The organism is Streptomyces sp. CC208A (assembly GCF_030010625.1).
Taxonomy (GTDB): domain Bacteria; phylum Actinomycetota; class Actinomycetes; order Streptomycetales; family Streptomycetaceae; genus Streptomyces.
The window spans coordinates 57672-111304 of the sequence record NZ_JASCXN010000013.1; the positions used below are offsets into that span (position 1 = coordinate 57672).

A 53633-nucleotide genomic window follows, 5' to 3' on the forward strand; every position below is an offset into this window, starting at 1 on the left:
CCTTCGCGGCGGCCTGCTCGATGGTGAGCGGCTTGCCGTCCTCGTCGACCTGGGCGGCGAGGAGCGCCGTCAGGAGGTCGGTGTCGTTGGTGGCGGCGACCTGGGGGGCGCGGCCGTCCTTCTTGGGGAGGTCGGCGACCATCTCGGCCAGCTGCGCCGTGTTCACCAGGTTGCCGTTGTGGCCGAGCGCCAGCGAACCGTGGGCGGTGGCCCGGAAGGTCGGCTGGGCGTTCTCCCACACGGAGGCCCCGGTGGTCGAGTAGCGGGCGTGTCCGACCGCGATATGACCTTGGAGGGAGCCGAGAGAGGTCTCGTCGAAGACCTGGGACACGAGGCCCATGTCCTTGAAGACGAGGATCTGGGAGCCGTTGCTGACCGCGATTCCCGCGGATTCCTGACCCCGATGCTGGAGGGCGTAGAGCCCGAAGTACGTGAGCTTTGCGACCTCTTCACCCGGAGCCCAGACACCGAAGACGCCACACGCGTCCTGGGGGCCTTTCTCGCCGGGGAGCAGGTCGTGATTGAGTCGACCGTCACCACGTGGCACGTTGTCGAGTCTAGGGGACCTCGACCACTGGTCCGAATTGGGGAACGGAGCGTGAGCGGCGCTCGTACGATCCCACCAAGTGATCGCCCGCTGCTTGGAGGGCCCTACAACGCAGGCGGGAAAAGGGTTCCGGGCGCCGGGGGCACTCCGAGCGGACGCTCGTACCATCCGCCGACCCCTCCCGCGATGTGACGCAGAACGCAGTGACCGGGGGTTTCGCAGGCGTTTCGATCATGCGAACTACGCGCGTCAACCCACCCGTGCGGTCAGGCCCTCGCCCGCCCGGTCGGTGAGCGTCAGAGCGCGGTGGTCGAGCCGGTAGGACAGGGGCCCGTCGAGGAGCTCGTACAGCTTCGTCTCCAGATCCATCTGGGGGCCCGTGCAGATCATCCGGGTGGTGGCGGCCGGACCCTCGACGACGAGGGTGCGGGCGGCCTCGTCGATCCGGACGGCGGCGGAGAAGTCGTTGCACCCGAGGTTGCCGGTGATCCGGCCGTCGGCGCCGATGACAAGGCGGGCCTTCTGCCCGCTCCCGGCCGGGAGGGAGGAGGTGGTGTCGCCGGAGACCAGGCCGTCGATCCGCCAGGTGGTGCCGCGCAGCGGGGTGGACGGCTCGGCGGTCAGCTCCACCCTCTTCGTACCGTCCGCGGAGGCCAGGGTGAGCGCCCCGCCCTTCAGCGTGCCCTTCAGGGGGCCGGTGAAGGCGGCGAGGAAGGCGGTCTCGAAGCGCTGCCGGTCGCCGGGGCAGCCGATCTCGGTCGCCTCGACCGGGGAGACGGTGACGGTGGAGCCGGACACGTCGACGTCCGCGCCGAAGCCGTTGCAGCCGGTACTGCCCTGGGCGCGGCCCTTCCCTGTGAAGTCCACGCGGGCCCCGTCGGGGGCGGTCGAGCGGCCGCCGTCGACGGTGACCGCACCGACCGTCCAGTGGGTGCCGGCGAGCGGCAGGTCGGGGTCGCCCGCACTGCCGCCCCCGGACCCGCCCTGTCCGCAGGCGGTGAGGGCGGTCAGCGAGGCGAGCAGGACGACGGCGGTGGCGGCGAGGGTGCTGCGCGGCTTCGGCATGCCGGTGGGACGCGGCTCACCCCCGCCGGGTTCCCGCTCTCACCCCATCGGCTTCCCGCCTCACCCCATCGGCTTCCCGCTCTCACCCCATCGGCTCCCGGCCTCAGCCCATCAGGGGAAGCAGCCCCGCCAGGTCGGCCCGCTCGCCGCTGGCGGCGATCCGGGCCGCGTCCAGCTCGGCCGCCCAGCCGGTACGCCCGGTGGCCAGGCGGATCCAGGTCAGCGGGTCCGTCTCGACGACGTTCGGCGGGGTGCCCCGGGTGTGCCGGGGGCCCTCCACGCACTGCACCACCGCGTACGGCGGGATCCGCACCTCCACCGCGCCGCCGGGGGCCTTCGCGGCGAGGGCGTCGGCGAGCAGCCGGGTGCAGGCGGCGAGGGCCTGCCGGTCGTACGGGATCTCCGCGCCGGTCGCGGCGGCGAGGTCGTCGGTGTGGACGGTCAGCTCGACGGTGCGGGTGACGAGGAAGTCGGCCAGGGTCATCGCGCCGAACCGGGTCGGCACGAGCCGCTCGTCGGGCGCGGCCGCCAGCCGCTCCTCGAACTCCGCCCGGGTCCGCTCGTACTGTCCGGCCGGGTCGTCCGTGACGCGCGCCCGGGTGTCCTCGTCGATGCCCGCCGCGCCCGCCGCCGTGGCGAGCGGCCAGTCGAGCAGGGCGAGTTCGGCCCGGGCGGGCTCGGGTTCGGTGAGCTTCCGGGAGAGCGAGGCGAGCACCATCGTCAGGTGCGCGACCAGCTCCCGTACCGTCCAGTCGCCCAGCCGCGTCGGCCGGCCGTACGCCTCGGACGGCAGCGCGAACACCGCGTCCCGTACGTGCGCGGCCTGGGCGAGCACGGCGGCGCGGGTCCTGGCGGGGTCGTACCTGCGGGGGCGCTTCTTGGCGGGTGGCATGGGCCGAGGCTAGCGCCGAGACTGGGGAGGAGGGGGGTAACCCTTTCCGAAAGGCAGTGGCGGGACCATGACCCATCACGAGCACCCCGACGCGGCTCTGGTCCGGCGGGGCTACGAAGCGTTCATCGCGGGAGACATGGACACCGTGGCCTCCCTGTTGACCAGCGACTGCACCCACCATGTGCCCGGCGAGAGCCAGATGTCCGGGCATTTCAAGGGCCGGGACAACGTCCTCGCCATGTACGCCCAGCTCTTCGACAAGACGAACGGCACCTTCCGCGTGGAGCTGAAGGGCATCTACCCGGACGGCCGCGGGCACGTCATGTCCGTCCACACGTGGCACGCCGATCGCGGCGACCGGGGCATCGAGGTGAACGGCGGCCTGTTCTTCACCGTCGTCGGCGGCAAGTTCAGCGACATCGACGAGTGCGTGGAGGACATCGCCGAGGTGGACGCCTTCTGGGACCAGTCCGACTGAGTACGTACGCGGACAGCCCCCGCCCGGAAGAGGGGCGGGGGCTGCCGTACGACGGACCGTCAGGCCAGCAGGCCCGGGATCGTCGCCTCGTGCGCGGTGCGCAGCTCCTCCAGGGAGAGGGTGAACTCGCCCTGGACGTCGACCGCGTCGCCGTCGACGACACCGATGCGGGTCGCCGGCAGGCCGCGGGCGCCGCACATGTCGGTGAAGCGGAGCTCCTCGCTGCGCGGGACGGCGACGACCGCGCGTCCTGCCGACTCCGAGAAGAGGAACGTGAAGGCGTCCAGGCCCTCCGGGACGACCAGGCGCGCGCCGTTCCCGCCGCGCAGGCAGGACTCGACGACCGCCTGCACGAGACCGCCGTCGGAGAGGTCGTGCGCCGCGTCGATCATGCCGTCGCGGGAGGCCGAGATCAGGATCTCGCCGAGCAGCTTCTCCCGGTCGAGGTCCACGGCCGGCGGCAGGCCGCCGAGGTGCTGGTGGATCACCTCGGACCAGGCCGAGCCGCCGAACTCCTCCTTGGTGTCGCCGAGCAGGTAGAGGAGCTGGCCCTCTTCCGCGAAGGCGATCGGGGTGCGGCGGTTGACGTCGTCGATCACACCGAGCACGGCCACGACGGGCGTCGGGTGGATCGCCACCTCACCGGTCTGGTTGTAGAGCGAGACGTTGCCGCCGGTGACCGGGGTGCCGAGCGCGAGGCAGCCGTCCGCGAGACCACGGGTGGCCTCGGCGAACTGCCACATGACGGCCGGGTCCTCGGGCGAGCCGAAGTTCAGGCAGTCGGAGACGGCGAGCGGCCTGGCGCCGGAGGCGGCGACGTTGCGGTACGCCTCCGCGAGCGCGAGCTGCGCGCCGGTGTACGGGTCGAGCTTGGCGTACCGGCCGTTGCCGTCGGTCGCCATGGCCACGCCGAGGTTCGACTCCTCGTCGATGCGGACCATGCCCGCGTCCTCGGGCTGGGCCAGGACCGTGTTGCCCTGCACGAACCGGTCGTACTGGTCCGTGATCCAGGACTTCGACGCCTGGTTCGGCGAGGAGACCAGCTTCAGGACCTGGTCCTTCAGCTCGGCGCCGTCCTGCGGCCGGGGCAGCTTGGCGGCGTCGTCGGCCTGGAGGGCGTCCTGCCACTCGGGGCGGGCGTACGGCCGGTGGTAGACCGGGCCCTCGTGGGCGACCGTGCGCGGCGGCACGTCGACGATCTGCTCGCCGTGCCAGAAGATCTCCAGGCGCTCGCCGTCGGTGACCTCACCGATGACGACCGCGATGACGTCCCACTTCTCGCAGATCTCCAGGAAGCGGTCGACGTGCTGCGGCTCGACGATCGCGCACATGCGCTCCTGCGACTCGCTCATGAGGATCTCCTCGGGCGAGAGCGTCGCGTCGCGCAGGTGCACCTTGTCGAGGTCCACGCGCATGCCGCCGGAACCGGCGGAGGCCAGCTCGGAGGTGGCGCAGGAGAGGCCGGCGCCACCCAGGTCCTGGATGCCCGCGACCAGCTTCTCCTGGAAGATCTCCAGGGTGCACTCGATGAGGAGCTTCTCCTGGAAGGGGTCGCCGACCTGGACGGCGGGGCGCTTGGTGGGCTTCGTGTCGTCGAAGGTCTCCGAGGCGAGCACGGACACGCCGCCGATGCCGTCGCCGCCGGTGCGGGCGCCGTACAGGATGACCTTGTTGCCGGGGCCCGAGGCCTTGGCGAGGTGGATGTCCTCGTGCTTCATCACGCCGATGCAGCCGGCGTTGACCAGCGGGTTGCCCTGGTAGCAGGAGTCGAAGACGACCTCGCCGCCGATGTTCGGCAGGCCCAGGCAGTTGCCGTAGCCGCCGATGCCGGCGACGACACCGGGCAGCACGCGCTTGGTGTCGGGGTGGTCGGCCGCGCCGAAGCGGAGCGGGTCGACGACCGCGACCGGGCGGGCGCCCATGGCGAGGATGTCGCGGACGATGCCGCCGACGCCGGTGGCCGCGCCCTGGTAGGGCTCGATGTACGAGGGGTGGTTGTGCGACTCGACCTTGAAGGTGACCGCGTACCCCTGGCCGACGTCGACGACGCCCGCGTTCTCGCCGATGCCGACGAGCATGGCGTCGTTCTGCGGGGCCTTCTCGCCGAACTGCTTCAGGTGGACCTTGCTGCTCTTGTACGAGCAGTGCTCGGACCACATGACCGAGTACATGGCGAGCTCGGCGCCGGTGGGACGGCGGCCGAGGATCTCGCGGATGCGGGCGTACTCGTCCTCCTTGAGGCCGAGCTCCTTCCAGGGCTGCTCGCTGTCCGGCGTCTCGCTCGCGTGCTTGACGGTGTCGAGAGATCGGGGGTACGGGGGTCGCCCCCCGGAAGAAGGCAGCATCAGGCGTTGACCAGCTTCTTGAGGATCGAGGTGAAGAAACCGAGCCCGTCCGTCTTGCCGGTGCCGATCAGCGGCTCGACGGCGTGCTCGGGGTGCGGCATGAGGCCGACGACGTTGCCCGCGGCGTTGGTGATGCCCGCGATGTCGCGCAGCGAGCCGTTGGGGTTCATGTCCAGGTAGCGGAAGGCCACCCGCCCCTCGGCCTCCAGCTCGTCGAGCGTGCGCTCGTCGGCGACGTACCGGCCGTCCATGTTCTTGAGCGGGACCTCGATCTCCTGGCCCTCGGTGTAGTCCGAGGTCCAGGCGGTCTCCGCGTTCTCCACCCGCAGCTTCTGGTCGCGGCAGATGAAGTGGAGGTGGTTGTTGCGGAGCATCGCGCCCGGCAGCAGATGGGCCTCGGTGAGGATCTGGAAGCCGTTGCAGATGCCGAGGACCGGCATGCCGGCCTTCGCCTGCTCGATGACGGTCTCCATCACCGGCGAGAAGCGGGAGATGGCGCCGGCCCGCAGGTAGTCGCCGTAGGAGAAGCCGCCGGCGAGGACCACGGCGTCGACCTGCTTGAGGTCCTTGTCGCGGTGCCACAGCGAGACCGGCTCGGCGCCCGCGAGACGGGCGGCGCGCAGCGCGTCCTGGTCGTCGAGCGTGCCGGGGAAGGTGACGACGCCGATGCGAGCGGTCACGACTCGACCTTCACGACGAAGTCTTCGATCACGGTGTTGGCGAGGAAGGTTTCGGCCATCTCATGGATGCGGGCGAGGGCGGCGTCGTCGACCGGTCCCTCCACCTCCAGCTCGAAGCGCTTCCCCTGACGGACGTCGGCGATTCCGGCGAACCCGAGGCGGGGCAGTGCACGCTGCACCGCCTGTCCCTGCGGGTCGAGGATCTCCGGCTTGAGCATGACGTCGACTACGACGCGTGCCACTGGCACTCCCGGTGGTGTGTTGCGTGGGCGGTTCCCTCAGCGTACCTGCCTCCAAATTCTACGCGGGTAGAGATCTGAAGGATCCTCCAAATACCCAGGCGGAAGCCACTTCCCGACGAAGATCCACCCCAAACCTCCCGGACCCTTCCGCACATGGAATTACGAGTGAAATATTGCGCCGCCCATTGGTCCGGGACACGCTGAGACAATTGATGGGGCTTCACAATGCGACACCCGTCGCTGTACAAAGGATTCCAGAAGAGAACAACATTGCCCCTGGGCAGCCGAAGGCCCGGTATCACCGCACGTCAGAGGCGCACCCATACCCTCCGGCAGGCGGCGGGCCACAGGAAAGGACCGATATCCGTGGCGCAGCGAGTTGTGGTCACCCTCTCCGACGACATCGACGGTGGGGAAGCGGAGGAAACGGTCGCGTTCGGTCTCGACGGGAAGATGTACGAGATCGACCTGAATGCTGCCAATGCAAAGAAACTCCGCCAGGCCCTCGCGCCCTACCTCGCGGCCGGGCGGAAGCTGAGCGGCAAGGCACTGACCGGCAAGGCGGGTGTGACCGGAAGCACCTCCGCGTACAAGCACACCGCCCTCGCCCCCGACCCGGCGGCGGTCCGCGCCTGGGCCCAGTCCCACAAGATGGACGTGCCGGCCCGGGGCCGCATCCCCAAGCGGGTCTACGAGGCCTTCCGCGCCGCGAGCTGAGAGCGGACGGCGGGGCCCGCGGGTCGGATTTGCGTTCCACCCCCCTTGATCCGCTAGAGTCTGGATCACGCCGAGGGGCGAGGCCGCAAAGCCGAGTCCCACGCAGCGTGCGGGTGTAGTTCAGTAGCAGAACAGCCCCCTTCCAGGGGGAAGGCGCAGTGTGCAATTCCTGTCACCCGCTCTGCATCACGGTTACCGACCACTCCGGTGGATCAGGTAGAGTGGTGCTCGCACCGCCCAGTGAGAGCTGGTCGGGAGCAATGCGGACGTGGCTCAGTTGGTAGAGCATCACCTTGCCAAGGTGAGGGTCGCGAGTTCGAATCTCGTCGTCCGCTCAGAGTGAAGGCCCCGGTTCTCGGAACCGGGGCCTTCGTCGTGTCCCGACCCCTTTCCCGCCCCATGACATTTGTCAGTCGCGGTGATGACAGCGCGCACTGCCCGCAGCCGCCCTCGGACGGGAGGCTTGGGCCATGACAGCTGAAGCCCTGACCCCGGCCATCGAGGCGACCGACCTGAGCCGCAGCTACGACGGCGGGTTCGAGGCGGTGCGCGGTCTCTCCCTCTCCGTCGACCGGGGCGAGATCTTCGCCCTCCTCGGCACCAACGGCGCCGGCAAGACCTCCACCGTCGAACTCCTGGAGGGCCTCGCCGCCCCGACCGGCGGCACCGCCCGCGTCCTCGGCCACGACCCGTACCGCGAACGCTCCGCCGTCCGCCCCCGCATCGGCGTGATGCTCCAGGAGGGCGGCTTCCCCTCCGACCTCACCGTCGCCGAGACCGTACGGATGTGGGCCGGCTGCACCAGCGGCGCCAGGCCCGCCGGCGAAGCCCTCGCCGCCGTCGGCCTCACCGGCCGCGAGAAGGTGCGGATCAAGCAGCTGTCCGGCGGCGAGCGCCGCCGCCTCGACCTCGCGCTCGCCCTCCTCGGCCGCCCCGAGGTCCTCTTCCTCGACGAGCCCACCACCGGCCTCGACGCCGAGGGCCGCCGCGACACCTGGGAGCTCGTCCGCGCCCTGCGCGCCCAGGGCACCACCGTCCTCCTCACCACCCACTACCTGGAGGAGGCCGAGACCCTCGCCGACCGGCTCGCGATCATGCACCGGGGCCGGATCGTCCTCTCCGGCACCCCCGCCGAGGTCACCGCCGCCCAGCCCGCCCGGATCCGCTTCGCCCTCCCCGCCGGGGTGCCCGCCGCCCGGCTGCCGCTCCGCCTGAAGGCCGCCGCCGACGGCGACCGGGTCGAGATCCGCACCCACGCCCTCCAGGACGACCTGACCGAGCTCCTCGGCTGGGCCCGCGACCAGGGCGTCCGCCTCGACGGGCTCGACGCCCGCTCCGCCTCCCTCGAAGAGGCATTCCTCGACATCGCCTCCCGCACGGAGAACACCCCCGCCGGCCCGAAGGAGACCGTAGCCCGATGAGTACGCCGCGTACGCCGCGTACGCCGACGACGACGCCCACGTCCGCCGCACCCGCCACCGCCGGCCGCCCGTCCACCACCCGCACCCGGCTCGCCGCCCTCGGCCGGGCCGAACTCACCCTCCTCGGCCGCAACCGCAACAACCTCTTCATCGCGGCCCTCATGCCGCTGCTGATGATCTTCCTGCTGCGGTCCTCTCTCCGGGGCGTCGACGAGGCCACCCTCGGCATCTCCCTCGCCGCCGCCACCCTCATCGGCGGCACCGGCATGATCCTGCTGCTCGTCGTCTACATGAGCCTCACCTCCAGCCTCACCGCCCGCCGCGAGGAACTCGTCCTCAAGCGGCTGCGCACCGGCGAGGCCACCGACGCCGAGATCCTCGCCGGCGCCGCCCTGCCCGCCACCGCCATCGCCCTCACCCAGTGCGCGATCCTCACCGTCGGCGGCTTCACCCTCCTCGGCGCCGACGCCCCCGCCCGCCCCGACCTGCTGCTCCTCGGCCTCGCCGTCGCGGTCCCGCTGCTCGCCGGACTCGCCGCCCTCACCACCACGATCACCCGCACCGTCGAGAGCGCGGGACTCACCACCCTGCCGCTCTTCCTCGTCTCCTGCTTCGGCTCCGGCCTCTTCGTCCCCCACGGCGCGCTCCCCGAACTCGCCGCCGACCTCGCGCAGTTGCTTCCGCTCAGCGGCGCCATGGAGTTCGTCAGGGCCGGCTGGCTCGGCACCGCCCACGCGGGCAGCCTGCTCACCGCCGCGCTCAATACAGTGGCCTGGGGCGTCCTGACGGGGTGGGCGGTCCGCCGCTGGTTCCGCTGGGAGCCCCGGCGCTAGGACGGACCGAAGGGGGAGACGGGACGGATGTCCACGATGACGGGATGGTGGTCACGGCGGAGCGTCGCCGGGAAGGTCGAGCTGTACACCCGGTGGACCTTCCACGGCATGGCCCCGGTCGAACTCCTCACCCTCGGCGGCATCCCGCTGAGCCAGGGCGAGCGGAACGGACCCGGCCCGGCCGCGGCGCTCGGACTGGTCCTGTGGGTCCTGGCCCACTCCGTCCTCTGCGCGGTGCTCGCCTCCCGCGCCCTCGACCACACCACCGGCCGGCGCGAGCGGCCCGTCCGGCTCGCCGTCGCCCTCGCCACGGTCACCGTCGTCGCCGACCTCACCATCCTCGTCCTGTGGACGGCCGGGGTGCTGCCCGACAGCTCCGCGAACGGAGGAGTGCTCGTCGGCACCGCGATCTTCACCGTCGGCTCGCTCGTCCTCTGCCTGGACCGCGTCCGGCAGATGGCGTACGCGGTCGGCGCCGCCGCCCTCGCCTGCGCGCTGCCCGTCGCCGCCCTCGGCCACGGCGTGCCGGAGGGCCTGGTCGCCCTGGTCGCCGTCCTCCTCGGCGGCGGTGCCTACGGCGCCGCCTGCGGCTTCTCCTCCTGGCTGCTCGGCGTCGTCCAGGAGCTGGAGCGCTCCCGCGACCTCAAGGCCCGGCTCGCCGTCGCCGAGGAACGGCTCCGCTTCGGCCGCGACCTGCACGACGTCATGGGCCGCAACCTCTCGGTGATCGCGCTCAAGAGCGAGCTCGCCGTCCAGCTCGCCCGGCGCGGCCGCCCCGAGAGCGTGGACCAGATGGTCGAGGTCCAGCGGATCGCCCAGGAGTCCCAGCGGGAGGTCCGGGAGGTGGTCCGCGGCTACCGGGAGGCCGATCTGCGGGTCGAGCTGGAGGGCGCCCGGAGCGTCCTCGCCGCCGCCGGCATCGCCTGCGCCGTCGACGCCCCCGCCCTCGACGCCCCCGCCCTCGGCCTGCCCGCCGGGGTGCAGTCCGCGCTCGGCTGGGTCGTCCGCGAGACCACCACCAACGTGCTGCGGCACGGCGACGCCCGGCGCTGCGCGATCACCCTGCGGCGGGCGGCGGACGCGGTACTGCTGACCGTGGAGAACGACGGGGCCGTACGGGACGGGGCCGGCGCCCCCGGACGTACCGGCTCCGGCCTCGCCGGGCTGCGCGAACGGCTCGGGGCGGTGGACGGCACCCTGGAGGCCGGGTTCGAGGACCCGCACTCCTTCCGCGTCGCCGCCCGGGTGCCGCTGCCCGCGCCGGGGGAGACCGGCACCCGACAGGAGAAGGAGACGGTCGCGTGACCGAGCCCGTACGTGTCCTGCTCGCCGACGACGAGCACCTGATCCGGGGCGCGCTCGCCGCCCTGCTCGCCCTGGAGGACGACCTGGTCGTCGTCGCCGAGGCCGCGACCGGCCCCGAGGCGCTCGCCATGGCCCGCGCCCACCGGCCCGACGTCGCCGTCCTCGACCTCCAGATGCCAGGGGCGGACGGTGTGACGGTGGCCACATCCATCCGGGACGAACTCCCGGAGTGCCGCACGATGATCGTGACCAGCCACGGCCGCCCCGGCCACCTCAAGCGGGCCCTCGCGGCGGGCGTCCGCGGCTTCGCCCCGAAGACCGTCAGCGCCCAGCGGCTCGCCGAGCTGATCCGTACCGTCCACGCCGGAAACCGTTACGTCGACCCGGAGTTGGCGGCCGACGCGATCGCCGCCGGGGACTCCCCGCTGACCGCCCGCGAGGCCGAGGTGCTCGAACTCGCCGCCGACGGCGCCCCCGTCGCGGAGATCGCCCGGCGGGCCGCGCTCTCCCCCGGGACGGTCCGGAACTACCTCTCCTCCGCCGCCGCGAAGCTCGGTGCGGAGAACCGTCACGCGGCCGTGCGTCTCGCGCGGTCGAAAGGTTGGGTATAGTTAGCAGCGCGCTACGGCGCAGGCGGACGTGGCTCAGTTGGTAGAGCATCACCTTGCCAAGGTGAGGGTCGCGAGTTCGAATCTCGTCGTCCGCTCAGAGTGAAGGCCCCGGTTCTCAGGAACCGGGGCCTTCGTCGTACGTATCGGGAGGCGGCCCGTACGGGACGGGGCGCCCCGTCCCGTACGACCGGTCCGTCAGAAGCTGTCGGACCAGGACTTCCCGGTCAGCAGCTCGTACGCCTCCAGGTACTTGGCGCGGGTGTCGTCCACGATCTCCCTCGGGAGGGCCGGCGGCGGCTGCTCGCCCGTGCGGTCCCAGCCCGAGGCCGGGGAGGTCAGCCAGTTCCGGACGAACTGCTTGTCGTACGAGGGCTGGGCGCGGCCCGGCTGCCACTGGTCGGCCGGCCAGAAGCGGGAGGAGTCCGGGGTCAGCACCTCGTCGGCGAGGACCAGGGTGTCGCCCTCGAAGCCGAACTCGAACTTGGTGTCGGCGAGGATGATCCCGCGCTCGCGGGCGATGTCCCGGGCCCGGCCGTAGACGGCGAGGGTGGTCTGGCGCAGCAGGGCGGCGGTCTCGGCGCCGACCTCCCGGGCGACCTCCTCGTACGACACGTTCTCGTCGTGGTCGCCGACGGCGGCCTTGGTCGCCGGGGTGAAGATCGGCGCGGGCAGCTCGGAGCCGTCGGTCAGCCCCTCGGGCAGCGCGAGGCCGCAGACCGTGCGGGTCTGCTCGTACTCGGCCAGGCCGGAACCGGTGAGGTAGCCGCGGGCGACGCACTCGACCGGGACCATGTCCAGGGACTTGCAGACCAGGGTGCGGCCCGCCCAGTCGGCGGGGGCGCCGGCCGGCAGCTCGGTGGAGAGCACGTGGTTGGGGACCAGGTCGGAGAGCTGGTCGAACCACCACAGGGAGAGCTGGGTGAGCACCCGCCCCTTGTCCGGGATCTCGGTGGGCAGGACCCAGTCGTACGCGGACATGCGGTCGCTCGCCACCATCACGAGGTCGCCGGCCCCGTTCCGGTACAGGTCGCGCACCTTGCCCGTGTGCAGGTGGGTCAGGCCCGGGACCTCGACGGGCTCGGGCTTTTCTACGAATCCGGACACGGTTCCTCCGCGTAGGTTGATCCAGGAACGGTCCGATTCTCTCGCACACGCGGCCGGGTGCGGTCGCCGGGCCCCTCGCCGCCCCTGGTCGGTGGCTCCTCCTGGTCAGTCCCTCTTACAGATGCGGTCGAGGAGATTGGCGGTGGCGCGCTGGACGCGGGGATCGACATGGCCCGGCCGGTCCAGCGCCGGCGACCAGGCGAAGGTGCCGGAGGCGAAGACCCAGGCCCCCGACGGCGCCCGGTAGAGGCTGGTCTCCTGGTGGCGCAGCGCCCCCTCGCCGTCCCGGTAGGGGGAGTGGGCGAGCAGGATCCGGCCCTCGTGCTCGGGGAGCTGGGTGCGCGGGAAGTAGCGGTCCGCCTCGCCGGCGACCAGGCCGGGGAGCTCGTCGCCCTCGCCGGCGCCGGTCGCCTCCCAGAGCCAGTGCTCCGCGTTCCGCACGACGAGCGGGTGCGGTTCGGGCACCCGGCCCGCGTACTGGATGCCGAGGAGCTGCTGCTCGGGGCGGTCGACCTCGCGCCAGAGGGCGGGACGGCCGGGGCCGCGGCGCTTGCGGCAGGTGAGCAGCCGGTCCGGCACCCCGGACGGCGAGGGGCCGAGCTCCACCTGCCAGTACATGGTGTTGGCGGAGAGGAAGACCAGCGAGGTGCCCTGGTCGCGGGCGCGCTCGGCGGCCTTGCGCATCGGCGCCGACCAGTATTCGTCGTGGCCGGGGAAGACCAGGCCCCGGTAGCGGGTCGGGTCGACCCGGCCGGCGTGCAGGTCGCGGGTCTCGGCGTAGGCGAGGTCGTAGCCGTACCGCTCCGCCCAGCGGATGAAGTCGTAGGCGTGGCCCACGTGCAGCGGCAGGCCCGCACCCGCGTACGGCCGGTCGAAGGAGACGGTGGTCGCCGCATCCTCCTCGCCGAGCAGCCGGCCCTCCTCGTCCCAGGCGTGGTAGAGGCTGGCGCCGGTGCGCCCGTCCTCCGGGTAGAGGTTGTACGCCTGCCAGGTGATGTCCGGCAGGACGAGGAGCAGGTCCGCGGGGTGCGCGTCCCGCACGGTGAAGGGGATGTGGGAGCGGTAGCCGTCGGCGGTGGTGAGGACGGCGACGTACGCGCCGATCGACCAGTAGCCCGGGACCTGGAGCCGCCAGGACTGCCACCAGTGGTGGCAGGAGACCGTGCGGTCGGCGGCGAGCGGGGGCGGCTGGACGATCCCGGAGAGCCGCGGGCTCGTGGTGATCTTCGCGGCGCCGTCGCCGCCGTAGTGACCGATCCGGTAGACGTCGACCGAGAACGGCTGCGGCGGGTCCACGGTGATGTGGAAATCGATCGACTCGCCGGGCGCCACGGCCCCGCCTGAGGCGAAGCCCTTGATCTGCCGGCGCATGTCGTCGGCGGTGCGCGGGCCCCCGGCCCCGCCGCCGGCCAGGGTCTCGTCCGCGTACCAGGGGACCAGCTGGCCCGTGCCGTCGAAGTAGTTCTCCGAACCGCGCAGCCAGGGCAACGGGCCCTGGCCGAAGGGATCGGAGACCGCGTGCGCGAGCGCTCCCGAGTCCCAGCGCCTGATCTGCTCCGCCCCCATGAGGTGCCCCTCCCTCGACTCCCCCGGTCGATGCCTGTGTTCCGTGCCTGTGTCCGATGCCGTCGTCCGGTGCTTCCGCGCTCGTGCCCGACGACTTTGTCAGTGCCGGTCCCCAGCACATCACATAACGCACGCGGTCCGTCACCGTTCGTCGTGAATCGACGAAGGTGGAACACGGCGCTCCGGTAAGGCGGGCCTTTCAGAGGAGGCGGACGGGCTTCTCGGGGCGGACGCCGGTGCTGCTGAGCCAGGCCCGGAGGGGGGCCGGGTCGCCCTCCTCGACCAGGGCGAGGACGCGCGGCCCGAGGTCGGTGGTCCGCTCGCCGCCGACGAGCAGCGCGGGCCCGTCGAGCCAGTCGAGACCGGGCGCGGCCGCGGTGGTGTCGACGGCGGCGCAGCAGACGAGCGCGGTGACGTGGTCGGCGAGCAGGTCCCGGCCGGTCCGGGGCGGGAGCAGCGGACCGGCCGGCCAGGGCCCGTCGGGTCCGGTGAACCCGGCGTCGCCGCCCGCCGTGGCCGCGACCCACGCCTCCCGCTCGGCCTCCTCGCGCGCCACCTGGGCGCTGAGCGCGGCGGCGAGCGCGTCGGCGACGGGATTGCGGACCTCGCTCTCCTCGCCGTCGTCCGGTGCGGGGTCCCGCGGCTGGCCGCCGGGCTCCGGCGGGGCCGTCAGGTGGGTGAGGACGCGGGTGAGGGTCGGACCCTCGGGGGTGCCGGGGGCGGGGGGCGTCGTGATCCGGTCGAGGACGCCGTGGAGGCGGGCCGCGTCCGCGCGCCACTTCCGGTCGACGACCTCCTCCGGGTAGCGGCTCCAGTCGACGGGCGCCCAGTCGGGGCCGGGCTCGGCCGGGCCGCCGTGGAAGAGGCGGGCGGCGAGCAGCGAGGCGGCCTCGTCCACGGCGCCGGGCTCCTCCAGGAGGTCGCAGGCGGGGCGCTCGCCGAGCCGGGCGGAGAAGCCCTCCGCCAGCCGGTCGCGCCGGGAGAGCTCGGTCAGGGCGGAGACGACCCCCGCGTCCAGCCCGGACGGCCAGCGGCCCATCCGCCAGGCGGGCAGCGCGACCCGGGTGAGGAGCCGGTCCCAGCCCGCGTAGGCGAGGCCGACCTGCTCCTGGGCGACGATCCGCGCCCCGTGGTCCACGGCCTGGGCCCGCTCGGAACCGGCGAAGGCGACCCCGCGCTCCATCTCGGCGGCGTGCGGCCCGCAGGCCCGCAGCAGCACCCGGGCCACCCCGGCGGCACCCCGGGCACCGAGCCGGCGGAGCGGGCCGAGGCCGGGGTCGCGGGGGACGGCGACGGCCGCGTCGAGGCCGCGGACGAAGCGGCGGGCGGCGGCTATGTCGGGATCCGCGGCCGGGCCCGTGCCGGCGACGACCGGCGCGAGGACCGCGCGCAGCTCCCCGACCCTCATCCACCACAGGAAGGGGGAACCTATGACGAGCACGGGGGCGCCCGGGCTGCCGACGGCTCCGGCTGCCCCGGCGCGGGCGTGCGCCGGGTGGGAGCGGTCCTCCAACCAGCTGTCGCAGTCCGGGGTCAGGGCTATCGCGGAGGGCGCCGGCACGTCGAGCCGGTCGGCGAGCTCCCGCACGAGGCGGTGGAGGTCGGGGGCGGCGGTCTCGGTGAGCTCCACCGTCGGCGTCACGGCCGGACGGGCGCGGGCCACGACGAGCGCGACGGCCGCGGCGGCGAGCAGGACGAGGACCGCGAGGACGGTGACGATCCAGCGGGCGGTGGCCCAGCCGGAACCGGTGAAGTGGCCGGTGACCTCGCCCGCGTACAGCACGACGGCGACGGCGGCGGGGAGCACCGCGGCCCCCAGCGCCCGCCCCCGGACGCGCAGGACGGCGAGGGCGCGGGAGCGCGCGGCGCGCGCGCCCCACTCCTCACCGAGGCTGCCGCTGTCATGGCCGCCGTTTCCGAAGCCGCTGCCGGACACGCCGTACCTCACCCCCTCACCTGTCCTCGACGGGACGATCCGTGGCGGTGTTGCTCACTCCCCCACTGTGACACCCGGCACTGACATCGCAATGCCGGTGGGCCAAGTGCCGGAACGCCTGCGCCGCACCCTAGTTGGGGCTTCGGCGGTCGTCATCCGGATGGCCGAGTCGTCACCCGATCGAATGGCTTTGGGTAAAGGTGGTGCCGGTGGCGCGGCCGTGCGGTTCACTGCGCGGCCGCGCCCGCGCCGCCCTTCCGGGTCAGGCCTGGGCGGCCTTGAGCGCGATGTCCGTACGGTGCTGGGAACCGTCAAGGCGGATGCGGCCGACTGCCGCGTAGGCGCGCTCGCGGGCCTGGGCCAGGTCCGAACCGGTGGCGGTGACGGAGAGCACCCGTCCGCCGGCGCTCACGACCTTCCCGCCCTCCTCCCGGGTCCCGGCGTGGAGCACGTACGCGTGCGGCGCGTCCTGCTCCGCGACCTCGGCCAGGCCCTCGACGGGGTCGCCGGTGCGCGGGGTGCCCGGGTAGTTGTGGGAGGCGACGACCACGGTGACGGCGGCCTCGTCGCGCCAGGCCAGCGGGGCCTGGTCGGCGAGGGTGCCGTTCGCGGCGTGCAGCAGGACGCCCGCGAGCGGGGTCCTGAGGCGGGCGAGGACGACCTGCGTCTCCGGGTCGCCGAAGCGGGCGTTGAACTCGATGACCCGCACGCCGCGGCCGGTGATCGCCAGACCGGCGTACAGCAGGCCGGAGAAGGGGGTGCCGCGGCGGCGCAGCTCGTCGACGGTCGGCTGGAGGACGGTCTCCATGACCTCGTCGACCAGCTTCGGGTCGGCCCACGGAAGCGGCGAGTAGGCGCCCATGCCGCCGGTGTTCGGGCCCTCGTCGCCGTCGAGCGCGCGCTTGAAGTCCTGCGCGGGCTGGAGCGGGAGGACGGTGGTGCCGTCGGTGATGGCGAAGAGGGAGACCTCGGGGCCGTCGAGGTACTCCTCGATGACCACCCGGTCGCAGGCGAGGGCATGGGCGCGGGCCGCCTCCACGTCCTCGGTGACGACGACGCCCTTGCCGGCCGCGAGCCCGTCGTCCTTGACGACGTACGGGGCGCCGAAGGCGTCGAGGGCCTCGTCGATCTCGGCGGGGGTGGTGCAGACGTAGCTGCGGGCGGTGGGCACGCCGGCGCCGGCCATGACGTCCTTGGCGAACGCCTTGGAGCCCTCCAGCTGCGCCGCTTCCGCGGACGGACCGAAGACGGGGACGCCGGCCGCGCGGACGGCGTCGGCGACACCGGCGACCAGCGGGGCCTCCGGGCCGACGACGACCAGGTCGGCGCCGAGCTCCACGGCGAGCGCGGCGACCGCGCTGCCGTCCAGCTGGTCGACGGGGTGCAGCTCGGCGACCTCGGCGATTCCGGCGTTGCCGGGCGCGCAGTGCAGAGCGGTGACGTCGGGATCGAGGGAGAGAGAGCGGCACAGGGCGTGTTCGCGGGCGCCGCCGCCGATGACGAGGACCTTCACGCCAGCCAGGGTATCCGGATGGCCGGGAAGACCCTTGTGCGGGCCACCGAGCGAGACAGCCCTACTCGTTCGTGTATTCCTCCACAACGGTGGCACCGAGCTCGCGCACGATCAGCTCGTGCCCGGAGAGCGCCGACTCCACGAGGTCCGGATCGTCCTCCTCCGGCACGTCGTCCTCGGGCGCGACGGCCTGCGGCTGCGCCTGTACGGGAGCGGGCGCGGGGGCCGGGGCGGAGGGAGCGGGGGCGGGGGCGGTCCGCACGGGCGCGGGGGCCTGGGGTGCGGGCACGGGAGCTGGTGCGGGAGCCGGCGCGGAAGGGACGGGAGCGGGGGCGGGCGGACGGGCCCCGCCTCCGGAGAAACCTCCGGAGAAGTTCCCGGCGGCGGGCGGGGGCGCGGAGCCGCCCGACGGGTCGACGATCGCCTCGATCTTCCAGTGCGCGTTGAACTGCTCGGCGAGCGCGGCCTTGAGGACGTCCTCGCTGCCGCTGCTCGCGAAGTTGTCCCGCGCGCCCGCGTTGAGGAAGCCGAGCTGGAGGGTGGTGCCGTCGAAGCCGGCCACCTGCGCGTTCTGGCTCAGCAGGATCCAGGTGAAGCGGCGCCGGTTCTTGACCGCTTCGAGGATGGACGGCCACATGTTCCGCACCTGGGCGGCGCCGGCCGCCATGTCCCCGGCCGGAGCCTGCGCGGCGGGCTGCGCCTGCGGCTGTACGGGGGCGGGCGCCGGGGCCTGGGGCGCGGGGGCCTGGGGCGCGGCGGTGGGCCAGCCGCCCGGCCGGGCCGCCCCGGGCCAAGCACCGGGCCGCGAGGTCTCCGGCTGGGCCTGCGCCTGTACGGGGGCGGGCGCAGGAGCAGGGGCCGGGGGCGGCGGAGGCGGCGGGGCCATCGGCGTATGGGCGTCGGGACCGGGGACGTACCCCATCGGCGGCCCGGGGGGCGGCCCCGGCGTGAAGACGGCGGCGGCCTGCGGCGCGGAGGCGGCCCCCCGCTCCAGCCGGTCGAGCCGGGCGAGCAGCGACCGCTCGTCGTCGAAGGCGGCGGGCAGCAGCACGCGCGCGCAGATCAGCTCCAGCTGGAGGCGCGGCGAGGTGGCGCCGCGCATCTCGGTCAGCCCGGCGTTGACGAGATCGGCGGCCCGGCTCAGCTCGGCGGCCCCGAACACGGAGGCCTGCGCCTGCATCCGCTCGACGACGTCGGCGGGAGCGTCGATGAGCCCCTTCTCGGCGGCGTCCGGCACGGCGGCGAGGATCACGAGATCCCGCAGCCGCTCAAGGAGATCGGCGACGAACCGCCGGGGATCGTTCCCGCCCTCGATGACCCGGTCGACCACCTCGAAGGCGGCGGCCCCGTCCCCGGCGGCGAAGGCGTCCACCACGGAGTCCAGCAGCGACCCGTCCGTATACCCGAGCAGAGAAGTGGCCATGGCATACGTCACACCCTCCTCGCCGGCACCGGCGAGAAGCTGGTCCATGACGGACATCGAGTCACGCACGGACCCGGCGCCCGCGCGCACGACGAGCGGCAGCACCCCGTCCTCGACGGGGATCCCCTCCCGCCCGCACACGTCCCCCAGGTACTCCCGCAGCGTCCCCGGCGGCACAAGACGGAAGGGGTAGTGGTGGGTCCGCGACCGGATGGTCCCGATGACCTTCTCGGGCTCGGTCGTCGCGAAGATGAACTTGAGGTGCTCCGGCGGCTCCTCGACCACCTTCAGCAGGGCGTTGAACCCCGCCGAGGTGACCATGTGGGCCTCGTCGATGATGTAGATCTTGTACCGGCTGGAAGCGGGCCCGAAGAACGCCTTCTCCCGCAGGTCACGGGCGTCGTCCACACCACCGTGCGAAGCGGCGTCGATCTCGATGACGTCGATCGACCCCGGCCCGTTCCGGGCGAGGTCCCGACAGGACTGGCACTCCCCACAGGGAGTCGGCGTGGGCCCCTGCTCACAGTTCAGGCACCGCGCGAGGATCCGCGCACTGGTCGTCTTGCCGCACCCGCGCGGACCACTGAACAGGTACGCGTGATTGACCCGGTTGTTCCGCAGGGCCTGCTGCAACGGGTCGGTGACATGCTCCTGCCCGATGACCTCGGCGAAGGACTCGGGGCGATAGCGGCGGTACAGCGCGAGAGACGACACGTATACGAGGTTATAGGCGCCCACCGACAACCCGGGAAACCCCAGCCCGCCCCCGAAAACGCAAGCGCCCCCCACGCACCCGCCAGAGCCGACCTACCCTTGCTGCCTTCCGGCCCTGGGGGAGTTCAGTCAGATAGCGCCGCGTGAGGGGCTCCGCCCAGCCTACCCGATCCGAACCCCCACCCCACCCCCCTCCCCACCACCACCTCCCCGCCCCCGGATCACGTTCGCGAGCACCCTCCGCGGTCATGTAATGTTCTCCCCGGAGGATTCGCCTAGAGGCCTAGGGCGCACGCTTGGAAAGCGTGTTGGGGGCAACCCCTCACGAGTTCGAATCTCGTATCCTCCGCCACGGCTGACCAGCCGAAACGAAGACCTCGACCGCACCGCGGTCGGGGTCTTCGTCGTGCGCCCGGCCTCAGTCTTGGTTTCATTCATTTCGGACATTTGATCACGAACCCCTGCGGTGCCACTACGATCGCCGGTCATGGACTGGCTGGAGCGGACCGCGACGTTGAGGCAGTGGACCAAGGGCGGGGAGCGGGCTCCCCACAAGCCGCTACTCCTGCTTTACGCCCTCAGCCGGTTCCAGGAGGATGCTGACAGCGAGCTGTTCTACAGCGCGGTGGAGGGGGACCTGAAGCGGCTGCTGGCCGAGTACGGTCCACCCAACAAGACAACGCCCGCCTACCCCTTCCACCATCTGACCAGCGACGGGGTGTGGGAGGTGCGCACCGACCGCGGACCCGGCAGCCCCGGGAGCGCGGTGCGGGAGCTGCGGGCATCCCGGGCTGTCGGGCGACTGGCACCGGAGCTGCGGGCGGCACTGCGGCGGGAGCCGGCGCTGCTGGGCCGAATGACGCGCGTACTGCTCGACCAGCACTTCCCACCCTCGCTGCACGGCGAAATGTGCGAAGCGATCGGGCTGGAGCTGGAGCCCACGGAGACCGGACGGCCCCCGTCAGCACGACGGCAGGGAAACCGGCGGATGCGGGAGCTGGTACTGACGGCCTACGAGTACCAGTGCGCCTTCTGCGGATACGACGGGCGGATCGGGGCCGCGCCGGTCGGCCTGGAGGCCGCGCACGTGCGCTGGTGGGCGTTCGGCGGCCCGGATGACGTCGACAACGGCCTGTGCCTGTGCGCACTGCACCACAAGCTCTTCGACAAGGGCGTCCTCGGTGTCGGCGACGGCCACCGCATCCTCGTCTCGCAGCACTTCGTCGGGCGCAGCCCCGCGGCCCGCGAGCACGTCACAGCCCTCGCGGGCCGCCGTCTCATCGGCCCGCAGCCGGGCGTCCGCCCCGTGGCGACGCGCCACCGTTCCTGGCACACCAGCCAGGTCTTCCACGGCGCCCCGCGCCCCGACGCAGATCTTCCGCGGAGCCGATCTCGCGGTGCCTCGCGCAACCGCCCGCAGGTCAGCCCTGGTACTCCCACGGGTTGAGCAAGAGCGCGCCGGTCCGGGCCAGATGCTTGACGTTCCGGCTGACAAGGGTCCACCCGTTCGCGAGGGCGGTGGCGGCGATCAGCGCATCCGGCGGATCGATGCTGGTTCCGGCGCTCTTCAGTTTCCGATGAAGGGCGAGGTACGCGAGGGCCTCCTGTTCTCCGACGGCCGCGATCCGGTCGCCGTAGTCAAGGCGAATGCCGTCGAGCGCCCGCTCGAAAGCGGCACGCCGTGCCTGGTCCGGCGTCGCAGCGATGCCGGCCTCGATCTCAGCAATCGTGATGACACTCAGGTAGAGGCCGGTTGCCGGGACCGAACGGGCCCAGGCGACAACAGTCGGAGCCGGCTTCGGCCGGGTGGTGATCTCGGAGACCACGTTGGTGTCGAGCAGATAGATCACTCGCCGTCCGCCGCATCGTCGTAGGAACGCTGCCCGAACTCCAGGCCCTCGAACGGTGCCGACTCAAGCCGATCAAGGAATCCGTCACTGCCGAGGGTGGCCCAGCGGTGAAGCATCTCTGGAAGGGCGTCGATGTCCGTGTCGGCGAGTTCGGCGTCGAAGTGCCCGAGCTGCTGTTCGGGCAAGGACTCCCGGATCTCCCGAATCGTCCGCAGCGGATGTGAATCTTCAGGCCGACGGGGCGGAAGCGGAAGGTTCGGGGCAGTACTCATGATCGGCTCCTCCACGAAGCGGTCCGCGGGCCCATACCTGGGGACAAGCCTAGAGTGGTCGGCCGCCGGGCAGGTCGGATCCGGGCGAACCCCAACCAGCCTGGTCTCGGTCCTGGTCTCATTCGCCCTCGTCCAGCCCCGTCCGGACAGGGCCACCCCGAACCCTCCGCCGCAGGTCAGGACGCCCCCGGCCCCCACCCGTACGAACATGTGGAAAGCGTGTTGGAGGCAACCCCTCACGAGTTCGAATCTCGTATCCTCCGCCGCCGCCTGAACAGGCGAAACGAGAAGCCGAGCCGCAACCTGCGGCTCGGCTTCTCGTCGTGCTCTGGTTGCATCTCCGGTTGCGTTTATATGCATCCACTTCAGATGTTTCGGGTATCTGATCCCCACTCCCGCGGCCTCGCCGATGCCGGCGCCCACCAACGGGGGAGTCCTGCCCCCGTACGGCATCTGCGGATCACAGGGGTACGACGCCCTTACTCATCGAGAAGACCCGGCCCCGGCGGGCCGCTGCTGCCGTTCCGGCTCCGCGTGGCTCCAGGGCGAGGGGCGGCGGCCGGACCGCTGCCCCGAGCATGGCTGAGGGATCCGCCGCCTTCGACCCGAGCGCGTTGGCGACCCGGCTGCCGGCCGCCCCGGCCACGGCTCCCGAACCAGCACCGTTCGAGGGCGGAGTGCCCTTCGCCACGAACACCGAGGAGATCGTCGCAGGGTGGGCGAAGCGCCTGCCGCACACCGACGTCCGCCAGCTCGCCCACGCCATCGACGCAGGTCATGCCATCGCCGTCGAGTACGTCGCCGCCTCCGGCAACCGCACGGTGCGCACCCTCAGCCGCCTCGAACTCGACCCGCCTCACCTCGAAGCCCGGTGCCACCTGCGAGAAGACGAACGCGTCTTGACCCTCTCCCGCGTCCACGGCGTCATGCCGACGTGAATCCATGACATCGATGAACCATGGAAGATATAATTGTTTCCATAGTTGATATACGGGAGGTGCGCATGAGCCGGACAGTGATTGACCTCGATGACCAGCTGGTGGCAGACGTGGCCAAAGCCCTGGGCACCAGCACCAAGAAGGAGACGGTCAACACAGCCTTGCGCGAGGTACTGGAGAACAGGCGGCGGGCGCTGGCCCTGACCCGCCTGCGCGCCGCGGCCGACGAAGGCGCGTTCGATCTGACGCTCTTCGAGGACAAGCGGAACTACCGACGGTGAACGCCGCGCTCTACCTGATCGACACCAGCGCCCTCGCCCGATTCATGCGGGGCGACGCGGAGCAGTACGGCTGGGACCAGGCAGCGGCCGCCGGTCTGATCGCCACGTGCCCCATCACGGAGCTGGAGTTCTTCTACAGCGCCCGATCGGCCGCCGACCGGGCACGCGGCATCGAGGACATACGGCTGCTCTTCGGCCGGGTCCCCGTCGACGACCGCGCTTACGACCGGGCCTGGCAGGTCCAGGAGGCCCTCACCAAGCAAGGCAAGCACCGCAGCGCAGGCGCGGTCGATCTCGTTGTCGCAGCGACTGCCGAGCTGCAGGGGCTTACCCTCCTGCACTGCGACCACGACTTCGAATGCATCGCCGCAGTAACCGGCCAGCCCCTTCAGTGGTACGGCCCGGAGGGGCGTAAGTAGTCGAGCAGTGGTTGCAGTCCTGGTTGCAGTCCTGGTTGCATCCGCCTCCGTCCGGGGCCGTCCGGAGGGAGGCGATGCACAGACTCCGTCGCAGGTCAGGACGGGCACGACCCACACCGGACGCCCGTACGAGCATGTGGAAAGCGTGTTGGGGGAAACCCCTCACGAGTTCGAATCTCGTATCCTCTGCCGTTCACCGGTTGCGGTTTTGGCTGCAGCCCCCGTCTACCGACCGTCGCCGACGAACCAGCCTTCCTCTCCGGATCGGCAGGTGCGGTCGACCTCCTGCGCAGCGAAGGCGATCACGTCGTCCTCGCCTTCGGTTCGGCCGCGGCCGTCGGGAGAGGCGTCTTCCCGCTGATGAGCCACCGCCGCAGCGCGCGGTCGTCGGCCGAGACCCGCAGGTGCCGGCCCGCGCGGCCGTTCCCCTGGTGAGGCACGTAGACCGGGACACTCTCGCCCGTAGCACTCCGCAGGGCGAGGTCCTCGTTCCCGAGGTGCCGGTACCCGCCGCAGAGCACCATCTCCTCGCCGTCGTCGACGTCCTTCCACGGCATGCCGTCCACACGCGCCCACGGCGTCCGGACCGGTGACGACGGCATCCGGGACGGTCCGCAGGCCGGCCACGGGAACCTCGGCTTCGGCGGCCAGGCCACACCCCTCCCGGACGGCCCGCAGGGCGGCCGCACCCGCGTCCAGCCTGCGGCCGTCCCAGCGGTAGGAGTGTCAAGAGGACTGGGTGCGCTCCCGGTCGAGGGCCTGAGGGCGCAAGCGTGGTCGAGGATGCGCCTGGGGTGGAGGGGGTGGAGGGGACAGGCCGAGGCACAGCCCGAGGCCGGTGTGGGGCGCTGCGGGCGGGCGCGAAGTTGATCACTTCTGTGGGCTCACCCGATCGCCCCCGTCCCCAGCGGACGCCTCCGACCTGCTGTTTCGTGGCGAGTGGGCGAGGGCGGCCTGACGGTCGGGCGCCAGTGAAGAGATTCTTTTTCGACGTTCCGTTCACCGGATCGGGGGTGATCAGCACAGAGGGACGTTCCTGCGTCATGCACCCCGTAGCGAAGTCGATACGTTCCGTGACGACCAGTCGGCTCTTCAAGCGAACAGGGGCGTTTCATGGGGAAGTTCAGGAAGTCGGTGACGGCAGTGGTCGTCTCGGGGCTGTTCTTCGGCGGGGCGGGGGTGGCGGTGGCGGACTCGTGGCGCGAGCTGAAGATGCGCTCGCCGGGGGTCGCCTTCACCGGGTCCTACAAGTGGGAGCCAAAGTTCGTCCACCGTGGTGGATTCCACGTCAAGGGAAAACTGAGCGACACCGACAGCCGCGACGGGCACAACGTCTACATCCGGGCGCGGGTCGAAGCGTACGACTGGACCCGGGTCAAGGGTGTCCAGAAGGAGTCGGTCCCCGTCGATCACGTCTTCTTCGACGGCGCGATGCTCGAGACCACCGAGGCGCAGATCCAGGCCTGCCGGGATCGCGGCGCGCTACGGCCGGACAACTGCTCGGAGCTTCGGAAGTTCGCACGCTGACCATCGGCCGTCCAGGGGAGCCGCGCCCAGCGGCTCCCCTTTTCCGAGGAGCCCAGGACTGTGGACGTCATCCTCCGCGCCGAGGGCGTGGACTTCTTCTACGGGGAACAACAGGCGGTCAGCGGGGTCGACTTCACCCTCGCGCGCGGGGAGGTGGCCGCCATCATGGGGAGCAGCGGCTCCGGGAAGTCCTCCCTGCTGTACTGCCTCGCCGGTGTGCTTCCGCCGGCGAAGGGGACGGTGACCTTCGACGGTGTGGTGCTGTCGTCCCTGCCGGACGCCGAGCTGAGTGCCTTGCGCCGGGAGCGGATCGGGTTCGTCTTCCAGTACGGGGAGCTGCTCGACGAACTGACCGTCGAGGAGAACGCCGCCCTTCCCCTGCGGCTGGCGGGTGTCGCCAAGGACCGGGCCCACGCGGCGGCCGGCCGCGTCCTGGGACGGCTGGGCATGGGCGGGCTTCTCCGCCGCCGGGCGTCGAAGCTGTCCGGCGGGCAGCGGCAGCGGATCGCCGTCGCGCGTGCCCTCGTCCACCAGCCGGACGTGGTGTTCGCGGACGAGCCGACCGGTGCGCTCGACAGTGCCAACGCCTCGGCGGTCCTGGAGGAGTTCCTGCGGCTGGCGAGGGACCAGGACACCGCCGTGGTCGTCGTCACGCACGATCCGGACGTCGCCGCCGAGGCCGATACCCGGTACGCGATGGTGGATGGTGTGCTCAGCCGTCGGGTGGCTGCGTGAATCCCTTTCTCCTCGGGCTGCGTCTGCTGTGGGGCAGCGGGCGCCGGGGGCGTACGCGCTTCCTGCTGATGGCCTTCGGCTCCGGCCTGGGAGTGGCCCGCCTCGCGGCGGTGCTGACCATCCCCACGATCCTCGCGGCCCACGACGCGCGCACCGCCGCACGCTCGCCGCAGGCCGCCGGACAGGGGAGCGTCGCCTACCAGGAGTTCGTCGATCCGTACGGATCGAGGCCCCTGCGGCGGGTCTTCCTGGCCCGTACCGGACCGGGAGAGGCGGTGAGGCCCCCCGGGCTCACCTCGCTCCCCGGCCCTGGCGAGACCATCGTCTCGCCGGAGCTGCGGGACGTCCTCGCCGCACACCCCGGTGTCTCGGGGCTGGTGCCCGGCCGGGTGACGGGGGTCATCGGGCCTGAAGGGCTCGGTGGGCCGGACGAGCTCTACGCCTATGTGGGCACCGCTCCGGACAAGCTGACCGAGCCGCGTCCGCTCGCCGGCTTCGGGGGCGGCCGCCTCCGGGACGAGGTCATCGACCGGGAGACCCTGGGCATCCTCCGGTTCACCCTCGGGTGCATCGTGCTCCTCCCCCTCGCCGTCTTCCTCTCCGTCTGCGCGCGCCTTTCCGGGGAGTCCCGCGCACGGCGGCTGGCCGCGCTGCGGCTGGTGGGGCTCAGCATCAAGGACACCGTGCGGGTCAGCGCGGGGGAGAGTGTCGCGGCGGCGTCCGCCGGGGCGGTGCTCGGGCTCATCGGGTACCTCGGGGCCAACGAGGTCATGGCGCGGATCGGGCTGCCGGGGTTCCGGTGGTACCCGGCGGACGGGCGGCCCGCGTGGTCGACCGTGGCGGTGTGTCTGGTCGGGTGCCCCGCGCTCGCGTGGGTCATCGGCCTGTTCAGCGCCCGGCGGGCCGCGCTCTCGCCGATCGCGGTGCGCCGGACCGCGGAGCGCCGGCCGCCGCGGCGGCTCGGGGCGCTGCTGCTGGTGCCGGGGACGGGGGTGATCGGCGGTTACTGCGTGATGAGCGTGATGGGACGGGACCCGTCCGGTGGGTCCGCCGGTTCCACGCTCGTTCCCTGCGCCGTGCTGCTGACCGGCGCGGGGCTCGTGTTCGGGCTGCCGCCCCTCACCGCCTGGCTCGCCCGGCGGCTCGCCGACGTCTCCCGGTCGCTGCCGTTGACGCTGGCGATGCGGCGTACGGAGGTGGATCCGGGATCCTCGCTCCGGGTGGTCACCGGGCTCGTGCTACTGGCGTTCGGGGCATCGCTCACACAGGGCGTGCTCATCGAGTTGGACCAGGTGAGCCGGCGTACGGCCCCGTTGCAGGAGTACGTGCTCGCGTTGAAGGACCTCAGCCCTGCGCAGCAGCGGGAAGTGGAGCGGCTGCCCGCGGTGCGGACGCACTTCGTCTCGTACAGCTCGTGGCATCCCCCTGGGGAGTTCTCCGACAGTCCCCTCGGGCTGGTGGTCGGTACCTGCGAGCAGGTCACCGCGACCGCGACCTCGGTGCGCGGGTGCGTGGACGGGAGGGTCATGCGACTGCGCGACAGGAACACCTCGTACGAGGACGACCCGAAGCCGGGTGAACGCTTTCCCTTCGCGCTCCGGGACGGCCGGAAGGCCGTCGTCACCGTCCCCGACGCCCGTGTCGACGTGCGCGCCCACCAGCCCTCCGTGCTCCAGTCCGGCGCGCTGCTCGTCCCGCCCTCCCTCCTGCCCGCCGGGCTCGCCGCCGAGGGCGGGAGTCTGACGCTGGTGTCCGCCGCCGACGCCGGAACCGTACGCGAGGTGCTCGACGGCATCGGGGCGGTGGTGCCCACCGCGGAGGTGGAGGCCGTGGGGATCGCGGTCGAGGCGCTGGCGCAGTTGGGCGTCATCCGGAGTCTGCTCGGCGTGGGGATGGTGCTCGGGCTGGTGGTGGGGATGGCCGCGTTCGTCGTCTCCGTGGCCGACCGGGCGTTGGAGCGGCGGGGGCAGGTGGTGGCGTTGGGGCTGCTGGGGGCTCGGTCGGGGACGTTGCGAGTGGTGCAGGTGGTGCAGGTGCTGGTGCCGTTGGGGGTGGGACTCGGCGGGGCCGTGGTGGCGGGGTGGCTGGCCGAGTCGAGTTATCTGATCACCGGGGGCGGGGCCGTGCACTGGGACTGGGAGGGGTTGCCGGTGCTCGTGGGGAGTGCGGTGGGGGTGCTGGTGGTGGCCGGGGTCGCCTCCGTGCCTGTCGTGCGGAGGCATGCCGATCCCGAGCACATTCGGAGGGATTGAGCCGGGGGGCGATGAGTTCTGCGGGGAGCGGGGGTCTCTTGTTGCGAGCCTGTTTGTTCTCGTCTCGCTTCGGAGGTCGTCGTGTCCAGTGCCCCCGCACCCAAGGGTCCCGCCAGTTACTTCCCGTCCATCGAGAAGAAGTACGGGCGGCCCGTGTCCGAGTGGTTCGCGGTCATCCGGTCCTCGCCGCTCAGCGGGCACATGGAGCTCGTGGCCTGGCTGAAGGGCGAGTACGGGATGGGGCACGGGCACGCCAACGCGCTCGTCGCCGCCGTCCGGGCCGAGGACGGGAGGCGGTAGCCGGTCAGGCGAACTGACCCGGGACGTAGTCGCCGGCCGGCTGCCGGGTCATGACGTTGAGGCGGTTGAAGGCGTTGATGACGGCGATCAGGGAGGCCAGGGCGGCGAGCTGCTCCTCGTCGTAGTGCTTGGCGGCGTTCTCCCACGCCTCGTCGGTGACGCCGGGGTGGTGGTCGGCGAGGCGGGTGCCCTGCTCGGTCAGTTCCAGGGCCGCGCGCTCGGCGTCCGTGTAGACCTTGGCCTCGCGCCAGGCGGCCACCATGTTGAGGCGGAGGGCGGTCTCGCCGGCCGCCGCGGCGTCCTTGGTGTGCATGTCCAGGCAGAAGCCGCAGCCGTTGATCTGGCTCGCGCGGATCTTCACCAGCTCCTGGGTGCTGTGCGGGAGCACCGCGTCCGGGATCGCGAAGCCGGCCGAGGCGAGGTGCTTGACGACCTTGGCGGCGATCGGGCTGGCGAAGAGGTTGAGGCGGGCGTCCATGGGGTCCTCCGTAGTGTTCGTTGTTCGTTGTTCGTGGGCTTTCATCGGACTGACGGAGGCCGGACCGTGGGTGTGACAGGGGTGGGGCGGAGATGGACGTGAGCTACGTCACTCGGGAGTTCGTGCGCGGGGGTGTGTCCCTGTCGGTGCGCGACTGGGGCGGGGACGGGGCCGGCGTACTGCTGCTGCACGGGCTCGCCGGGCACTGCGGGGAGTGGGACGGGATCGCACGGCGGCTGCGCGGGGACGGGTACCGGGTCCTCGCCCTCGACCAACGGGGGCACGGGGAGAGCGAGCGGCGGCCGGAGGACGTGTCACGGGCCGCCTGCGTCGACGATGTGCTGGGGCTCGTCGAGGAGTTCGGCGGCGGTCGGTCCTTCGTGCTCGTCGGGCAGTCGTACGGCGGGCTCGCCGCGCTGCTCGCCGCCGCCCGGCGGCATCCTCGGATCGCCGGGGCCGTCCTGGTCGAGGCCGGGCCCGAGAAGTCCTCGCCCGAGGAGGCGGCGCAGGTCGTCGGGTGGCTGATGGGGTGGCCGGTGCCGTTCGGGAGCCGGGAGGAGGCCGTCGCGTACTTCGGGGGCGGGGCCGTCGGCGAGGGGTGGGCCTCCGGCCTGGAGGAGCGGGACGGGGGGTGGCGGCCGCGGTTCGACGCCTTCGTCCTGGGCCACTCGCTCGGCGAGAACGCCTTCCGTTCCTGGTGGGAGGAGTGGGACGCCATCGACGTGCCCCTCCTCTCCGTCCTCGGGCAGCACGGGATCATCGGCGCGGAGCAGTGGGACGGGATGGCCCGGCGGCAGCCGGGGCTGCGCGGGCTCTGCCTGCCGGGCGCCGGGCACGATCTGCACCTGGAGCGGCCGGAGGAGCTGTACGGGGCCGTGGCGGCGTTCCTCCGGGAGGTCACCGGGCCGTAGCTCGCCTTCGAGTGCGCTCCAGCTCCCAGGGCGCGGCGCATGCGCTATCGGGTACTCGGCGGGACCGGGATCGAAGCCAGCGCCTACTGCCTCGGCACCATGATGTTCGGGTCGGTCGGCAACCCCGACCACCAGGACGCCGTAAGGATCGTCCACTCCGCCCTCGACCGGGGATCAACTTCGTCGACACCGCCGACACGTACTCGGCAGGCGAGTCCGAGGAGATCGTCGGCAAGGCGCTGCGCGACCCGCGCCGCCGCGACGGGACCGTGCTCGCCACCAGGGTGTACTTCCCCGTCGGCGGGGAGGGGCCCGGCCGGGGCGGGCTGTCCCGGCGGTGGATCGTGCGGGCCGTGGAGGCCGGCCTCACGCGGCTCGGGACGAACCGGATCGACCTCTACCAGGTGCACCGGCCCGACCACCGCACCGACGTCGAGGAGACCCTGGACGTCCTCGGCGACCTCGTCTCCCAGGACGAGATCCGGGCCTTCGGCCGCTCGGCCTTCCCCGCCGAGCGGATCGCCGAGGCGCACGCCGTCGCCGAGGTCGCCGAGGTCGCCGATGATCCGCGCCGGGGTCGTCGGCAGCCGGGACGCGACCGTGCCGGTGGAGAACGGCCGGGAGCCGGCGGCGGTGACCGGCGGCGGCGCGTACACCGAGACCGGCGCCGGGCACGTGGTCCTCTTCGAGAAGGAGAACGAGTGCGTGGCGACGGTGACCGGCTTCCTCGATGCCTGACGGGACACGGTGTCCGAGGGGAACGGGGCTAGTACCGGTCCAGGACGGGGACCCCGAGGTCCGAGAGGCCGTCGAGGATCAGGTCCACGCCGACCGCCGCCAGCAGCAGGCCGAGGAGCCGGCCGAGGAGTTCGATGGTCGAGTGGTGGGTGCGGCGCAGGATCGGGGCGAGCAGCAGGACGCAGATCAGGTCGAACGCGATGACCGTCGCGTACGCCCCGACCACCGTCGAGCGCCAGCTGAACGAGGAGCGGTCGGCGGCCTCGACCAGCAGGGCGGTCATCGCGAGCGGGCTGACGACGTACGGCATGAGGAGTTCGCGGACGCCGCTGCGGACGTCGGGGGCGTCGTCGTGCGGGCCGTCGGAGCCGAGGTGCATGCCGAGGACGAGCCCGACGGCGTAGAGGAAGAAGATGACGCCGCCCGCGAGCTGGAGGGCGGGGGTGCTGATGTGGAAGAGGTCGAGCAGCCAGGGTGCCGTGCCGCCGGTGACCAGGCCGACGAGGACCGCCGCGCCGGAGGAGACCAGGGCGATCATGCGGAGCTGCCGGGCGGGGTGGACCTGGGCGAGGCCGGCGAAGGAGAGCAGCACCTTCGGCGGGCCGACGACGGAGAAGAAGGTGATGAAGGCCGCGGAGAAAGTGAAGGGGGTCACAGCGGACATCATGGGGCGGTCGGGTGATTCCGGGCGTATTTCTGGATTCCGTCCGCGCGGTGTCGAGATCCCCGGGGCGGCTCCGACTCACCTTCGAGAGACACCGAAGAGAGGCGCCGAGAGGCACCGGGAAAGGCACCGGAAGGTGCCGGGAGAGGCACCCGCCCCCCTACCCGCCTCCCCACACGGCACGGAGGACGTCATGAAGTACATGGTGATGGTTCAGGGCTCGCACGCCGACTACGAGGCGATGTCCGGGCGCGGCTCGGCGCAGAGCCCGGCCTGGGACAAGGAGTCGCTCACGGCGATGTTCGACTTCATGAACACGCTCAACGAGGAGCTGCGCGCGAGCGGCGAGATGCTCGACGGGCAGGGCCTGGCCGACCCGGGCGAGACCCGCCTCGTCTCGCTGGACGCGGAGGGCCGCCCGGTGGTGACGGACGGCCCGTACGCGGAGACCAAGGAGGTCCTGGCCGGCTACTGGATCCTCGACTGCGCGAGCCTGGACCGCGTGACGGAGATCGCCGCCCGCGTGGCCCGCTGCCCGCAGCCGCCCGGCGCCCCGGAGTACCCGGTGGTGATCCGCCGGATCGACGAGACGGGGCCGACGCTGGACTGAGCTGGACTGGGCGGGCCGCAGGGAATCATCGCGGCAGGTGTCATCCTTGAATGACGAAGGCCCCTGTCCGGGGGGGTGAATCACCCCCCTGGGGTATCTGCTGAGGAGCGGTTGTGGAACTCGATCTCGCGGGCGCGGAGCTCAAGGCCGTGTTGAACCGGCTGCGCCGGGCGCAGGGGCAGATCTCCGGCGTGATCCGGATGATCGAGGAGGGGCGTGACTGCGAGGAGGTCGTGACCCAGCTGGCCGCCGCCTCGCGGGCGCTGGACCGGGCCGGGTTCGCGATCATCGCGACGGGGCTCCAGCAGTGCCTGACGGACATGGAGAACGGGAAGCGGGACGGCGAGGACCCGGACAAGATGCGGGCCCGGCTGGAGAAGCTGTTCCTGTCCCTGGCCTGAGCCCCCGTACGTACGCAGAAGCACCCCCGGCGGAGATTTTTCGCCGGGGGTGCTTCCGTGTGCGTACGGGGTCGTCAGTCGACCGCGAGGCCCTTCAGGCGCTTGGCGATCGTGGTCAGGCGGGTGCCCTGGTAGCGGGCGGCGGCCAGGACGTTCTCGCCGGGGGCGCCGTTGGCGGCGGGGTGGGCGGTGCCGTACGGGTTGCCGCCGGCCGCGTAGACGGCGGGGTCGGTGAAGCCGGGGGAGACGATGACCGAGCCCCAGTGGTGGAAGGTGTTGTAGAGGGCGAGCAGCGTGGACTCGTTGCCGCCGTGGAGGTTGTGGGCGCTGGTGAAGCCGGTGGCGGGCTTGTCCGCCATGACGCCGCGCTGCCACAGGCCGCCGGTGGTGTCGATGAACTGCTTCAGCTGGGCCGCCACGTTGCCGAAGCGGGTCGGCGAGCCGAGCGCGTACGCGTCCGCCCACTCCAGGTCCTCCAGGGTGGCGAGCTCGACGTCGGTGGTGGCGTCGACGTGGGCGCGCCAGGCCGGGTTGGCGTCGATCGCGGCGTCCGGGGCCAGCTCGGGGACGCGGCGCAGCCGCACCTCGGCGCCGGCCTTCTCCGCGCCCTCGGCGACCGCCTGGGCGAGCTGGTGCACGGAACCGGTGGACGAGTAGTAGACGACGGCGACCTTCACGGACATGGCGGGCTCCTCGCAACGACGGCACTCAAGCGGATCACTTTCCGCTTAGCTGCCCCGAGGTTAATCGGATAGCTATCCGGATCGCAAGGGGGGCGGGTATGCTCGAAGGACGAAGGACGGGGACACGGACGAGCGGTGCCCCGACCGACCGGACACACCGACGACGGGGGCGCGACGAAGGGCAGGGACAGGCCGATGAGCACGAGAAGAACGGGAACCGGCGACGGGCCCGCACCCCTGCTCACCGTGCTGCCCACCACGCCCGGAAGCGGCCGGAGCCCCGCCCCCGAGCGCGCCGACGCCGCCCGCAACCGGCGCCGGATCCTCGACGCCGCCGCCCGGATCGTCGCCGAGAAGGGCCCCGACGCGGTCACCATGAACCAGGTCGCCCACGCCAGCGGCATCGGCGTCGGCACCGTCTACCGCCGCTTCGGCGACGTCTCACAGCTGCTGTGGGCGCTGCTCGACGAGCGCGAGCGCCGGTTCCAGGAGGCGTACATGAGCGGCCCGCCGCCGCTCGGCCCCGGCGCCCCCGCCGACGAGCGGCTCGACGCCTTCTTCGACGCGCTCGTCGACCGCGTCGCCGAGCAGCGCGCCATCCTGCTCGCCGCGCACTCCGCCGCGCCCCGCAGCCGCTACCACGGCGGCGCCTACCAGCTCATGCACACGCACGTGGCGATGCTGGTCTCCCTGATCCGGCCCGGCGCCGACGCCACGCTCCTCGCCCACCTCCTCCTGGCGCCCTTCTCGCCGGACCTGATGCACCACCTCACGGTCGAGCAGGCGCTTCCCGCCGAGCGGGTCAAGGCGGGGGTACGGGAGCTGCTCGCGTTCCGCGCGTAGCGCCCAGGGCGGGCCCGGGCACGGACGTACGCGGTCGGTGGCCCGGCGCGCTCGCGTTCCGCGCCCATCACCCATCACCCATCGCCCAGCGCCTAGCGCCTAGCGCCCAGCGCGGGCCCGCCCGTGTCCGTCCCTCGGAATCCTCTGGACCGCGCCTCCGCCCGCCCCTCACGATCGGGCCATGCACCCGCCGAAGACCTTCCTCGTCCTCCACGGCTTCCAGAACCACCGGCCCGCCGGCCACTGGCAGCACTGGCTCGCCGGCGAGCTGCGCGAGCGCGGCCACGAGGTCCGCTACCCGCAGCTGCCCTCGCCCGACGCGCCCGTCCTCGACGACTGGCTGGCCGCCCTGGAGGAGCACGGGAAGCGGCCGGCCGGGGAGGGCGAGTTCGTCGTCCTCGCCCACAGCCTCTCCGTACTGCTCTGGCTGCGGGCGGGCGCGCGCAGGCCCGAGGCCGACCGGGTGCTGCTCGTCGCCCCGCCCTCCCCCGCCGTCACCGCCTCCATCCCGGAGATCGCCGCCTTCGCCGACGGGCTCGACCTCTCCGAGGCGGGCATACCGGCCCGGCTCGTGTACGGGGACGGCGACCCGTACTGCCCCGAGGGCGCCGCCCTCCACTACGGCACCCCGCTCGGCCTCGACCCCGACCTCGTCCCGGGCGGCGGCCACCTCACCCCCGACTCCGGCTTCGGGCCCTGGCCCGCCGTCCTGCGCTGGTGCGAAAACCCGGAGACCCGGATCACCGGCACCGAGTAGCGTCGGCCGGATGCGCCCCGAGACCACCCCGTACGCCGCCCCGTACGAAGAAGGCCTGCTCGACGTCGGAGACGGCAACCGCATCCACTACGAGGTCCACGGAAACCCCGCCGGCAAGCCCGCGCTCGTCGTGCACGGCGGGCCGGGCTCCGGGTCCTCCCCGACCGCGCCCCGGCTCTTCGACCCGGAGAAGTACCGGGTCGTCCAGTTCGACCAGCGCGGCTGCGGACGCTCCCTCCCGCACGCGAGCGACCCCGCCACCGACCTCTCCGTGAACACCACCGCCCACCTGGTGGCCGACATGGAGCGGCTCCGCGTCCACCTGGGGATCGACCGGTGGCTGCTGTACGGCGGCTCCTGGGGCTCGACGCTGATCCTCGCGTACGCGGAGGCGTACCCGGAGCGGGTGAGCGAGATCGTCCTCGCCGCCGTGACCACCACCCGCCGCTCCGAGACGGCCTGGCTGTACGAGGGCGTCGGCCGCTTCTTCCCGGAGGCGCACGAGCGGTTCCGGGCCGGGGCCCAGGTGGAGGACCCGGGGGAGCTGGTGGGGGCGTACGCGGCCCTGATGAACCATCCCGACCGGGCCGTACGGGAGAAGGCGGCGGCCGACTGGTGCGCCTGGGAGGACGCCGTCCTGTCGATGGAGGGCCAGGGGACCCCGTACACCGACCGCGTCGACGACACCCGGCTCGGCTTCGTCCGGATCTGCTCCCACTACTTCGCGCACGGCGCCTTCCTGGAGGAGGGCGCCCTCATCCGGGACGCGCACCGGCTCGCCGGCATCCCCGGCGTCCTGGTCCACGGCCGGCTCGACATGGGCGGGCCGCTCACCACCGCCTGGGAGCTCGCCCGCGCCTGGCCGGACGCCGAGCTCCACGTCGTGGAGAGCGCCGGGCACCTGGGCGGCGAGGAGACCCGGCGACTGGTCGTCACCGCCCTGGAACGCTTCGCGAGCAGGTGACGCGGGCGCGCGGCCGGGGTCGTACGGAGGGATCATCGAGGCATGGACCCGGCCAGGAGGTGAAGGCCGATACGAAAGGTACGTAAGGCGCGAAGGGCAGCAAACACGCTGTGAATTGAGAATTCCAGATGTCATTCCTGTTCAAGGAGACATGAATTGCGCCGAACGTGTTCACAGAACGCCCTTCCGGTGGCTAACTTCCCCTCAACCTCGTCCCCATCGGGAAGGACTCCTGTGAACGCATCGCAGCGCCGAGCCGCGGCCATCCTCGCCGCGGCGGCCCTCGCCACCCCCCTGGTCCTCGCCTCGCCGGCCACGGCCGTGAAGGACCCCGCGGCCGCGCCGGCCCGGGACGCGGCGAAGCTGTCGAAGAAGCTGGTCCGGGAGACCACGGCCAAGGACGCCTTCAAGCACCTCCAGAAGTTCCAGGCGATAGCCGACTCGGCCGGCGGCCACCGCGCGGCCGGCTCGCTCGGTCACGACGCCTCGGCCGCGTACGTGTACGCGCAGCTCAAGAAGGCCGGCTACAACGTCTCGTACCAGAAGTTCGACTTCGTCTACACCGAGACGCTCGCCGAGAAGGCCTCCGTCCTCGGCGACGCGCCCCGCACGCTCGACATCCGGGCGATGACCTACACCAAGTCCACCCCGGTCGGCGGCATCACCGCCGACCTGGCCGCCGTCCCGGTCGACGCCGACGGCACCACCGGCTGCGAGCCGGGCGACTTCGCCTCCGGCACCTTCACCGGCAAGATCGCCCTGATCAAGCGCGGCGGCTGCACCTTCGCGGCCAAGCAGCAGAACGCCGCCGCGGCCGGCGCCGTCGGCGCGATCGTCTACAACAACACCGCGGGCCTCCTCTCCGGCACCCTCGGCTCCGCCGACGCCGGCAAGATCCCGACCGCCGGTCTCTCCCAGGCCCAGGGCGAGCAGCTCGCCGCCGACCTCGCCAAGGGCCCGGTGAACCTCTCCTTCGAGGTCCGCCAGCTCAACGAGACGCGCTCCACCAACAACGTCATCGCGGAGACCAAGGGCGGCAACGCCGCCAACACCGTGATGCTCGGCTCGCACCTCGACTCCGTCACCGCCGGCCCCGGCATCAACGACAACGGCTCCGGCTCCGCCGGCCTCCTCCAGACCGCCCTGGAGCTCGCCGAGTCGAAGGCCAAGGTCCGCAACAAGGTCCGCTTCGCCTGGTGGTCCGCGGAGGAGAACGGCCTCCTCGGCTCCGAGCACTACGTCGCGAACATGTCGGAGCTCGACAAGAAGGAGGTCAAGCTCTACCTCAACTTCGACATGATCGCCTCGCCGAACTACGGCCTGTTCGTGTACGACGGCGACGACTCCGACGGCGTCGGCGCGGGCCCCGGCCCGAAGGGCTCCGCGCAGCTGGAGCGCGACATCACCGACTTCATGGACAAGCGGGGCCTCCCGCACGAGGGCACCGACTTCACCGGCCGCTCCGACTACGGCCCGTTCATCGAGATCGGCATCCCGTCCGGCGGCACCTTCACCGGCGCCGAGGGCATCAAGACCCCCGCGCAGGCCGCCAAGTTCGGCGGTGAGGCCGGGGTCGCCTACGACGTGAACTACCACGCCAAGGGCGACGACATCAACAACGTCAACATGACCGCGTTCGCCGCCAACATCAGCGTCATCGCCAACGCCGTGGGCACCTACGCCCACGACATCTCCTCGCTGAGCAAGCCGGTCGACTTCGTGCCGACCGAGGGCGACGCGGGCAGCGGCGGCGGCCTGCACGACGACCACCACGAGGAAACCGAGTAAGCAAGCGGCACCTGGACGGACGAGCGAGGGCTCCCTACCGGCGTTCCGGCAGGGGCCCTCGCTCCCGTCCGCGCGGCGGCACCCCGAATGCCGCCTATGTCGCGTTCCGTCACCCCATCTCGTCGGTGACGCGTGGCTGCGCCGGGAGCCGTACGCCCGGTAGGCTTTCCGTGTGATCTTCAAGCGCATCGGAAACGGCAGGCCGTATCCCGACCACGGCCGGGAAAGCACCCGGCAGTGGGCGGACGTCGCCCCGCGCCCGGTCCGCCTCGACCAGCTCGTCACCACCAAGGGCCAGCTGGACCTGGAGACCCTGCTCGCCGAGGACTCCACCTTCTACGGCGACCTCTTCGCGCACGTCGTGAAGTGGCAGGGCGACCTCTACCTCGAGGACGGACTGCACCGCGCCGTCCGCGCGGCCCTCCAGCAGCGCCAGGTGCTCCACGCCCGGGTCCTGGAACTCGACTGACCCGACTCGCGGACGGGCCGCCGCGGACGGCCGCGCCTGATCCTTTCGGGGGCAGTTCGCGCCCATCCGGCCGCGATCACATGATCATCAAGTAGGCATCGCGCACGGGCGGCATTACGCTGCGCCCATGAGCATGCTCACTCCCCCCGGCATGGGCGGAAAGTACCGCATCACGGGGGACGTCTATCCCCGTATGCGCCGACCCCACCGCCGGCGCAGGATCGTCCTGGCCTCCGCCGCCACCGTGGTCGTGCTCGGCGCGGCCGGGTGGGGCACGCTCCAGCTCTTCGACGTCTTCTCCGGCGGCGACGAGGGCAGGAGGACCACCGCCGCGAAACAGGCCGACTGCAAGCCCTCGCCCAGCCCCACCCCGGCCGTCAAGCTGCCCAGGCCCGCCCAGGTGACGGTGAACGTCTACAACGCGACCCCGCGCAGCGGACTCGCCAAGGCCACCGCCGACGAGCTGAAGAAGCGCGGCTTCACCATCGGCAAGATCGGGAACGCGCCGGCCGCCTACGACAAGAAGGTCCCCGGCGCCGGACTGCTGCTCGGCGCCCCGACCGCCGCCAAGGGCGCCTTCGCCGTCCTCGGCACCCAGCTCGCGGGCACCACGACGAAGGTCGACGCCCGCACCACGGCGGACGTCGACCTGATCATCGGTACGGCCTTCAAGACCCTGTCGCCCAAGGCGACGGCGGACGCGGCCCTGGTGGCTCTCGACAAGCCCAAGCCCGCGCCCACGCGCTGCTGAGCGACCGCGACCGCGATCGCCAGCCAGCCAGCCAGCTAGTCGGCGGTGCCGTACATGCGGTCGCCCGCGTCGCCCAGGCCCGGGACGATGTAGCCGTGCTCGTTGAGCCGCTCGTCGACCGAGGCCGTCACGACGGTCACCGGGGTGCCCGCGAGCTCGCGCTCCATCACCTCGACGCCCTCCGGGGCGGCGAGCAGCACCACGGCGGTCACGTCGTCCGCACCGCGCCGGATCAGCTCCTGGATCGCCGCGACCAGCGTGCCGCCGGTCGCCAGCATCGGGTCGAGCACGTACACCTGACGGCCGGACAGGTCCTCCGGCATCCGGGTGGCGTAGGTCGACGCCTCCAGCGTCTCCTCGTTGCGGATCATGCCCAGGAAGCCGACCTCGGCGGTCGGGAGCAGCCGGACCATGCCGTCCAGCATGCCGAGCCCGGCGCGCAGGATCGGGACGACCAGCGGACGCGGGTGCGACAGCTTCACGCCGGTCGTCGGCGTGACGGGGGTCTCGATGTCGACCTGCTCGGTGCGCACGTCCCTGGTCGCCTCGTAGGCGAGCAGGGTGACCAGCTCGTCGGCGAGCCGGCGGAAGGTCGGGGAGTCCGTGCGCTTGTCGCGCAGCGTGGTGAGCTTGTGGGCGACCAGCGGGTGATCGACGACGTGGAGACGCATGGCTCCACAGTAGCCCGCCGCGCACGGGCGGCCTCCCACCACTGGCCCCGACCCGGGGTGCTGCGGCAAGGTGGGGGCACAGGGACCCAGTCACGGGGTGGTGTGGCCGATGCCCGACCCGCAGAACACATCCGGCCAGGCCAGGGCCGAAACGGAGCCCCGGCCGCCGGACACACAGCCTGAGATACAGCCGGGAACGCAACCCGAGACGCAGCCGGGAACGCAGCCGGAGACCGACGCGGAGCGCCGCAGGCGCCGCGCCCAGTTCCTCCGCGAGCTGAACGAGGCCAAGGCGCTGCGCGACCGCGTCCAGCCGCGGCGCGCCCGGGCGGCCCGGATGAGGCAGGCCATGCGCATGCGGACCTTCCGCTGGTGACATCGGGGAACGCGCCCCCTCCGCGCGCCGGGGTCGTACGCCCACCCGAACGCGGGGTGGTTCAGACTGATGCACGACGCAAGAGCCGAAGACCTCTCCTGAAGCCGACGTTTCTGTCACGATGCCGATGGGGCGGGGCTCAGGACCGCACCGCCGGATCATCACACCTCTGATCAGTGGGAGAGTCAGGTGTACTTCGCCGCACTGCTCGCGCGCACCGAAGACGGGTGGGAAGCGAGCGATACGGAGCTCGACGACGTGGAGACGCTGGCGGACCTGGCCGATCTGGCCCGCGAGGCGGCGGCCGACGAGGGCGAGACGGTCCTCGTCTTCATCGAGCAGGAGGACGCGTGGTTCGGCCTCGTCCGCGTCGACGGGGAGGACGACCCCCGGGTCTACGTCTCCGACGCGGCGGCCGCGACCCGCTCCTCGTACGGGGAGATGCTCACCGCGGAACTCCTCGGCGACGACGACCCGGACAGCGAGCTCGACGAGCTGGTGGACCTGGACGGCACCGAGGACGGCGAGCCGGAGCCCGCGGCCGACGAGGACGAGGACGCCGCCGCCGGCAGCGCCGGGATCGTCCCTGCGGGCCCGCTCGGCGACGGCCGGATCCTCGCCGACCTCGGCCTGTCCGAGCGCGAGCTGCGCGCCGTGACCGACGACGCCCTCGGCGAGATCGCCGAGGCCATCGGCGCCGCCGACATCCTGGAGGCCGTGCGCTAGTGGCGTCCGCGATATCCGGCCCCGTGCCGGACCCCTGGCGGGAGGCCATGCGACTCGCTCTCGCCGAGGCCGCCGCGGCCGTGCCGGCCGGTGACGTACCGGTCGGCGCGGTCGTCCTCTCCCCGTCCGGCGAGGTCCTCTCCCGCGGCCACAACGAGCGGGAGGCGACCGGTGACCCCACCGCCCACGCGGAGGTCCTGGCGCTGCGCCGGGCCGCCGCCGTCACCGGCGAGTGGCGGCTGACCGGCTGCACCCTCGTGGTGACCCTGGAGCCCTGCGTGATGTGCGCGGGCGCCCTCGTGCAGTCCCGGGTCGAGCGGGTCGTCTACGGCGCCGACGACGAGAAGGCCGGCGCCACCGGCTCCCTCTGGGACCTGGTCCGCGACCGCCGCCTCAACCACCGCCCCGAGGTGATCCGCGGCGTCCTCGCCGAGGAGTGCGCGGACCAGCTCACCGCCTTCTTCCGCACCCGCTGACCTGCACGGGGATACGGATTTCATCGCTGAGCGACTTTGGGCTAAGCTCTCTCTCGGTAGCGTGTCCGAGCGGCCGAAGGAGCTCGCCTCGAAAGCGAGTGTGGCGCAAGTCACCGAGGGTTCAAATCCCTCCGCTACCGCTCTGATCGAAGGGCCCGGTGCATCGCACCGGGCCCTTCGGCATTCCGCTCTGGGACGGGGGAGCGGCAACGGGGGGACACACCGCTCCCCCCGACGAGAACCGGTCCGTCAAGTCCCGCGCCGCAGTCAGGGGGAAAGCGCGCGGCACGGGACCCCGCAGTGCGGGCCGGTTCCATGGGCCCCGCGGATTCCTGCCAGATCCGCCGGGCTCGTCGTCCATCCTGCCCCTCCCGCCCCCGCGCGGGGTGCGGCGAAAGGCCCCGAAGACAGGGCCCTTGGTCCATAAAGCCTCGGTTAGAGTGGCCAGCGCCGAAGCGGGGCGGAGTCCCGCCGACCGGGAGGGGAGGGCGATGTCCCAGGCGAGGAAGTTCGCGATGTACGCGTTCGGGGTCTTCGTGCTGTACGCGATCATCACCGCCCCCGACCGCTCCGCCGAGCTGGTCCAGATAGGGTTCGAGGGCCTTTCCAGCGCCGCCAAGGGTGTCGGCGAGTTCATGACCGAACTCATCAACTAGGAGCCCTCCGTGATCCGCCATCTGGTCCTCTTCAAGCTCAACGAGGGCGTCGAGCGCGACGAGCCGCGCGTCGTCGCCGGCGTCGAGGCGTTCCGCGCGCTCGGCGGACAGATCCCCGAGCTGCGGTTCTGGGAGTGCGACTGGAACGTGTCGGACCGCCCGATCGCCTACGACTTCGCGATCAACTCGGCCGTCGAGGACCTGGACGCGCTCCAGCGGTACCTCGACCACCCGGCACACCAGGCGGGCGTGGCGCTGTGGCGCGAGTTCTCCACGTGGGTGATCGCGGACTACCCCTTCTGAGGCCTTCCCGCCTCCGTACGCCTCCGAGGCCCCCCGCCGTCCGGGCGGGGGGCCTCGCGCGTTGCCGCCCGACGCGCCTCTGGCCTCCGCTTTTTCGTCCACTATGCCTTCAACACGTCATTATGCGGTGCTTGCACATACTGGACATGTCTTGTGATGCTATGACCGCTTTTGACGGATGAGTGGACCGCTTGACCGCAGTTGACCCAGTCGACCAGCTACACCAGCCAAAGGGGTGGCGTGAACGTGCCGGCCAGTACAGCACCTCAGGTCCCGCCCCAGCACGAGGCGGGCGGGGCCGCGGACACCCCCCGGTCCCGGGAGCGGAGCAGCCGCGGTGCCGACACCCGCGCGCTCACCCAGGTGCTCTTCGGGCAGCTGAAGGAGCTGGAGCCGGGGACGCCCGAGCACGACCGGGTGCGCGGGGCGCTCATCGAGGCCAACCTGCCGCTCGTGCGGTACGCGGCGGCCCGCTTCCGCTCCCGCAACGAGCCGATGGAGGACGTCGTCCAGGTCGGCACCATCGGGCTCATCAACGCGATCGACCGCTTCGACCCGGACCGGGGCGTGCAGTTCCCGACCTTCGCCATGCCCACCGTCGTCGGCGAGATCAAGCGGTACTTCCGCGACAACGTCCGCACCGTCCACGTGCCGCGCCGGCTGCACGAGCTGTGGGTGCAGGTGAACGGCGCCACCGAGGACCTGACGACGGCTCACGGGCGCTCCCCCACCACCGCCGAGATCGCCGAGCGGCTGCGGATCGGCGAGGACGAGGTGCTCGCCTGCATCGAGGCCGGACGGTCGTACCACGCCACCTCCCTGGAGGCCGCGCAGGAGGGCGACGGGCTGCCCGGGCTGCTCGACCGGCTCGGGTACGAGGACCCGGCGCTGGCCGGCGTCGAACACCGCGACCTGGTCCGGCACCTGCTCGTCCAGCTCCCCGAGCGGGAGCAGCGGATCCTGATGCTGCGCTACTACAGCAACTTGACGCAGTCTCAGATCAGCCAGGAGCTCGGCGTCTCCCAGATGCACGTGTCAAGGCTCCTCGCCCGCAGCTTCGCCCGGCTGAGATCCGCAAACAGAATCGAGGCATGACCGGAACGGGTGGACCGGTTCGGACCGGTTCGGAGCGGCCTCCGGCGCCCCAAATGCCGCACACCCCTTGTTTCCTGCGGATATGCGCTCTCTCCTTGTCGACAAGTCACTACAGCGTGTTGCCGACATGTGACATTCTGCTGGGAGCGCGTTTGCCGCAGCCCCGCCGCCGGTATTCAGGTGGAGGCTGCGTTCCTCCGATGGTCGCGGCCACCGCGACCGTCCGCGACCTCAAGGGGGTGGCATGTCCGCAGAACAGGGCAGCTCGAAGGTGCTCACGCTCACGCCCGTTCCGGGGTTCACGCCCGAGCCCGTACCCACGCAGACGACGGCGGCGACCGCGGCCGAGAGCGAGGAACTCCCGCCGGTCTCCGCCGCCTCCCCGCCGCCCGCCGTCGCCCCGGAAGCCCTCGACACCCGCACCCTCTCCCGCTCCCTGTTCCTGCGGCTGCGCGCCCTCGACACCGAGGGCGCCGCGGCCGACAGCCCGGAGCGGACCTACGTCCGCGACACCCTCATCGAGCTGAACCTCCCCCTCGTCCGGTACGCGGCGGCCCGCTTCCGCTCCCGCAACGAGCCGATGGAGGACATCGTCCAGGTCGGCACCATCGGCCTGATCAAGGCGATCGACCGCTTCGACTGCGAACGGGGCGTGGAGTTCCCGACGTTCGCCATGCCCACCGTCGTCGGCGAGATCAAGCGCTTCTTCCGCGACACCTCCTGGTCGGTGCGGGTGCCGCGCCGGCTCCAGGAACTGCGGCTCGCCCTCACCAAGGCCGGCGACGAGCTCGCCCAGCGGCTCGACCGCTCGCCCACCGTGCCCGAACTCGCCGCCGCGCTCGGGGTGTCGGAGGAGGACGTCGTCGACGGCCTCGCGGTCGGCAACGCGTACACGGCCTCCTCGCTCGACTCGCCCTCCCCCGAGGACGACGGCGGCGAGGGCTCCCTCGCGGACCGCCTCGGCTACGAGGACACGGCCCTGGAGGGCGTCGAGTACCGCGAGTCGCTGAAGCCGCTGCTCGCCAAACTCCCGCCCCGCGAGCGGCAGATCATCATGCTCCGCTTCTTCGCGAACATGACCCAGTCGCAGATCGGCGAGGAGGTCGGCATCTCGCAGATGCACGTCTCGCGCCTCCTGACCCGTACGCTCGCGCAGCTCCGCGAGGGCCTGATCTCCGACTGAACTTCGCCGAATCCTCCCCTTGTTGACGAGACGTCGGTCACACTGGGGCGCATGAGGCGCAGGAAGCAGCCCGTACTCGTGGCGGTGGCGCTCTGCCTCGGCGGAGCGCTCACCGCCTGCGGAAGCGGAGACGGCGGGGGATACACGGCGGTCGGCGCCGGCCCCTCCCCCGGCGGCGCGGTCGGCCCCTCCGGCGCGGTCACCCTGGTCCCCCTGGACAGCCCGACGACGCCCGGCCTCATCTCCAGCACCTCGTCCCCGCCACCGGGACGGGGACCGGAGACACCGGGGCCGTCCGCCCCCGGTTCCCCGGGCTCCCCGGCGGGCCCGAGCCCCTCACCCTCCCTCACCAAGGGTACGAGTTCCCCCGGCCGTACGGGCTCCGCCGGCGCTTCCGGAGGGCGTACGGAGCCGGGGGCACCGCCCGTCGGCCCCTCCTCCGGCAGCGGCTCGCCGTCCGGCGGCACCCCGGCCCCCTCCCGTACCCCTGGCGCCACACCCACACCCACCGGCCCCGCGCCCACCACCTCCGCGCCCCGCCCGACCACCAGCGCCCCCGCGCCCGGCCCCGCCGTGCTCACCGTCTCCGCACCGGTCACCGCCGACGCCGACCGGCGCTGGTGCGAGCGGGTCACGGTGACCTTCCGGAACACCGGCGGTTCCCCCGTCACCTCCGGCACGGTCACCTTCGCCACCCACGTCATCGGCGCGCTCGACCTCGACTGGGGCACGGTCACCACCAGCCAGCCGCTTCCGGCCCCGATCGCCGCCGGGACGGAGCGGACGGAGACGTACACGGTGTGCGTGGACTCCTGGCGGGTGCCGCTCGGCATGCGCGTCGACACGCAGAAGGTCACGGCCACCTGGGAGTGAGGTCAGGGGTGGACCTCTGCCTGGTGGCGGCGCAGGAGGACGTTGGCGTCGGTCTCGGCGCTCCAGTCGAACCGCGCGCGGGCGGCGGTGCGGGCGGCGTCGAGCTCGCCGCACTCGACGCAGTGCGGGACGGGGACGGGCGGGCGCGTCAGCCCGTACGCCGCGCTCGCCCGCTCGTTCACGGCCCGCACCCCGGCGGTGATCCGCTCGTCCCGCGTCGCCGGCCGCACCCACGCCGGATCCGCCTGCCACTCGCGCCCGCCGCCGACGGGCCGCAGCATCGCGTACGGCCCGTCCTTCCCCCGGTACTCGCCCACCATCCGCGCCACGGTGTCGTACAGGTAGTCCCCCCGGCCCGGCTCCGCGCCCGTGCACCCCGCCATGTCGCCCTTTCCTTCCCCGACTCCCGCCCGATCACCCGATCGGGCGATTACTCTGTGTGCTCCCAGCGTTGCTCAATGGAGAGGGCGGCCACAACGCTGATCGCGTGCCAAGGGCTGCTGTCACGAGGGGGGTTGGAGTGATCCAGCAGGAGACGAGGGCGGGCACGGAGGCCGCGACCACGGCGGAGATGTTCGGCGAACTCCTCCGGCACTACAGGGAGTCAGCGGGACTTACGCAGCAGGCGTTGGCGCTTCAGTTGCATTGCGATCGGTCGCTGGTGGCGCGGGTCGAGGCGGCGAAGAGGGTGCCGACGGACACATTCGCGAAGGCGTGCGACGAGGTGTTGGGGACGGGGGGTGTGCTGCTGCGGCTGTGGGCGCGGATCGACTGGTATCCGGCTGTGCAGCATCCGGACTGGTTCGAGCGGCGGGCGGAGATGGACGCGAAGGCGGTCGCGCTGCGGGAGTACCAGGTGCAGGTGATGCCAGGCTTGTTGCAGACACAGGAGTACGCACATGCCCTGTTCTCACGGGTGTCGAACGGCGAAGCCGTGGACGATCGAGTCCGAGCGCGACTGAGCCGTCAGCAACGCTTCCTGGCCGAGGACGGCCCGCTGTATATCGCAGTACTGGACGAAAGCTGCCTGCGAAACGTCGTGGGCGATGCGGACGTCATGCGAGAGCAGTGCGCGCATCTGCTTCGGGTCGGCGAACAAACCAACATCGTGGTGCAGGTTGTGCCTTCGGACCGTGCGAAGATCCGCCGCCCCAACACCTCGTTGTCGTTGATCAGGCTTCCCGACGGGCACGAGTGGGTCTACTCGGAATCGCTGGGACAGGGTCATTTCATCGATGATCCAACCGTCTTCGCGCGGCACTCCCAGACCTATGATGTGCTCCGGGCGAAAACTCTGTCAGTTGACGAGTCCGCAGCCCTGATCAGCGAGATCATGAAGGGGTACGAGCACTATGCAGAGGCACGAACTCGACGCACCGACTTGGATCAAGAGCAGCTACAGCGGCGACGACGGCGGCAACTGCATCGAAATCGCCCCCGGATTCCCCGACCTCGTCCCCGTACGTGACAGCAAGGCGCCCACCGGGCCGGTGCTCGTACTCTCCGCCCCGGCCTGGGCGACGTTCGTCGAATCCGTCCGAGCCTGAAGGGACGCCGCTGTGGCGCAGCATGAACTGAGCAAGGCGACTTGGATCAAGAGCAGCTACAGCGGCAACGACGGCGGCAACTGCGTCGAGATCGCCCCGGGGCCGACAGACCGCGTCCCCATACGCGACAGCAAGGCCCCGGAGGGCCCTGCTGTCGTGTTCGAGCGGACGGCCTGGGACACCTTCGTCCACAGCCTGTGAATCGTCCGAGGGCGGCCGCACCGGAAGCTCACCGGAAGCCATGAGCACCGCGGACCTCAGCGGCCCCCCGCCGACTCCGGCTTCGTGTGGAGGACCTCCCGGGCCTGCTCCGCGGCACGGGTAATGCTCTCGGAGACGAAGTCGACGAACCGGGCGATGTTCTCCAGGCGTTGGGCCGCCGGGGTTCCCGGGCCCAGGACGCCGACGCCCTGGCGGGCGATCTCGCCGAGGTGGGCGGTGGCGCGGGCGCCGGCGATCGTGGACTGGTACATGACGTCGTCGTCGACGACGTAGCGCTCGCGGCGGCGTTCGTCCCGCTCACGGCGCACGAGGCCCTGGCTTTCGAGGAACGCGATCGCCTTGGACACGGACGCCGGGCTGACCTGGAGGCGCCGGACGAGTTCGGACGCGGTGAGGCTGCCCGCGTCGGTGGTGTAGAGGCAGGTCAGTACGCGGGCGGTCATCTTGGGCAGGCCCGACGCCATGAAGACGGTCGTGAACGTCTCCTCGTACTCCCGTACCGCCTCGGCGTCGCGGCCGTGCGCCTGCGGGAGTGTTCCGGTGTCCCGGGGGGCGGCCCGCCGGCGGCGGTGGGCGCGCTGTTCGGTGGCGCGGTGGGCCAGGTCGGCGCGGTAGGCGGTGGGGCCGCCGTTGCGCATCACCTCGCGGGTGACGGTGGAGGTGGGACGGTCGAGGCGACGGGCGATCTCCGCGTAGGCGAGGCCGTCGGCCAGTCCCAGCGCGATCTGCTGGCGTTCCTGCTGGGTGAGTCTGCCGCCCGGCATCGCGGTCTCCTTCGTCGGCCATTCCTGCTGCTCCGACCGCGACTATAGCGTTCAACCTTCTCCCATTGCAACGAATGGCCACCCCTTCGTTGCGTTAGATCCAGCCCCATTGCAACGATTCTAGCGCCTCTACCTGCATATATCCCACTTCTGCGCAACGAAGCTGTTGATGCTTCCTTGAACGCAACGTAGCTTTTGCGTTGTCAGAAACAACGCGCCGAAGGAGAGAACGATGCAGAAGTTCGACACCCCCACCCCCGTCTCGGTCGTCCTCGACGTCCCCGCGGGACACATCCGGTTCATCGCCGCCGACCGGGCCGACACCACCGTCGAGGTCCTGCCGGCGGACGGTTCGAAGAGCCGGGACGTCAAGGCCGCCGAGCGGACCGAGGTCGGTTACGCGGGCGGGGTCCTGCGGATCGGGGCCCCGGCGGCGAAGAAGCAGTACTTCGGGCCCTCCGGTGCCGTCGAGATCACCGTTCAGCTGCCCGCCGGCTCGCGGGTCGAGGCCGCGGCGGCCTGCGCCGAGGTCCGGGGCGTGGGGCGGTTCGGCGAGGTCGTCTTCGAGGGCGCGCAGGGCGCCGTCAGGATCGACGAGGCCGAGAGCGTCCGCGTCACCACCTCCGGCGGGGACGTGACGGTCGGCCGCCTCAGCGGTTCCGCCGAGATCACGACGGGCCGGGGTGACATCCGGATCACCGAGGCCCTCCGCGGCACGGTCGTCCTGAGCACGCAGATGGGGGACGTGTCCGTCGGCGCCGCCGCCGGGGTCTCCGCCTCCCTGGACGCCGGCACCGGCTACGGCCGCGTCCTCAACGCCCTCAGGAACGGCGACGGAACCCCCGGCCTGGCCATCACCGCCACCACCGGCCACGGGCACATCGACGCCCGCAGTCTCTGAACCCCCCACACACCCGAAAGCGAAAGGGAGAGCAGCGATGAGCAACGAGCCCACCCCGTGGACCGGCATGGTGACGGTCGACGACACCGCCCTCGCCGTCACCGACACCGGCGGCACCGGCGACCCCCGGGTCGCCGTGGTCTACCTCAACGGCCAGTTCGCCACCCAGGGTTACTGGCGGCGGGTGATCGCCGAGCTGGGTCCGGACTGGCGGCACATCACGTACGACGAGCGGGCCCGCGGCAAGAAGTCGGGGACGTCCGCGGACTACTCCTTCGAGGCGGCCGTCCGCGACATCGACGCCGTCCTCGCCGCCCGGGGCGTGGAGCGGGCGCTGCTGGTGGGCTGGTCGTACGGGGCCTTCCTCGGCGCCCACTGGGCCTCGCGGAACCCCGAGCGCGCGATCGGCGCCGTACTCGTGGACGGGGCGTTCCCGTACGACTGGCTCGACGACGCCATGGAGCAGCGGATCCGCAAGATGTTCCGGCGGGTCGGCCGGCTCGCGCCGCTGCTGCGCCTGACCGGCCTCGTACCGCGCATGACGCCCGAGGAGATGGCGGCCTGCAACATCGAGATCGGCCGGATCGGCCGCGCGCGCGAACTCGGCCCCGTACTCGACCGCGTCACCGTCCCCACGCGGTACGTCGTCGCCTCGGGCACCTCCCTCGGCAGCCGCGGCGACGAGCAGGAGCGGATCCGCGCGAGCCTCGACGGCGTCACCGCTCGCAACCCGCACATCCGGATCAGCGCCAAGGTCGCGAGCAACCACGACAGGATCGTGAGCAAGGAGTTCCGCGCCATCGCCGACGCCGTGCGCGAGGTCGACGGCCTGAGCGGGTGAGGACGCCGTCACTCGGGGGACGCGCGGGACGCACCATCGGGCGAGTGGACCGGCGGAGGTGGTCCACTCGCGAGTGGTGCCGTCGTCGTACGGATCACGTGGGGACGTCGAGCCGACGGCGGCGCTTGCGGTCGCGCCGCGCGCGCCCGCACCCGCACCCGCACCCGCACCCGCACCCGCTGCGTACGCCTGCCGCCGCCCCCTCGCCGATACGCGTCAGCCCAGCGCGAGCCAGGCCACGCCCGCCACGACCGCGATCGCGACGATCACGGCGGCGATCACGCCGACGCGCGGGCCGCTGGAGGCGGCCGCTGCCTGCTGCGGCTGGTGCTGGGGGCCCTCGTCGACGAAGGCGCGGAACATCTGGGTGCTGCCGGCGGGGTCGTAGCCGCCGTCGTTCGCCGGGCCCTGGCCGTACGGTGCTTGGGGGTTGTGTGACATGGGCCAGACCTTAGCGAACTCGGCCCGCTCCGGGTCCAGTGGGGCGCGGGAGGTCTTCACGGGGAGCCCGCAAGGCGCCGACCTCTGGTGCGGGCTCGCCGCACGCCCTCAGTACGGGCGCAGGACCGAGGTGTCCAGGTCGAATCCGAAGGGGTCGGGGATGGGGATCTGCTCGCCGAAGGCGATGTCCTCCCGCCGGTGGTACCGGGTGGCGTCGGGGCGGCTGAAGAGAGTGACGGTCTTCTGCCGGGGATCGACGATCAGATACAGGGGGACGCCCATGACCGGGTAGTCGCGCAGCTTGCCCACCCAGTCGTTCTCCGGATTCGACGGGGACACCACCTCCACCGCGAGGAGAGCGAGGTCGGCGGGGATCTTGCCGCTGACCGTCTCCAGCGCGTCCTCGGGCAGGTAGGTCAGATCCGGATTCCGTGCCTTCGTGATGTTCGCCGACACCAAGTCGATATTGCCGACGGGGACCGCGCCCTGCGGCACGTGACGGTCGAACTGCGCGCGGATCTTCGTGAGGTTGAGCTCGTGCGGGGCCGAGGGCGACGCCTGCATGATGATCGTCCCGTCGGTGTACTCCACCTTCATGCTCTTCGGGGCGATCCGCTGAGCTTCGGCGAAAAGCTCCAAGTGCTGGGGGTTGACGGCCACGATCCGACCTCCTGGGGTGCCCGGCCAGAGTATCGAGCCGCCGACGCCCCCGCCCCTGGTTCGCGGCCCGCTCCGAACGTGGCCACTGCCCGCCCTTTGCCGATTCTTTAGCGCTGTTTGACCGATTTAGCTTGCCTGAAGCAACCATCTATCCCTATGGTTGCCCTAAGCAACAAGCTCGACAGGAGGCGCACGATGGAAGCGCGGAGCCGCTACGAGGAGCTCGCCCGCGCGGTGAGCGCGTTCGGGGCGGTGAAACGCGGCCTCGCCCGCGTCCTCCCCAGCGACTGCCAGGGGGCCTCCGCGGCCGTCCTCGCCCTGCTCAAGGCCCACGACGACATGCGGATGAGCCGGCTGGCCGAGCTCATGGCCGTGGACATGTCGGTGTGCAGCCGCCACGTGGCGCACACCGTGGACCGCGGCTGGGTCGAGCGCCTGCCCGACCCCGACGACGGCCGCTCCCGCATCCTGCGGCTCACCACCGACGGCGTCGCGATGCTCGCCGAACTCGACCGGCGGGTCACCGAGGCCTTCACCCGCCACCTCTCGGAGTGGTCCGACGACGACGTCGCGCTGCTCACCACCCTGCTCGCCCGCCTCCGCGACTCCTTCGGGGACTGCCGGGCCACCCACGCCTGACCGCGCTTGAGACCAGAGGAACTTCATGGCTACGACCACACCCGACACCGGTGTGCGGGGCGCCCCGGCCGAACGCGGGGACTCCACGCCCCCCATGACGCACCGTCAGATCATGGAGGCGCTCTCCGGGCTGCTGCTCGGCATGTTCGTCGCCATCCTGTCCTCGACGATCGTCTCCAACGCCCTCCCCCGGATCATCACCGACCTGGGCGGCGGCCAGTCCGCCTACACCTGGGTCGTCACCGCGACCCTGCTCTCGATGACCGCCACCACCCCGCTCTGGGGCAAGCTGGCCGACCTCTTCTCCAAGAAGCTGCTCATCCAGATATCCCTGGTCATCTACGCGGCGGGCTCGATCGTCGCCGGTCTCTCCCAGTCCAGCGGCATGCTCATCGCCTGCCGCGTGGTCCAGGGCATCGGCGTCGGCGGTCTCACCGCCCTCTCCCAGATCATCCTCGCCGCGATGATCTCCCCCCGCGAGCGCGGCCGCTACAGCGGCTACCTCGGCGCGGTCTTCGCCGTCGCCACCGTCGGCGGCCCGCTGCTCGGCGGTGTCATCACCGACACCGAGTGGCTCGGCTGGCGCTGGTGCTTCTACGTCGGCGTGCCGTTCGCGGTCATCGCCCTGATCGTCCTCCAGAAGACCCTCAAGCTGCCCGTCGTGAAGCGCGAGGTCAAGGTCGACTGGGCCGGCGCCTTCTTCATCAGCGCCGCCGTCTCCCTGCTCCTCGTCTGGGTCACCTTCGCCGGTGACAAGTACGACTGGATGTCCTGGCAGACCGCCGTCATGGTCGCCGGCTCGGTCCTGCTCGGCGCGGTCTTCGTGCTCGTCGAGTCCCGGGCGTCCGAGCCGATCATCCCGCTGCGCCTCTTCCGCAACCGGACCATCACCCTCGCCTCGCTCGCCTCGCTCTTCGTCGGCGTCGCGATGTTCGCCGGCACGGTCTTCTTCAGCCAGTACTTCCAGCTGGCCCGGGGCGAGTCGCCGACCATGTCCGGTGTCCTCACCATCCCGATGATCGCCGGTCTCTTCGTCTCCTCGACCGTCTCCGGCCAGGTCATCACCAAGACCGGCCGCTGGAAGGCGTGGCTGGTCGCCGGCGGCGCGCTCGCCACCGCGGGCCTCGGCCTCCTCGGCACCCTGCGGTACGACACCGCGTACTGGCACATCGCCCTCTTCATGGCGGTCCTCGGCCTCGGCCTCGGCATGATGATGCAGAACCTGGTGCTCTGCACGCAGAACCAGGTCGCCCCGGCCGACCTGGGCGCCGCCTCCTCCGTCGTCACCTTCTTCCGCTCCCTCGGCGGCGCGATGGGCGTCTCGGTGCTCGGCGCGGTCATGGCCCACCGGGTCACCGACTACGTCAAGGAGGGCATCGCCGAGCTCGGCCCGAAGGCCGCGGCGGCGATGGGCCAGGGCGGCACCGGCGGCGGCATCCCCGACATGGCCAAGCTGCCCGCCCCGATCCGTACGGTGATGGAGAGCGCGTACGGGCACGGCGTCGGCGACGTCTTCCTCTACTCGGCGCCGTTCGCGCTGCTCGCCTTCCTGGTGACGCTGTTCATCAAGGAGGTCGCGCTGAAGAGCAGCACGGCGTCCAGTCAGTCATGAGGTCTCCCGGGCGTGCTTCGAGCGGAGGCGCGGCCGGGTGCGGACGGAGCGGCGGGCAGGGGACGGCCCGCCGCTCCGTCATGTCTGCGGGTTTTCCGAACCCTCCCGGGCCACCATCGCCTCGATCCCCGCGACCAGGATGTCGAGGGCATAGGCGAAGTCCCGCTCCCAGATGGCGCTCATGGAGCCGTGCGAGGCCCGCTCGTCGAGGATCTCCGTCAGCGGCTCCAGCGCCTCGCGGAACTGAGGGTCGTCGCGGAAGGCGGTGACGGCGTCGGAGTAGAAGGCGTCCTGCGACATCCCGGCCTCGGCCGCGCGCCGCTCGAACTGCGCCTCGATCGTCCCGTAGCCGTACACGAACTGGAAGATCGCCGACATCGCGCCCGGCTGGCCGCTCAGCGGGAGGCCGGTCTCCCGGATCGCCTCCTGGATCCTCGCGCCGACGGCGATCGCGTTCGGCCCGATGTTCAGGTACTGGCCCACGCACGGCGACATCCACGGGTGGCGGACCAGCATCCGCCGGTAGTGCAGCGCGAGCGTCCGGATCCGCTCCCGCCAGTCGGCCCCGGCGGCGACCGCGTCCAGGTCGATCTCCCCGTACACGGTGTCGATCGCGTACTCGATGATGTCGTCCTTGGTGTCCACGTACCAGTACAGGGACATCGCGGTGACGCCGAGCTCGGCGGCGAGCCGGCGCATCGACAGCTTGGCGAGTCCGTCCCGGTCGAGCATCCGCACCGAGGCGGCCACGATCCGGTCCCGGTCGAGCCCGGCGGGGCCGCCGCCGCTGCGGGCGGCCCGCTGCCCCAGCCAGACGCTGGAGCCTGCCGGGTTCTTCTCCCGGTCCGCAGCCTTGACCATGGTCGTCCTCCGTCTGTCGGCGGTCGGGACCATGCTAGGCAGCGGTGACCTGTTCGGATGCCTCGGGCTGCTCCGCGTTCCCGGCCCGTTCGGCCCGTTCGGCCCGCTCGGCTCGCTCGGCCCGCTTGAGGAGGAGGGCGGCGAGGAGACCGCCGACGAGGACGGCGACCGCGCCGACCAGCTGGCTGGTCTGGAGCCCGGAGGCGAAGGCGTCGGAGATCGCCGCCCGTTCGGTGTCGCTGCCCGCCGCGGCCAGGGCCGCCGGGAGCGAGGCCGCGGTGACGGTGACGAGGACGGCGAAGCGGGCGTTGAGGACGGCGCCGAGGACGGCGACGCCGAGGCCGTTGCCGAACTCGGCGAGCGTGCCGTTGACGCCCGCGCCCACGCCCGCCTTCTCCGGCGGGATCGCGCTCATGATCGCGTTCGCCATGGCCGGGTTGGAGACGGCGAGGCCGGTGCCCATGAGGACCAGGCCGAGGAGCATGCCCCCGTACGTGCCCTCCGCGCCGCCGCCGAGCAGGGCGATCGAGGCGAGCCCGGCCGCGACCAGCGTCATGCCGACCGTCACGGTGAGCGGGGTGCCGAGCTTCGTCACGATCCGCGGGCCGACGCCGCTGAGGTTGAGGACCACGATGGTCAGCGCCAGCGGCGCCATCCGCAGCCCCGCCTCCAGCGGCTCGTACCCGAGCACGAACTGGAGGTGCTGGGTGAGCAGGAACAGCGAGCCGCCCATCCCGAACATCACCAGGATGGCGCCGGCGAC

63 protein-coding genes, 5 tRNA genes, 1 other RNA gene and 1 pseudogene (2 of these 70 cut by a window edge) are annotated in these 53633 nt (G+C 71.9%); 45 read left to right on the forward strand and 25 right to left on the reverse strand.

The features are described from left to right. The 3 genes from purF to QK442_RS16335 form a co-directional block, all read right to left on the reverse strand. On the reverse strand, positions 1-547 hold the 5' portion of the coding sequence (purF, locus tag QK442_RS16325) for an amidophosphoribosyltransferase (RefSeq protein WP_282694667.1). Its footprint begins 980 nt before the window's first position; 547 of the gene's 1527 nt are visible here — the first part of the coding sequence; it begins with the start codon at positions 545-547; the stop codon falls past the left edge of the window. Positions 548-796: 249 nt separating this feature from the next. Beyond that, the gene (locus QK442_RS16330) at positions 797-1612 is read right to left on the reverse strand and encodes an META domain-containing protein (RefSeq protein ID WP_282694668.1); all 816 of its coding nucleotides are present in this window, start codon (positions 1610-1612) and stop codon (positions 797-799) included. A gap of 103 nt (positions 1613-1715) precedes the next feature. After that, positions 1716-2504, reverse strand: a complete 789-nt coding sequence (locus tag QK442_RS16335) for a maleylpyruvate isomerase family mycothiol-dependent enzyme (protein WP_282694669.1) — start codon at positions 2502-2504, stop codon at positions 1716-1718. 67 nt (positions 2505-2571) lie between these two features. Here QK442_RS16335 and QK442_RS16340 point away from each other — a divergent pair, with 67 nt between their 5' ends. After that, complete coding sequence (locus QK442_RS16340) at positions 2572-2982, forward strand: nuclear transport factor 2 family protein (protein ID WP_282694670.1); 411 nt, start codon at positions 2572-2574, stop codon at positions 2980-2982. 59 nt (positions 2983-3041) lie between these two features. Here QK442_RS16340 and purL read toward each other — a convergent pair whose 3' ends face one another. The 3 genes from purL to purS are packed head-to-tail and all read right to left on the reverse strand — an operon-like array spanning position 3042 to position 6249. After that, the gene (gene purL / locus QK442_RS16345) at positions 3042-5327 is read right to left on the reverse strand and encodes a phosphoribosylformylglycinamidine synthase subunit PurL (RefSeq protein ID WP_282694671.1); all 2286 of its coding nucleotides are present in this window, start codon (positions 5325-5327) and stop codon (positions 3042-3044) included. Further along, positions 5327-6007: a phosphoribosylformylglycinamidine synthase subunit PurQ gene (gene purQ, locus QK442_RS16350; protein ID WP_282694672.1), complete on the reverse strand. Its 681-nt coding sequence runs from the start codon at positions 6005-6007 to the stop codon at positions 5327-5329. Before purQ ends, purL begins: the two co-directional genes overlap by 1 nt. Beyond that, positions 6004-6249, reverse strand: a complete 246-nt coding sequence (gene purS / locus QK442_RS16355; protein ID WP_015035032.1) for a phosphoribosylformylglycinamidine synthase subunit PurS — start codon at positions 6247-6249, stop codon at positions 6004-6006. Before purS ends, purQ begins: the two co-directional genes overlap by 4 nt. Positions 6250-6615: 366 nt before the next feature. Here purS and QK442_RS16360 point away from each other — a divergent pair, with 366 nt between their 5' ends. The 8 genes from QK442_RS16360 (at position 6616) to QK442_RS16395 (ending at position 11231) form a co-directional block, all read left to right on the forward strand. Beyond that, positions 6616-6966 (forward strand): Lsr2 family protein, encoded by a 351-nt coding sequence (locus QK442_RS16360; protein ID WP_282694673.1) that lies wholly within the window; start codon positions 6616-6618, stop codon positions 6964-6966. Between the two features lie 109 nt (positions 6967-7075). Beyond that, a tRNA-Gly gene (locus tag QK442_RS16365) sits at positions 7076-7147 on the forward strand. An 81-nt stretch (positions 7148-7228) separates the two neighbouring features. Continuing rightward, a tRNA-Gly gene (locus tag QK442_RS16370) sits at positions 7229-7301 on the forward strand. Positions 7302-7436: 135 nt separating this feature from the next. Beyond that, positions 7437-8387: an ABC transporter ATP-binding protein gene (locus QK442_RS16375; protein ID WP_282694674.1), complete on the forward strand. Its 951-nt coding sequence runs from the start codon at positions 7437-7439 to the stop codon at positions 8385-8387. After that, positions 8384-9220 (forward strand): ABC transporter permease, encoded by an 837-nt coding sequence (locus QK442_RS16380; protein WP_282694675.1) that lies wholly within the window; start codon positions 8384-8386, stop codon positions 9218-9220. The genes QK442_RS16375 and QK442_RS16380 overlap by 4 nt, the downstream gene beginning before the upstream one ends. A 27-nt stretch (positions 9221-9247) precedes the next feature. Next, positions 9248-10525 carry a histidine kinase gene (locus QK442_RS16385; protein ID WP_282694676.1) on the forward strand — a complete coding sequence of 426 codons (1278 nt, stop codon included), beginning with the start codon at positions 9248-9250 and terminating at the stop codon, positions 10523-10525. Beyond that, entirely contained in the window at positions 10522-11136 is a 615-nt protein-coding gene (locus tag QK442_RS16390) for a response regulator transcription factor (protein WP_282694677.1), read from the forward strand. The genes QK442_RS16385 and QK442_RS16390 overlap by 4 nt, the downstream gene beginning before the upstream one ends. Positions 11137-11158: 22 nt before the next feature. Then, positions 11159-11231 (forward strand) — tRNA-Gly (locus tag QK442_RS16395). A gap of 100 nt (positions 11232-11331) precedes the next feature. On the opposite strand, the gene QK442_RS16400 is transcribed toward QK442_RS16395, so the two are convergent. The 6 genes from QK442_RS16400 to ffs all read right to left on the reverse strand — a co-directional run bounded on the left by QK442_RS16400 (position 11332) and on the right by ffs (position 19548). After that, positions 11332-12240, reverse strand: a complete 909-nt coding sequence (locus QK442_RS16400) for a phosphoribosylaminoimidazolesuccinocarboxamide synthase (protein WP_282694678.1) — start codon at positions 12238-12240, stop codon at positions 11332-11334. A 105-nt stretch (positions 12241-12345) separates the two neighbouring features. Further along, complete coding sequence (locus QK442_RS16405; protein WP_282694679.1) at positions 12346-13806, reverse strand: N,N-dimethylformamidase beta subunit family domain-containing protein; 1461 nt, start codon at positions 13804-13806, stop codon at positions 12346-12348. Positions 13807-14005: 199 nt separating this feature from the next. Beyond that, the gene (locus tag QK442_RS16410; protein WP_282694680.1) at positions 14006-15754 is read right to left on the reverse strand and encodes a hypothetical protein; all 1749 of its coding nucleotides are present in this window, start codon (positions 15752-15754) and stop codon (positions 14006-14008) included. Positions 15755-16004: 250 nt separating this feature from the next. Then, positions 16005-17255, reverse strand: a complete 1251-nt coding sequence (purD, locus tag QK442_RS16415) for a phosphoribosylamine--glycine ligase (RefSeq protein ID WP_282694681.1) — start codon at positions 17253-17255, stop codon at positions 16005-16007. Positions 17256-17316: 61 nt separating this feature from the next. Next, positions 17317-19392 (reverse strand): DNA polymerase III subunit gamma and tau, encoded by a 2076-nt coding sequence (locus tag QK442_RS16420; RefSeq protein ID WP_282694682.1) that lies wholly within the window; start codon positions 19390-19392, stop codon positions 17317-17319. 57 nt (positions 19393-19449) lie between these two features. Continuing rightward, positions 19450-19548, reverse strand: an RNA gene (ffs, locus tag QK442_RS16425) — signal recognition particle sRNA small type. Between the two features lie 108 nt (positions 19549-19656). Between ffs and QK442_RS16430 the strand changes: the two genes are divergently transcribed. Both QK442_RS16430 and QK442_RS16435 read left to right on the forward strand, forming a co-directional pair. Then, positions 19657-19744, forward strand: a tRNA-Ser gene (locus tag QK442_RS16430). A gap of 135 nt (positions 19745-19879) precedes the next feature. Further along, the gene (locus QK442_RS16435; RefSeq protein ID WP_282694683.1) at positions 19880-20839 is read left to right on the forward strand and encodes a phosphorothioated DNA-binding restriction endonuclease; all 960 of its coding nucleotides are present in this window, start codon (positions 19880-19882) and stop codon (positions 20837-20839) included. Here the strand turns inward: QK442_RS16435 and QK442_RS16440 are convergent. Continuing rightward, positions 20814-21242 carry a type II toxin-antitoxin system VapC family toxin gene (locus QK442_RS16440; protein ID WP_282694684.1) on the reverse strand — a complete coding sequence of 143 codons (429 nt, stop codon included), beginning with the start codon at positions 21240-21242 and terminating at the stop codon, positions 20814-20816. The genes QK442_RS16435 and QK442_RS16440 overlap by 26 nt on opposite strands. Beyond that, the gene (locus tag QK442_RS16445; protein ID WP_282694685.1) at positions 21239-21937 is read right to left on the reverse strand and encodes a hypothetical protein; all 699 of its coding nucleotides are present in this window, start codon (positions 21935-21937) and stop codon (positions 21239-21241) included. Before QK442_RS16445 ends, QK442_RS16440 begins: the two co-directional genes overlap by 4 nt. A gap of 155 nt (positions 21938-22092) precedes the next feature. Between QK442_RS16445 and QK442_RS16450 the strand changes: the two genes are divergently transcribed. From QK442_RS16450 to QK442_RS16460, 3 genes are all read left to right on the forward strand, one after another. Further along, a complete protein-coding gene (locus tag QK442_RS16450) occupies positions 22093-22452 on the forward strand; it encodes a hypothetical protein (protein ID WP_282694686.1) in 360 nt (119 codons plus the stop codon). Positions 22453-22517: 65 nt separating this feature from the next. Then, positions 22518-22733 (forward strand): type II toxin-antitoxin system VapB family antitoxin, encoded by a 216-nt coding sequence (locus tag QK442_RS16455; RefSeq protein WP_282694687.1) that lies wholly within the window; start codon positions 22518-22520, stop codon positions 22731-22733. Beyond that, a complete protein-coding gene (locus QK442_RS16460; RefSeq protein ID WP_282694688.1) occupies positions 22730-23152 on the forward strand; it encodes a PIN domain nuclease in 423 nt (140 codons plus the stop codon). The genes QK442_RS16455 and QK442_RS16460 overlap by 4 nt, the downstream gene beginning before the upstream one ends. 302 nt (positions 23153-23454) lie before the next feature. Here QK442_RS16460 and QK442_RS16465 read toward each other — a convergent pair whose 3' ends face one another. Beyond that, positions 23455-23709, reverse strand: a complete 255-nt coding sequence (locus QK442_RS16465; protein WP_282694689.1) for a hypothetical protein — start codon at positions 23707-23709, stop codon at positions 23455-23457. A 556-nt stretch (positions 23710-24265) separates the two neighbouring features. Between QK442_RS16465 and QK442_RS16470 the strand changes: the two genes are divergently transcribed. The 4 genes from QK442_RS16470 (at position 24266) to QK442_RS16485 (ending at position 27966) form a co-directional block, all read left to right on the forward strand. After that, positions 24266-24679 (forward strand): hypothetical protein, encoded by a 414-nt coding sequence (locus QK442_RS16470; protein WP_282694690.1) that lies wholly within the window; start codon positions 24266-24268, stop codon positions 24677-24679. Positions 24680-24739: 60 nt separating this feature from the next. Then, entirely contained in the window at positions 24740-25414 is a 675-nt protein-coding gene (locus QK442_RS16475; RefSeq protein WP_282694691.1) for an ABC transporter ATP-binding protein, read from the forward strand. Next, complete coding sequence (locus tag QK442_RS16480; protein WP_282694692.1) at positions 25411-27666, forward strand: FtsX-like permease family protein; 2256 nt, start codon at positions 25411-25413, stop codon at positions 27664-27666. The genes QK442_RS16475 and QK442_RS16480 overlap by 4 nt, the downstream gene beginning before the upstream one ends. A gap of 81 nt (positions 27667-27747) precedes the next feature. Continuing rightward, positions 27748-27966 carry a DUF4287 domain-containing protein gene (locus tag QK442_RS16485; RefSeq protein ID WP_282694693.1) on the forward strand — a complete coding sequence of 73 codons (219 nt, stop codon included), beginning with the start codon at positions 27748-27750 and terminating at the stop codon, positions 27964-27966. 4 nt (positions 27967-27970) lie between these two features. Here the strand turns inward: QK442_RS16485 and QK442_RS16490 are convergent, their stop codons facing one another. After that, positions 27971-28444: a carboxymuconolactone decarboxylase family protein gene (locus QK442_RS16490; protein WP_282694694.1), complete on the reverse strand. Its 474-nt coding sequence runs from the start codon at positions 28442-28444 to the stop codon at positions 27971-27973. 98 nt (positions 28445-28542) lie between these two features. On the opposite strand from QK442_RS16490, the gene QK442_RS16495 reads away from it, so the two are divergent. The 3 genes and pseudogenes from QK442_RS16495 (at position 28543) to QK442_RS16505 (ending at position 30093) form a co-directional block, all read left to right on the forward strand. Beyond that, positions 28543-29355, forward strand: a complete 813-nt coding sequence (locus tag QK442_RS16495; RefSeq protein WP_282694695.1) for an alpha/beta hydrolase — start codon at positions 28543-28545, stop codon at positions 29353-29355. A gap of 39 nt (positions 29356-29394) precedes the next feature. Further along, positions 29395-29900, forward strand: a pseudogene (locus QK442_RS16500) (aldo/keto reductase); the annotation flags it as partial. A 16-nt stretch (positions 29901-29916) separates the two neighbouring features. Further along, a complete protein-coding gene (locus QK442_RS16505) occupies positions 29917-30093 on the forward strand; it encodes a hypothetical protein (protein ID WP_282694787.1) in 177 nt (58 codons plus the stop codon). 28 nt (positions 30094-30121) lie between these two features. Here the strand turns inward: QK442_RS16505 and QK442_RS16510 are convergent, their stop codons facing one another. Beyond that, on the reverse strand, positions 30122-30757 hold the full coding sequence (locus tag QK442_RS16510; RefSeq protein ID WP_282694779.1) for a MarC family protein: 636 nt from the start codon (positions 30755-30757) through the stop codon (positions 30122-30124). A 193-nt stretch (positions 30758-30950) separates the two neighbouring features. Between QK442_RS16510 and QK442_RS16515 the strand changes: the two genes are divergently transcribed. Together QK442_RS16515 and QK442_RS16520 are read left to right on the forward strand one after the other, a co-directional pair. Then, positions 30951-31367, forward strand: a complete 417-nt coding sequence (locus tag QK442_RS16515; RefSeq protein ID WP_282694696.1) for a YciI family protein — start codon at positions 30951-30953, stop codon at positions 31365-31367. Between the two features lie 113 nt (positions 31368-31480). Then, positions 31481-31768 carry a metal-sensitive transcriptional regulator gene (locus QK442_RS16520; RefSeq protein WP_282694697.1) on the forward strand — a complete coding sequence of 96 codons (288 nt, stop codon included), beginning with the start codon at positions 31481-31483 and terminating at the stop codon, positions 31766-31768. 74 nt (positions 31769-31842) lie between these two features. Here the strand turns inward: QK442_RS16520 and wrbA are convergent, their stop codons facing one another. Beyond that, positions 31843-32451 (reverse strand): NAD(P)H:quinone oxidoreductase, encoded by a 609-nt coding sequence (wrbA, locus tag QK442_RS16525; RefSeq protein ID WP_282694698.1) that lies wholly within the window; start codon positions 32449-32451, stop codon positions 31843-31845. Between the two features lie 195 nt (positions 32452-32646). On the opposite strand from wrbA, the gene QK442_RS16530 reads away from it, so the two are divergent. The 6 genes from QK442_RS16530 (at position 32647) to QK442_RS16555 (ending at position 38023) form a co-directional block, all read left to right on the forward strand. After that, the gene (locus QK442_RS16530) at positions 32647-33294 is read left to right on the forward strand and encodes a TetR/AcrR family transcriptional regulator (RefSeq protein ID WP_282694699.1); all 648 of its coding nucleotides are present in this window, start codon (positions 32647-32649) and stop codon (positions 33292-33294) included. Between the two features lie 181 nt (positions 33295-33475). Further along, positions 33476-34051: an alpha/beta hydrolase gene (locus tag QK442_RS16535; protein WP_282694700.1), complete on the forward strand. Its 576-nt coding sequence runs from the start codon at positions 33476-33478 to the stop codon at positions 34049-34051. Positions 34052-34061: 10 nt separating this feature from the next. Next, the gene (pip, locus tag QK442_RS16540) at positions 34062-35015 is read left to right on the forward strand and encodes a prolyl aminopeptidase (protein ID WP_282694701.1); all 954 of its coding nucleotides are present in this window, start codon (positions 34062-34064) and stop codon (positions 35013-35015) included. A gap of 234 nt (positions 35016-35249) precedes the next feature. Further along, positions 35250-36803 (forward strand): M28 family metallopeptidase, encoded by a 1554-nt coding sequence (locus QK442_RS16545; protein WP_282694702.1) that lies wholly within the window; start codon positions 35250-35252, stop codon positions 36801-36803. Between the two features lie 172 nt (positions 36804-36975). Further along, positions 36976-37272 carry a type II toxin-antitoxin system VapB family antitoxin gene (locus QK442_RS16550; RefSeq protein ID WP_003999914.1) on the forward strand — a complete coding sequence of 99 codons (297 nt, stop codon included), beginning with the start codon at positions 36976-36978 and terminating at the stop codon, positions 37270-37272. Between the two features lie 127 nt (positions 37273-37399). After that, on the forward strand, positions 37400-38023 hold the full coding sequence (locus QK442_RS16555) for a LytR C-terminal domain-containing protein (RefSeq protein ID WP_282694703.1): 624 nt from the start codon (positions 37400-37402) through the stop codon (positions 38021-38023). A gap of 35 nt (positions 38024-38058) precedes the next feature. On the opposite strand, the gene upp is transcribed toward QK442_RS16555, so the two are convergent. Beyond that, a complete protein-coding gene (gene upp / locus QK442_RS16560) occupies positions 38059-38694 on the reverse strand; it encodes a uracil phosphoribosyltransferase (protein WP_282694704.1) in 636 nt (211 codons plus the stop codon). 109 nt (positions 38695-38803) lie between these two features. Here upp and QK442_RS16565 point away from each other — a divergent pair, with 109 nt between their 5' ends. From QK442_RS16565 to QK442_RS16605, 9 genes are all read left to right on the forward strand, one after another. Further along, positions 38804-39070, forward strand: a complete 267-nt coding sequence (locus QK442_RS16565; RefSeq protein ID WP_282694705.1) for a hypothetical protein — start codon at positions 38804-38806, stop codon at positions 39068-39070. A gap of 189 nt (positions 39071-39259) precedes the next feature. Further along, positions 39260-39796: a hypothetical protein gene (locus QK442_RS16570; RefSeq protein ID WP_282694706.1), complete on the forward strand. Its 537-nt coding sequence runs from the start codon at positions 39260-39262 to the stop codon at positions 39794-39796. 47 nt (positions 39797-39843) lie between these two features. After that, positions 39844-40272 carry a tRNA adenosine(34) deaminase TadA gene (tadA, locus tag QK442_RS16575; RefSeq protein WP_282694707.1) on the forward strand — a complete coding sequence of 143 codons (429 nt, stop codon included), beginning with the start codon at positions 39844-39846 and terminating at the stop codon, positions 40270-40272. A 55-nt stretch (positions 40273-40327) separates the two neighbouring features. Beyond that, positions 40328-40412: transfer RNA gene (locus QK442_RS16580), tRNA-Ser, on the forward strand. Positions 40413-40763: 351 nt separating this feature from the next. After that, on the forward strand, positions 40764-40928 hold the full coding sequence (locus QK442_RS16585; RefSeq protein ID WP_282694708.1) for a hypothetical protein: 165 nt from the start codon (positions 40764-40766) through the stop codon (positions 40926-40928). Between the two features lie 9 nt (positions 40929-40937). Next, entirely contained in the window at positions 40938-41231 is a 294-nt protein-coding gene (locus QK442_RS16590; RefSeq protein ID WP_282694709.1) for a Dabb family protein, read from the forward strand. Positions 41232-41471: 240 nt separating this feature from the next. After that, the gene (locus tag QK442_RS16595; protein ID WP_282694710.1) at positions 41472-42326 is read left to right on the forward strand and encodes an RNA polymerase sigma factor SigF; all 855 of its coding nucleotides are present in this window, start codon (positions 41472-41474) and stop codon (positions 42324-42326) included. 244 nt (positions 42327-42570) lie between these two features. Further along, the gene (locus tag QK442_RS16600; protein ID WP_282694711.1) at positions 42571-43509 is read left to right on the forward strand and encodes an RNA polymerase sigma factor SigF; all 939 of its coding nucleotides are present in this window, start codon (positions 42571-42573) and stop codon (positions 43507-43509) included. 51 nt (positions 43510-43560) lie between these two features. Further along, positions 43561-44382 carry a hypothetical protein gene (locus QK442_RS16605; RefSeq protein WP_282694712.1) on the forward strand — a complete coding sequence of 274 codons (822 nt, stop codon included), beginning with the start codon at positions 43561-43563 and terminating at the stop codon, positions 44380-44382. A gap of 2 nt (positions 44383-44384) precedes the next feature. On the opposite strand, the gene QK442_RS16610 is transcribed toward QK442_RS16605, so the two are convergent. After that, positions 44385-44765 (reverse strand): hypothetical protein, encoded by a 381-nt coding sequence (locus QK442_RS16610; RefSeq protein ID WP_282694713.1) that lies wholly within the window; start codon positions 44763-44765, stop codon positions 44385-44387. A 188-nt stretch (positions 44766-44953) separates the two neighbouring features. Between QK442_RS16610 and QK442_RS16615 the strand changes: the two genes are divergently transcribed. From QK442_RS16615 to QK442_RS16625, 3 genes are read left to right on the forward strand one after another with little or no spacing between them, the layout of a single operon-like run. Then, positions 44954-45850 (forward strand): helix-turn-helix transcriptional regulator, encoded by an 897-nt coding sequence (locus QK442_RS16615; protein WP_282694780.1) that lies wholly within the window; start codon positions 44954-44956, stop codon positions 45848-45850. After that, positions 45813-45929: a DUF397 domain-containing protein gene (locus QK442_RS16620; protein WP_282694781.1), complete on the forward strand. Its 117-nt coding sequence runs from the start codon at positions 45813-45815 to the stop codon at positions 45927-45929. Before QK442_RS16615 ends, QK442_RS16620 begins: the two co-directional genes overlap by 38 nt. 12 nt (positions 45930-45941) lie before the next feature. Continuing rightward, the gene (locus QK442_RS16625; RefSeq protein ID WP_282694714.1) at positions 45942-46130 is read left to right on the forward strand and encodes a DUF397 domain-containing protein; all 189 of its coding nucleotides are present in this window, start codon (positions 45942-45944) and stop codon (positions 46128-46130) included. Between the two features lie 56 nt (positions 46131-46186). Here QK442_RS16625 and QK442_RS16630 read toward each other — a convergent pair whose 3' ends face one another. Then, entirely contained in the window at positions 46187-46915 is a 729-nt protein-coding gene (locus QK442_RS16630; RefSeq protein ID WP_282694715.1) for a helix-turn-helix domain-containing protein, read from the reverse strand. 232 nt (positions 46916-47147) lie between these two features. Between QK442_RS16630 and QK442_RS16635 the strand changes: the two genes are divergently transcribed. Both QK442_RS16635 and QK442_RS16640 read left to right on the forward strand, forming a co-directional pair. Then, positions 47148-47816 (forward strand): DUF4097 family beta strand repeat-containing protein, encoded by a 669-nt coding sequence (locus tag QK442_RS16635; protein WP_282694716.1) that lies wholly within the window; start codon positions 47148-47150, stop codon positions 47814-47816. Positions 47817-47853: 37 nt separating this feature from the next. Continuing rightward, positions 47854-48657 carry an alpha/beta fold hydrolase gene (locus QK442_RS16640; protein WP_282694717.1) on the forward strand — a complete coding sequence of 268 codons (804 nt, stop codon included), beginning with the start codon at positions 47854-47856 and terminating at the stop codon, positions 48655-48657. Positions 48658-48873: 216 nt separating this feature from the next. Here QK442_RS16640 and QK442_RS16645 read toward each other — a convergent pair whose 3' ends face one another. Together QK442_RS16645 and QK442_RS16650 are read right to left on the reverse strand one after the other, a co-directional pair. Continuing rightward, a complete protein-coding gene (locus QK442_RS16645; RefSeq protein ID WP_282694718.1) occupies positions 48874-49098 on the reverse strand; it encodes a hypothetical protein in 225 nt (74 codons plus the stop codon). Positions 49099-49206: 108 nt separating this feature from the next. Further along, the gene (locus QK442_RS16650) at positions 49207-49758 is read right to left on the reverse strand and encodes a Uma2 family endonuclease (protein ID WP_282694719.1); all 552 of its coding nucleotides are present in this window, start codon (positions 49756-49758) and stop codon (positions 49207-49209) included. Positions 49759-49953: 195 nt separating this feature from the next. Between QK442_RS16650 and QK442_RS16655 the strand changes: the two genes are divergently transcribed. Together QK442_RS16655 and QK442_RS16660 are read left to right on the forward strand one after the other, a co-directional pair. Further along, positions 49954-50397 carry a MarR family transcriptional regulator gene (locus tag QK442_RS16655; protein WP_282694720.1) on the forward strand — a complete coding sequence of 148 codons (444 nt, stop codon included), beginning with the start codon at positions 49954-49956 and terminating at the stop codon, positions 50395-50397. A gap of 25 nt (positions 50398-50422) precedes the next feature. Further along, positions 50423-52009 (forward strand): MDR family MFS transporter, encoded by a 1587-nt coding sequence (locus tag QK442_RS16660; protein ID WP_282694721.1) that lies wholly within the window; start codon positions 50423-50425, stop codon positions 52007-52009. Positions 52010-52087: 78 nt separating this feature from the next. Here the strand turns inward: QK442_RS16660 and QK442_RS16665 are convergent, their stop codons facing one another. Together QK442_RS16665 and QK442_RS16670 are read right to left on the reverse strand one after the other, a co-directional pair. Continuing rightward, entirely contained in the window at positions 52088-52870 is a 783-nt protein-coding gene (locus QK442_RS16665; protein WP_282694722.1) for a TetR/AcrR family transcriptional regulator, read from the reverse strand. 34 nt (positions 52871-52904) lie between these two features. Further along, positions 52905-53633, reverse strand: the final stretch of a protein-coding gene (locus tag QK442_RS16670; RefSeq protein WP_282694723.1) for an MFS transporter. 831 nt of this gene lie beyond the right edge of the window; the window shows 729 of its 1560 coding nt (coding positions 832-1560); its start codon lies off the right edge, out of view; its stop codon occupies positions 52905-52907.

Coding starts and splice junctions, on each gene's coding strand:
- upp (WP_282694704.1), bottom strand. CDS start 38,694: ATGCGTCTCCACGTCGTCGATCACCCGCTGGTCGCCCACAAGCTCACC.
- QK442_RS16490 (WP_282694694.1), bottom strand. CDS start 28,444: ATGGACGCCCGCCTCAACCTCTTCGCCAGCCCGATCGCCGCCAAGGTC.
- QK442_RS16340 (WP_282694670.1), top strand. CDS start 2,572: ATGACCCATCACGAGCACCCCGACGCGGCTCTGGTCCGGCGGGGCTAC.
- QK442_RS16435 (WP_282694683.1), top strand. CDS start 19,880: ATGGACTGGCTGGAGCGGACCGCGACGTTGAGGCAGTGGACCAAGGGC.
- QK442_RS16530 (WP_282694699.1), top strand. CDS start 32,647: ATGAGCACGAGAAGAACGGGAACCGGCGACGGGCCCGCACCCCTGCTC.
- pip (WP_282694701.1), top strand. CDS start 34,062: ATGCGCCCCGAGACCACCCCGTACGCCGCCCCGTACGAAGAAGGCCTG.
- QK442_RS16330 (WP_282694668.1), bottom strand. CDS start 1,612: ATGCCGAAGCCGCGCAGCACCCTCGCCGCCACCGCCGTCGTCCTGCTC.
- QK442_RS16600 (WP_282694711.1), top strand. CDS start 42,571: ATGTCCGCAGAACAGGGCAGCTCGAAGGTGCTCACGCTCACGCCCGTT.
- QK442_RS16515 (WP_282694696.1), top strand. CDS start 30,951: ATGAAGTACATGGTGATGGTTCAGGGCTCGCACGCCGACTACGAGGCG.
- QK442_RS16465 (WP_282694689.1), bottom strand. CDS start 23,709: ATGCCGTGGAAGGACGTCGACGACGGCGAGGAGATGGTGCTCTGCGGC.
- QK442_RS16655 (WP_282694720.1), top strand. CDS start 49,954: ATGGAAGCGCGGAGCCGCTACGAGGAGCTCGCCCGCGCGGTGAGCGCG.
- QK442_RS16605 (WP_282694712.1), top strand. CDS start 43,561: ATGAGGCGCAGGAAGCAGCCCGTACTCGTGGCGGTGGCGCTCTGCCTC.
- tadA (WP_282694707.1), top strand. CDS start 39,844: ATGCGACTCGCTCTCGCCGAGGCCGCCGCGGCCGTGCCGGCCGGTGAC.
- wrbA (WP_282694698.1), bottom strand. CDS start 32,451: ATGTCCGTGAAGGTCGCCGTCGTCTACTACTCGTCCACCGGTTCCGTG.
- QK442_RS16635 (WP_282694716.1), top strand. CDS start 47,148: ATGCAGAAGTTCGACACCCCCACCCCCGTCTCGGTCGTCCTCGACGTC.
- QK442_RS16535 (WP_282694700.1), top strand. CDS start 33,476: ATGCACCCGCCGAAGACCTTCCTCGTCCTCCACGGCTTCCAGAACCAC.
- QK442_RS16630 (WP_282694715.1), bottom strand. CDS start 46,915: ATGCCGGGCGGCAGACTCACCCAGCAGGAACGCCAGCAGATCGCGCTG.
- QK442_RS16375 (WP_282694674.1), top strand. CDS start 7,437: ATGACAGCTGAAGCCCTGACCCCGGCCATCGAGGCGACCGACCTGAGC.
- QK442_RS16640 (WP_282694717.1), top strand. CDS start 47,854: ATGAGCAACGAGCCCACCCCGTGGACCGGCATGGTGACGGTCGACGAC.
- QK442_RS16555 (WP_282694703.1), top strand. CDS start 37,400: ATGAGCATGCTCACTCCCCCCGGCATGGGCGGAAAGTACCGCATCACG.
- QK442_RS16660 (WP_282694721.1), top strand. CDS start 50,423: ATGGCTACGACCACACCCGACACCGGTGTGCGGGGCGCCCCGGCCGAA.
- QK442_RS16335 (WP_282694669.1), bottom strand. CDS start 2,504: ATGCCACCCGCCAAGAAGCGCCCCCGCAGGTACGACCCCGCCAGGACC.
- QK442_RS16585 (WP_282694708.1), top strand. CDS start 40,764: ATGTCCCAGGCGAGGAAGTTCGCGATGTACGCGTTCGGGGTCTTCGTG.
- QK442_RS16405 (WP_282694679.1), bottom strand. CDS start 13,806: ATGGGGGCGGAGCAGATCAGGCGCTGGGACTCGGGAGCGCTCGCGCAC.
- QK442_RS16380 (WP_282694675.1), top strand. CDS start 8,384: ATGAGTACGCCGCGTACGCCGCGTACGCCGACGACGACGCCCACGTCC.
- QK442_RS16510 (WP_282694779.1), bottom strand. CDS start 30,757: ATGTCCGCTGTGACCCCCTTCACTTTCTCCGCGGCCTTCATCACCTTC.
- QK442_RS16565 (WP_282694705.1), top strand. CDS start 38,804: ATGCCCGACCCGCAGAACACATCCGGCCAGGCCAGGGCCGAAACGGAG.
- QK442_RS16450 (WP_282694686.1), top strand. CDS start 22,093: ATGGCTGAGGGATCCGCCGCCTTCGACCCGAGCGCGTTGGCGACCCGG.
- QK442_RS16470 (WP_282694690.1), top strand. CDS start 24,266: ATGGGGAAGTTCAGGAAGTCGGTGACGGCAGTGGTCGTCTCGGGGCTG.
- QK442_RS16615 (WP_282694780.1), top strand. CDS start 44,954: ATGTTCGGCGAACTCCTCCGGCACTACAGGGAGTCAGCGGGACTTACG.
- QK442_RS16665 (WP_282694722.1), bottom strand. CDS start 52,870: ATGGTCAAGGCTGCGGACCGGGAGAAGAACCCGGCAGGCTCCAGCGTC.
- QK442_RS16385 (WP_282694676.1), top strand. CDS start 9,248: ATGTCCACGATGACGGGATGGTGGTCACGGCGGAGCGTCGCCGGGAAG.
- purL (WP_282694671.1), bottom strand. CDS start 5,327: ATGCTGCCTTCTTCCGGGGGGCGACCCCCGTACCCCCGATCTCTCGAC.
- QK442_RS16455 (WP_282694687.1), top strand. CDS start 22,518: ATGAGCCGGACAGTGATTGACCTCGATGACCAGCTGGTGGCAGACGTG.
- QK442_RS16645 (WP_282694718.1), bottom strand. CDS start 49,098: ATGTCACACAACCCCCAAGCACCGTACGGCCAGGGCCCGGCGAACGAC.
- QK442_RS16505 (WP_282694787.1), top strand. CDS start 29,917: ATGATCCGCGCCGGGGTCGTCGGCAGCCGGGACGCGACCGTGCCGGTG.
- QK442_RS16610 (WP_282694713.1), bottom strand. CDS start 44,765: ATGGCGGGGTGCACGGGCGCGGAGCCGGGCCGGGGGGACTACCTGTAC.